General features: G+C 69.7%; 52 protein-coding genes and 1 pseudogene (1 of these 53 cut by a window edge). 14 read left to right on the top strand and 39 right to left on the bottom strand.

What is annotated here, in order from left to right; all coding sequences use genetic code 11:
* Positions 1-648, bottom strand: the 5' portion of a protein-coding gene (locus VHD82_RS14635) for an acyl-CoA dehydrogenase family protein (protein WP_325702784.1). Its footprint begins 582 nt before the window's first position; 648 of the gene's 1,230 nt are visible here — the first part of the coding sequence; it begins with the start codon at positions 646-648; its stop codon lies beyond the left edge, outside the window.
* Between the two features lie 198 nt (positions 649-846).
* On the opposite strand from VHD82_RS14635, the gene VHD82_RS14630 reads away from it, so the two are divergent.
* The 3 genes from VHD82_RS14630 to VHD82_RS14620 all read left to right on the top strand — a co-directional run bounded on the left by VHD82_RS14630 (position 847) and on the right by VHD82_RS14620 (position 4,894).
* On the top strand, positions 847-3,252 hold the full coding sequence (locus VHD82_RS14630) for a CaiB/BaiF CoA-transferase family protein (RefSeq protein ID WP_325702781.1): 2,406 nt from the start codon (positions 847-849) through the stop codon (positions 3,250-3,252).
* Complete coding sequence (locus VHD82_RS14625) at positions 3,203-4,240, top strand: LysR family transcriptional regulator (RefSeq protein WP_325702778.1); 1,038 nt, start codon at positions 3,203-3,205, stop codon at positions 4,238-4,240. Before VHD82_RS14630 ends, VHD82_RS14625 begins: the two co-directional genes overlap by 50 nt.
* 111 nt (positions 4,241-4,351) lie before the next feature.
* Positions 4,352-4,894, top strand: a complete 543-nt coding sequence (locus tag VHD82_RS14620; protein WP_325702775.1) for a hypothetical protein — start codon at positions 4,352-4,354, stop codon at positions 4,892-4,894.
* Positions 4,895-4,931: 37 nt separating this feature from the next.
* Here the strand turns inward: VHD82_RS14620 and VHD82_RS14615 are convergent, their stop codons facing one another.
* From VHD82_RS14615 to VHD82_RS14570, 10 genes are read right to left on the bottom strand one after another with little or no spacing between them, the layout of a single operon-like run.
* Positions 4,932-5,360, bottom strand: coding sequence for a cupin domain-containing protein (locus tag VHD82_RS14615; RefSeq protein WP_325702772.1), 429 nt, complete (start codon positions 5,358-5,360; stop codon positions 4,932-4,934).
* A gap of 14 nt (positions 5,361-5,374) precedes the next feature.
* A complete protein-coding gene (locus tag VHD82_RS14610) occupies positions 5,375-6,130 on the bottom strand; it encodes an alpha/beta hydrolase (RefSeq protein ID WP_325702770.1) in 756 nt (251 codons plus the stop codon).
* Complete coding sequence (locus VHD82_RS14605; protein ID WP_325702767.1) at positions 6,127-7,836, bottom strand: FAD-dependent oxidoreductase; 1,710 nt, start codon at positions 7,834-7,836, stop codon at positions 6,127-6,129. Before VHD82_RS14605 ends, VHD82_RS14610 begins: the two co-directional genes overlap by 4 nt.
* Positions 7,836-9,170, bottom strand: coding sequence for an LLM class flavin-dependent oxidoreductase (locus VHD82_RS14600; RefSeq protein ID WP_325702765.1), 1,335 nt, complete (start codon positions 9,168-9,170; stop codon positions 7,836-7,838). The genes VHD82_RS14605 and VHD82_RS14600 overlap by 1 nt, the downstream gene beginning before the upstream one ends.
* 11 nt (positions 9,171-9,181) lie before the next feature.
* Complete coding sequence (locus tag VHD82_RS14595) at positions 9,182-9,997, bottom strand: ABC transporter ATP-binding protein (protein WP_325702763.1); 816 nt, start codon at positions 9,995-9,997, stop codon at positions 9,182-9,184.
* Positions 9,994-10,851, bottom strand: coding sequence for an ABC transporter ATP-binding protein (locus tag VHD82_RS14590; RefSeq protein WP_325702760.1), 858 nt, complete (start codon positions 10,849-10,851; stop codon positions 9,994-9,996). The genes VHD82_RS14595 and VHD82_RS14590 overlap by 4 nt, the downstream gene beginning before the upstream one ends.
* Complete coding sequence (locus tag VHD82_RS14585) at positions 10,848-11,720, bottom strand: ABC transporter permease (protein ID WP_325702757.1); 873 nt, start codon at positions 11,718-11,720, stop codon at positions 10,848-10,850. Before VHD82_RS14585 ends, VHD82_RS14590 begins: the two co-directional genes overlap by 4 nt.
* 2 nt (positions 11,721-11,722) lie before the next feature.
* Complete coding sequence (locus VHD82_RS14580; RefSeq protein WP_325702755.1) at positions 11,723-12,745, bottom strand: ABC transporter permease; 1,023 nt, start codon at positions 12,743-12,745, stop codon at positions 11,723-11,725.
* Positions 12,735-14,261, bottom strand: coding sequence for an ABC transporter substrate-binding protein (locus tag VHD82_RS14575; RefSeq protein ID WP_325702753.1), 1,527 nt, complete (start codon positions 14,259-14,261; stop codon positions 12,735-12,737). Before VHD82_RS14575 ends, VHD82_RS14580 begins: the two co-directional genes overlap by 11 nt.
* Positions 14,262-14,294: 33 nt before the next feature.
* The gene (locus tag VHD82_RS14570; RefSeq protein ID WP_325702750.1) at positions 14,295-15,632 is read right to left on the bottom strand and encodes an NtaA/DmoA family FMN-dependent monooxygenase; all 1,338 of its coding nucleotides are present in this window, start codon (positions 15,630-15,632) and stop codon (positions 14,295-14,297) included.
* Positions 15,633-15,919: 287 nt separating this feature from the next.
* Between VHD82_RS14570 and VHD82_RS14565 the strand changes: the two genes are divergently transcribed.
* Complete coding sequence (locus VHD82_RS14565; RefSeq protein WP_325702747.1) at positions 15,920-16,798, top strand: LysR substrate-binding domain-containing protein; 879 nt, start codon at positions 15,920-15,922, stop codon at positions 16,796-16,798.
* A gap of 135 nt (positions 16,799-16,933) precedes the next feature.
* On the opposite strand, the gene VHD82_RS14560 is transcribed toward VHD82_RS14565, so the two are convergent.
* From VHD82_RS14560 to VHD82_RS14530, 7 genes are all read right to left on the bottom strand, one after another.
* Positions 16,934-17,797: a mycofactocin-coupled SDR family oxidoreductase gene (locus VHD82_RS14560; RefSeq protein ID WP_325702744.1), complete on the bottom strand. Its 864-nt coding sequence runs from the start codon at positions 17,795-17,797 to the stop codon at positions 16,934-16,936.
* Positions 17,798-17,799: 2 nt separating this feature from the next.
* Positions 17,800-18,669, bottom strand: coding sequence for a TIGR03619 family F420-dependent LLM class oxidoreductase (locus tag VHD82_RS14555; RefSeq protein WP_325702741.1), 870 nt, complete (start codon positions 18,667-18,669; stop codon positions 17,800-17,802).
* Between the two features lie 108 nt (positions 18,670-18,777).
* A complete protein-coding gene (locus VHD82_RS14550; protein ID WP_325702738.1) occupies positions 18,778-19,374 on the bottom strand; it encodes a TetR/AcrR family transcriptional regulator in 597 nt (198 codons plus the stop codon).
* A 124-nt stretch (positions 19,375-19,498) separates the two neighbouring features.
* Complete coding sequence (locus tag VHD82_RS14545) at positions 19,499-20,257, bottom strand: ABC transporter ATP-binding protein (RefSeq protein ID WP_325702735.1); 759 nt, start codon at positions 20,255-20,257, stop codon at positions 19,499-19,501.
* Complete coding sequence (locus tag VHD82_RS14540; RefSeq protein ID WP_325702732.1) at positions 20,250-22,076, bottom strand: branched-chain amino acid ABC transporter ATP-binding protein/permease; 1,827 nt, start codon at positions 22,074-22,076, stop codon at positions 20,250-20,252. Before VHD82_RS14540 ends, VHD82_RS14545 begins: the two co-directional genes overlap by 8 nt.
* A gap of 2 nt (positions 22,077-22,078) precedes the next feature.
* The gene (locus VHD82_RS14535; protein ID WP_325702729.1) at positions 22,079-22,936 is read right to left on the bottom strand and encodes a branched-chain amino acid ABC transporter permease; all 858 of its coding nucleotides are present in this window, start codon (positions 22,934-22,936) and stop codon (positions 22,079-22,081) included.
* Positions 22,937-23,056: 120 nt separating this feature from the next.
* Positions 23,057-24,271, bottom strand: a complete 1,215-nt coding sequence (locus VHD82_RS14530; protein ID WP_325702726.1) for an ABC transporter substrate-binding protein — start codon at positions 24,269-24,271, stop codon at positions 23,057-23,059.
* 248 nt (positions 24,272-24,519) lie between these two features.
* Here VHD82_RS14530 and VHD82_RS14525 point away from each other — a divergent pair, with 248 nt between their 5' ends.
* Positions 24,520-26,325 (top strand): NAD(P)/FAD-dependent oxidoreductase, encoded by a 1,806-nt coding sequence (locus VHD82_RS14525; RefSeq protein WP_325702723.1) that lies wholly within the window; start codon positions 24,520-24,522, stop codon positions 26,323-26,325.
* 41 nt (positions 26,326-26,366) lie between these two features.
* Here the strand turns inward: VHD82_RS14525 and VHD82_RS14520 are convergent, their stop codons facing one another.
* Genes VHD82_RS14520 through VHD82_RS14505 form a run of 4 tightly spaced genes read right to left on the bottom strand, consistent with a single transcriptional unit; the run spans position 26,367 to position 30,419 of the window.
* Positions 26,367-27,989, bottom strand: coding sequence for a long-chain fatty acid--CoA ligase (locus VHD82_RS14520; protein ID WP_325702899.1), 1,623 nt, complete (start codon positions 27,987-27,989; stop codon positions 26,367-26,369).
* A 14-nt stretch (positions 27,990-28,003) separates the two neighbouring features.
* Entirely contained in the window at positions 28,004-28,510 is a 507-nt protein-coding gene (locus tag VHD82_RS14515) for a hypothetical protein (RefSeq protein WP_325702720.1), read from the bottom strand.
* Positions 28,511-28,531: 21 nt separating this feature from the next.
* A complete protein-coding gene (locus VHD82_RS14510; protein WP_325702716.1) occupies positions 28,532-29,446 on the bottom strand; it encodes an SDR family NAD(P)-dependent oxidoreductase in 915 nt (304 codons plus the stop codon).
* Between the two features lie 28 nt (positions 29,447-29,474).
* On the bottom strand, positions 29,475-30,419 hold the full coding sequence (locus tag VHD82_RS14505) for a cyclase family protein (RefSeq protein WP_325702713.1): 945 nt from the start codon (positions 30,417-30,419) through the stop codon (positions 29,475-29,477).
* A gap of 94 nt (positions 30,420-30,513) precedes the next feature.
* On the opposite strand from VHD82_RS14505, the gene VHD82_RS14500 reads away from it, so the two are divergent.
* The 3 genes from VHD82_RS14500 to VHD82_RS14490 all read left to right on the top strand — a co-directional run bounded on the left by VHD82_RS14500 (position 30,514) and on the right by VHD82_RS14490 (position 34,090).
* Complete coding sequence (locus VHD82_RS14500) at positions 30,514-32,103, top strand: AMP-binding protein (RefSeq protein ID WP_414637512.1); 1,590 nt, start codon at positions 30,514-30,516, stop codon at positions 32,101-32,103.
* Positions 32,104-32,181: 78 nt separating this feature from the next.
* The gene (locus VHD82_RS14495) at positions 32,182-33,327 is read left to right on the top strand and encodes an acyl-CoA dehydrogenase family protein (protein WP_325702708.1); all 1,146 of its coding nucleotides are present in this window, start codon (positions 32,182-32,184) and stop codon (positions 33,325-33,327) included.
* The gene (locus tag VHD82_RS14490; protein ID WP_325702705.1) at positions 33,311-34,090 is read left to right on the top strand and encodes an SDR family NAD(P)-dependent oxidoreductase; all 780 of its coding nucleotides are present in this window, start codon (positions 33,311-33,313) and stop codon (positions 34,088-34,090) included. The genes VHD82_RS14495 and VHD82_RS14490 overlap by 17 nt, the downstream gene beginning before the upstream one ends.
* A 15-nt stretch (positions 34,091-34,105) precedes the next feature.
* Here VHD82_RS14490 and VHD82_RS14485 read toward each other — a convergent pair whose 3' ends face one another.
* A complete protein-coding gene (locus VHD82_RS14485) occupies positions 34,106-34,729 on the bottom strand; it encodes a TetR family transcriptional regulator (RefSeq protein WP_325702702.1) in 624 nt (207 codons plus the stop codon).
* A gap of 152 nt (positions 34,730-34,881) precedes the next feature.
* Here VHD82_RS14485 and VHD82_RS14480 point away from each other — a divergent pair, with 152 nt between their 5' ends.
* Positions 34,882-35,628: a glucose 1-dehydrogenase gene (locus VHD82_RS14480; RefSeq protein WP_325702699.1), complete on the top strand. Its 747-nt coding sequence runs from the start codon at positions 34,882-34,884 to the stop codon at positions 35,626-35,628.
* A gap of 60 nt (positions 35,629-35,688) precedes the next feature.
* Here the strand turns inward: VHD82_RS14480 and VHD82_RS14475 are convergent, their stop codons facing one another.
* Positions 35,689-36,480, bottom strand: coding sequence for a dipeptide/oligopeptide/nickel ABC transporter ATP-binding protein (locus VHD82_RS14475; RefSeq protein ID WP_325702696.1), 792 nt, complete (start codon positions 36,478-36,480; stop codon positions 35,689-35,691).
* Positions 36,477-36,947: an ATP-binding cassette domain-containing protein gene (locus VHD82_RS14470; protein ID WP_325702896.1), complete on the bottom strand. Its 471-nt coding sequence runs from the start codon at positions 36,945-36,947 to the stop codon at positions 36,477-36,479. Before VHD82_RS14470 ends, VHD82_RS14475 begins: the two co-directional genes overlap by 4 nt.
* A gap of 59 nt (positions 36,948-37,006) precedes the next feature.
* Here VHD82_RS14470 and VHD82_RS14465 point away from each other — a divergent pair, with 59 nt between their 5' ends.
* Positions 37,007-37,933 carry an ABC transporter permease gene (locus VHD82_RS14465; RefSeq protein WP_325702694.1) on the top strand — a complete coding sequence of 309 codons (927 nt, stop codon included), beginning with the start codon at positions 37,007-37,009 and terminating at the stop codon, positions 37,931-37,933.
* Positions 37,930-38,835: an ABC transporter permease gene (locus VHD82_RS14460; protein WP_325702691.1), complete on the top strand. Its 906-nt coding sequence runs from the start codon at positions 37,930-37,932 to the stop codon at positions 38,833-38,835. The genes VHD82_RS14465 and VHD82_RS14460 overlap by 4 nt, the downstream gene beginning before the upstream one ends.
* A gap of 58 nt (positions 38,836-38,893) precedes the next feature.
* Here VHD82_RS14460 and VHD82_RS14455 read toward each other — a convergent pair whose 3' ends face one another.
* The 4 genes from VHD82_RS14455 to VHD82_RS14440 all read right to left on the bottom strand — a co-directional run bounded on the left by VHD82_RS14455 (position 38,894) and on the right by VHD82_RS14440 (position 45,021).
* Positions 38,894-40,102 (bottom strand): MFS transporter, encoded by a 1,209-nt coding sequence (locus tag VHD82_RS14455; RefSeq protein ID WP_325702689.1) that lies wholly within the window; start codon positions 40,100-40,102, stop codon positions 38,894-38,896.
* A gap of 22 nt (positions 40,103-40,124) precedes the next feature.
* Positions 40,125-40,673: a Chromate resistance protein ChrB gene (locus VHD82_RS14450; protein ID WP_325702687.1), complete on the bottom strand. Its 549-nt coding sequence runs from the start codon at positions 40,671-40,673 to the stop codon at positions 40,125-40,127.
* Between the two features lie 20 nt (positions 40,674-40,693).
* Positions 40,694-42,058 (bottom strand): FAD-binding oxidoreductase, encoded by a 1,365-nt coding sequence (locus tag VHD82_RS14445; protein ID WP_325702684.1) that lies wholly within the window; start codon positions 42,056-42,058, stop codon positions 40,694-40,696.
* A 77-nt stretch (positions 42,059-42,135) separates the two neighbouring features.
* Positions 42,136-45,021 carry an ATP-binding protein gene (locus tag VHD82_RS14440; protein ID WP_325702681.1) on the bottom strand — a complete coding sequence of 962 codons (2,886 nt, stop codon included), beginning with the start codon at positions 45,019-45,021 and terminating at the stop codon, positions 42,136-42,138.
* A 438-nt stretch (positions 45,022-45,459) separates the two neighbouring features.
* Here VHD82_RS14440 and VHD82_RS14435 point away from each other — a divergent pair.
* Positions 45,460-45,579 (top strand): annotated as a pseudogene (locus VHD82_RS14435) (peptide ABC transporter ATP-binding protein); the annotation flags it as partial.
* A 232-nt stretch (positions 45,580-45,811) separates the two neighbouring features.
* Here VHD82_RS14435 and VHD82_RS14430 read toward each other — a convergent pair.
* The 10 genes from VHD82_RS14430 to VHD82_RS14385 are packed head-to-tail and all read right to left on the bottom strand — an operon-like array spanning position 45,812 to position 54,802.
* Positions 45,812-45,994, bottom strand: a complete 183-nt coding sequence (locus VHD82_RS14430) for a hypothetical protein (RefSeq protein WP_325702904.1) — start codon at positions 45,992-45,994, stop codon at positions 45,812-45,814.
* Positions 45,995-46,013: 19 nt separating this feature from the next.
* Positions 46,014-46,727 (bottom strand): GntR family transcriptional regulator, encoded by a 714-nt coding sequence (locus VHD82_RS14425; protein ID WP_325702677.1) that lies wholly within the window; start codon positions 46,725-46,727, stop codon positions 46,014-46,016.
* A gap of 52 nt (positions 46,728-46,779) precedes the next feature.
* Complete coding sequence (locus tag VHD82_RS14420; RefSeq protein ID WP_325702674.1) at positions 46,780-47,727, bottom strand: PDR/VanB family oxidoreductase; 948 nt, start codon at positions 47,725-47,727, stop codon at positions 46,780-46,782.
* Entirely contained in the window at positions 47,724-48,761 is a 1,038-nt protein-coding gene (locus tag VHD82_RS14415; protein WP_325702671.1) for a phosphotriesterase-related protein, read from the bottom strand. The genes VHD82_RS14420 and VHD82_RS14415 overlap by 4 nt, the downstream gene beginning before the upstream one ends.
* Positions 48,758-49,546, bottom strand: coding sequence for an HpcH/HpaI aldolase family protein (locus tag VHD82_RS14410; RefSeq protein ID WP_325702668.1), 789 nt, complete (start codon positions 49,544-49,546; stop codon positions 48,758-48,760). Before VHD82_RS14410 ends, VHD82_RS14415 begins: the two co-directional genes overlap by 4 nt.
* Positions 49,543-50,646, bottom strand: coding sequence for an amidohydrolase family protein (locus VHD82_RS14405; RefSeq protein WP_325702659.1), 1,104 nt, complete (start codon positions 50,644-50,646; stop codon positions 49,543-49,545). The genes VHD82_RS14410 and VHD82_RS14405 overlap by 4 nt, the downstream gene beginning before the upstream one ends.
* The gene (locus VHD82_RS14400; protein ID WP_325702656.1) at positions 50,643-51,140 is read right to left on the bottom strand and encodes a Rieske (2Fe-2S) protein; all 498 of its coding nucleotides are present in this window, start codon (positions 51,138-51,140) and stop codon (positions 50,643-50,645) included. The genes VHD82_RS14405 and VHD82_RS14400 overlap by 4 nt, the downstream gene beginning before the upstream one ends.
* On the bottom strand, positions 51,137-52,354 hold the full coding sequence (locus VHD82_RS14395; protein WP_325702653.1) for an alpha-hydroxy acid oxidase: 1,218 nt from the start codon (positions 52,352-52,354) through the stop codon (positions 51,137-51,139). Before VHD82_RS14395 ends, VHD82_RS14400 begins: the two co-directional genes overlap by 4 nt.
* 1 nt (position 52,355) lies before the next feature.
* The gene (locus VHD82_RS14390) at positions 52,356-53,513 is read right to left on the bottom strand and encodes an amidohydrolase family protein (protein ID WP_325702650.1); all 1,158 of its coding nucleotides are present in this window, start codon (positions 53,511-53,513) and stop codon (positions 52,356-52,358) included.
* A 26-nt stretch (positions 53,514-53,539) separates the two neighbouring features.
* The gene (locus VHD82_RS14385; RefSeq protein ID WP_325702647.1) at positions 53,540-54,802 is read right to left on the bottom strand and encodes an MFS transporter; all 1,263 of its coding nucleotides are present in this window, start codon (positions 54,800-54,802) and stop codon (positions 53,540-53,542) included.
* Between the two features lie 285 nt (positions 54,803-55,087).
* Here VHD82_RS14385 and VHD82_RS14380 point away from each other — a divergent pair, with 285 nt between their 5' ends.
* Positions 55,088-55,594 carry a DUF2231 domain-containing protein gene (locus VHD82_RS14380; RefSeq protein WP_325702644.1) on the top strand — a complete coding sequence of 169 codons (507 nt, stop codon included), beginning with the start codon at positions 55,088-55,090 and terminating at the stop codon, positions 55,592-55,594.
* A 902-nt stretch (positions 55,595-56,496) separates the two neighbouring features.
* The coding region (locus tag VHD82_RS14375) for a methyltransferase domain-containing protein (protein ID WP_325702641.1) at positions 56,497-57,190 on the top strand (694 nt) is incomplete at its 3' end.

Raw genomic sequence — 57,190 nt, 5'->3', positions numbered from 1 at the left:
CGCGCTCGCCGGCACGCGGACGTCGGTGAGGAAGACCTCGTTGAAGTCCGACTCGCCGGTCATCTGCTTGATCGGCCGGACCTCGATCCCGGGCAGGTCCATCGGAATGAGGAAAAAGCTGATCCCGGCGTGCTTGGGCACGTCCCAGTCGGTGCGGGCGAGCAGCAGCGCGCAGCGTGCCTCGTGCCCGCCGGTGGTCCAGATCTTCTGGCCGTTGACGACGAACACGTCGCCATGGCGCTCGGCGCGGGTCTGCAACCCGGCCAGGTCCGAGCCGTTGCCGGGTTCGCTGTAGAGCAGGCAACCACGGCTCCACTCGCCGGAAAGCAGCTTCGGCAGTACCTCGCGCTTCAGCTCCGGCGAGCCGAACTCCACGACCGTATTGCCTGCCAGCGCCGGAAAACCGGTGTGCTCGACCGCCGCGCCCCGGGCTCCGGCGGCACGGAACTCGCTCGCGACCGTCTTCGCCTCCTGCCGGGACAGGCCACGGCCGAACGCGTCGCGTGGCCAGGTCGGCGCCGCCCAGCCGGCCTCCACCACCCGGCGGCGCCACGCGGCGTCGTCGACACCGTGCCAGTTGTCCGCGAGCCAGGAACGCACTTCACCGGCGATCGTTCCCGGCGCGGCCGGAACCGCGGAATCCTTCATCGAATCCTCACTCCCTTGTGGTCTTTCCCTTCCGACGCTCCCACTTCGCGCGGGCGCCGTAAACGACCGGCCTGCTCACGACCACGTGATCAGTTCGGAAACGCACCGGTGTCGTGATCCGTGATGTACAGCGGGCCGGTCACGGCGGGATCATGCGAAGAGAGGGCAATACCAGCGCTACCGACAAGGAAGTTGGCCGTGAGCAACAAGAATCGCAGGTATGATCCGCCGCTGCTCGGTGTCCGGGTGGTGGATCTCGTGTCCGGGCCCATGCAGAACGTCGGGCGGCACCTCGCGGATCTCGGCGCGTCGGTCACCCGGGTCCGGCTCGCGGGCGTGACCGGGGACACGGCTTTCGGCCCGGTCGTCGGTGGGCTCGCGCTCGGCAGTGCCATCGCCGCGCGCGGCATCCCGGAGCTCGAGATCGATCCGTCCACCGGCACCGGCCGCTCCGAATGGCAGGATTTGCTGGCGGCATCGGACATCCTGCTGGAGAACACCGCGCCGGGCAGCTCCGCCGAAGCCACCCTCCGTGCGGATTCGATCCACGAAAACCACCCCGCGCTGGTGGTGCTGTCGATCAGCGATTTCGGGCGCGACAACGACTTCAGCACGTGGCAGGCGACCACACCGGTCTTCCACGCGCTGACGAGCGAGCTTTCCCGCTCCGGGCTGCCCGGCCGGGATCCCCTTGTGCCGCCCGCGGAACTGCCCTACGACGTGGCGGCCGCCCAGGCCGCGTTCCTGACGCTGAGCCTGTACCTCGACCGCCTGCGGACCGGCAGGGGCGAACGCATCGATTTCTCGATCCTCGACGGTGCCATGCAGACGCTCGACCCGGCCTACGGCATGACCGGGAGCGCCTCGGCCGGTGTCCCCCTGTCGAAGGCGCCACGCGGTCGCGCCGACGAAAGCTACAAGTACCCGATCATCCCGTGCAAGGACGGCTTCGCCCGGATCTGTGTGCTGGCCAAGCGGCAGTGGCACGGCATGTTCGAATGGCTCGGCCGCCCGGCCGAGTTCGCCGATCCCCGGTACGACAACCTGATCGTCCGGTTCCGTTCCCCGGACCTGCTGCCCGCGATCGCCCGGCACTTCGCCGGCAGGACGCGGGCCCAGCTGGAATCGGAGGGACAGCGCTACGGTGTCCCCACCGCGGGCCTGCTGACCCTGGACGAGGCGCTCGAGACCGAGCAGATCCAGGCGCGGGACTACTTCCGGGACGTCGAACTGGCGCCCGGCGTCGTCGGCCCCGTGCCGGCCGGCGTGGCCGAGGTAGACGGTGCCCGCGCCTGGGCCGGCGACATCACCGGTGAGACGGCGGAACCGGTGAACCACGAGATCTGGGGCAAGCGGCCCCGTACCCGGCGTGGCCTCCCACTGGACGGCCTGCGCGTACTCGATCTCGGCGTCATCGTGGTCGGTGGCGACACCGGCAGGCTCTTCGGGGACCTCGGCGCGGACGTGATCAAGATCGAGAACTCCGCCTTCATCGACGGTGCGCGGGGCGCGCAGGGCCCGGCCGGGATGACGCCCGGCTTCGCCGCCGGCCATCGCAACAAGCGCAGTATCGGCATCAACCTGCGCGATCCCGAAGGCAAGCGGCTGGCTCAGGAACTGGCGCGCTCGGCCGACATCGTGCTGACGAACTTCAAGCCGGGCGTGCTCGGCACGCTGGGCCTCGACTACCCGGCGCTGGAAGCGGTGAACCCGGGCATCGTGGTCGTCGACAGCTCCGCGTTCGGGCCCACCGGCCCGTGGGCCAAGCGCCTCGGCTACGGTCCGCTCGTGCGCGCCGCCGCCGGCTGCACGGCCCAATGGGTGTATCCCGGCGAACCCGGCACGTTCAGCGACGCGATCACGGTTTATCCCGACCACGTGTGCGCCCGCGTCGGCGCGCTGACCGCGCTGGCACTACTGGTCCGCCGTGAGCGCACGGCGCGGGGTGGCTCCGTCAGCGTCGCGCAGTCGGAGGTCATGCTGAGTCATTTCGGGCCCGCGATCGCGGCCGGAAAACTCGCCGCCCGCGGCCAAGAGGTGGACGCCTCCCCCGAACACGACGCCCCGTGGGGCGTGTTCCCGGCCGCCGGGGACGACGAGTGGGTCGCGGTGACAGTGCGGAACGACGCCGATTGGGCGGCGCTCTGCCGGACGTTGGAACGGCCGGACCTGCTCGCCGACCCGTCGCTGTCCGACGCGAAAGGCCGTGCCGCGCAACGGGACCGCGTCGACGGAGTGGTGTCCGAGTGGACGGCCCGGCACGAACCGCTCGAAGCGATGGCACTGCTCCAGGCCGCCGGAGTGCCTGCGGGGGCGATGCTCCGCGCGATCGACATGCCGGAATGGGGTTACTACCGGCAGCGCCGGGCGTTCCGCACCGAGGACCATCCACACGGGACCGAACCGTACGTCCTGGAAAACGTCCAGATCCACGCCCGAAGCGTCGACGACCCCCCGTCGGTGCCGGCGCCCCTGCTCGGTGAACAGACCAAGGAGATCGCCGCCGAGCTGCTCGGTCTCGACGAAGCGCGGATCGAAGACCTGCTGCACCGGGGTGTGCTCGAAATCGCGAGCCCCGAACCGGGGACAGGCGTGGCTGCGTAACGGTGCCGCCGCTGACTCGCCTTATGATGGCCGAGGCGAGTCGCCGACGACGCGTTGGACGGTGCTAGTGGAAATCGACTTCACCCGCTTGAAATACTTTCTGGCGGTGGCGGAGGAACTGCATTTCAAACGTGCGGCCGACCGGCTGCACATCACCCCTCCCCCGCTGAGCAAGCAGATCAAGCTGCTGGAGCGGGAACTGGGCGGCGCCCTGTTCGAGCGTGACTACCACGAGGTACACCTGACCCCGCTCGGCGCGGCGCTCGTCGAGCCCGCCCGCCGGATTCTCGACCAGGTGAGCGCGTTCAAGGCCACCGCCGACAGCATCACCCAGCGCACGATTCCGCTCCGGGTCGGGGCGACGTCGTATGCCCCGTCCGATTTCCTCAACCGGTTCGAGGAAGAGGTCCACCAGCTGGCCGCGGGGCCCGCCGAGTTCAGCATCCCCGGCTCGGCCGCGGAGGTGGCCGCGCATCTGGTCGCCGGGCATCTCGACCTCGGCCTGATCCACCTGCCCGCCACCGACTCGCGCCTGGACGTCCGGGTCGTCGCGCGCTACCGGAGCGGTGTCGCCGTCCGCAGTGACGACCCGCTGGCCGCGCGGGACACGGTGAGCATCGAAGATCTCCGTGAGCGCGAGGTCGCCGTGGACATCGCGCGGGCGAACCCGCTCGCGCTGTCGGTCCTTACCCGGCGGCTCAACAAACTGGGCATCACCAAGGTCGTGCACGCGACCGTGAGCGGCCGCAGCAGCGAAGTGGAACTGGCGACCCAAGTGCGCAGCAGACGACTGGTCGCGCTGATCGCCTACGCTCCCCAGTCATTCCTCGGCCGCGTTTTCTCGCCGCCGGAGTTCAAACTGATTCCGATCGACGAGAAAGACTGGGACGCCGGGGAACTCGCCCTCGCCTGGACGCGGGAACAGGCCAACCGCCACCCGGCGACCGTCGCGGCGATCGAGGAGCTGACCGAGGCCTTCGCTTCCTGAACCGCACTTCGAAGTCGCCGGCACCCTGGTCTCGAGATTTCCGGTTTCGCCCCACTGCCCGACCGCTGTCGCTTATGCTCCGGAGGTTCTTTTCGAGTCGAAAGGCGCTCCATGTCCGTTCGTGCACTACCCCTGCTGGCCACCGGCGCCGTCCTGCTGATCGCCGGATGCTCGGGCAGCGGAGGCGGCTCGGCTGCTCCGACGTCATCGGCCGGCTCCGCGGCACTGCCCTCGACGGCACTGCCCCCGGCCTCGGCCGCGCAGGCCTCGACCTCCACGTCGCAGCAGCCCACGTCCACGCAGCAGTCCCCCACCGCCGGGGCCGTCGCGCGGTACGAAACCTTTCTGCACGCGGTGGGCAAGGAGGACCTCGCGACGGCCTGCGAGATCGCCGGGCCTGCCGCGAAGCAGGCGGAGGATCAGGGCCTCGGGCCGTGCGAACAGACGTTCCCGATCACGTTCCAGATGATCTCCCCCACGCAGAAGCGGGCGCTGCGGAGCGCCACCGTCGACCGCGCCCGGATCACCGAGGACAGCCCGACAAAGGTCGAGATCCCGGCCAGCGCGGTGCGGGCGAGCGTCAAGTTCACCGACAGCGACCTGGGCGACGCCACCCTGGAATACCGCGGAGGCCAGTGGTACGTCACCGGCTGAGCGCCGGTGACCGTCCGCAGGACTGTCCACAGTGTACTTATTCGGTGGGCTTCTCCACGGGCGCCCAGAGGCTGGGCAGGTTCACCACGATGCCCTCCTGGCTGCTGCGGGCGATGATGACGACCGCGTCCTCGTCCCCGGGGTTCTCCTCGCGGTGCGGGGCGTACGGTGGCACGAAGATGTAGTCGCCGGGGCCGGTTTCGAGGCGGATCTCCTCGCCGCCGTCGGCGAAGACGAACACCGGATGGCCGGACTTGACGTAGATCGCGGTCTCCGCCTCGCCGTGGTGGTGATCCCCGGAGTTGGTGGCCGGCCCGACATGGGTTTCGCCCATCCACATCTTTTCCGAGCCCACCGTCTTGCCCGAAAGCGCTTCGAGCCGGCGCATTCCGCTGGTCTGGGTCGTGTCGCCGGACAGCTCGCTGCCCTTGATGTGCCGGAGCGGGCGGTGCCAGTGGTCGGTCACGAGCGAGGGTCCTTTCACCAAGTACTGGATTCCACCGAGATCACCGGGACGAGCTTGTTGCCCAGCGCTTCGAGGAAGCTGACGATCTCCGCGGCGACGGAACGGTGTTGCAGGTCGTTGAGCACGTCGTGATGCGCGCCGCGCACGACCGAGAGGCGCGCCGCCGCGGACGCCTTGACGGTCCGCGTGAGCACTTCGCGGTCGGAGAGCGGATCGGAGTCGCCCACCAGCACGAGTTGCGGGATGTCCGCCACCCCACCGTAAGCAGCGTCGAGCACCTCGTCCGGGACCGTCACGGCGAGGGAACCGCGTGCGACGGCCGCGTCCTCGGTCAGCACGGCACGATGCACGGGACAGTGTGTCCTGAGGTCGAGTTCCTCGTCCCAGCCGTGCGCCGGCCCGGTCGTGTGCCCGGCCGGGCCGGCGAGCACGAGGGCATCGGGCCACCAGGGCGCGGTCGTGTCATGGCGTGCGGCGAGCGCCGCGATCACGGTGGCGCCGACGTCGGCACCGAGCAGGATCAGCGGACGCGCGGGCTCGGTTTCCGTGACCGCCGCGTCCAGGTCGCTCGCGAATCGCTCCAGCGAACCCGCGGCGTCGGCCGCCTCGATCCGGGGCCCGTCGACGATGCGCACGTCGTAGGCGTCGGCCGAGAGCCGCTTGCCCAGCCGGGTATACGTTCGCTGGGTCTCGCCGCGTCCCGGCACGACGATCACGGTGCCCCGGGTGCGTAGCCCCTGGGGCGCGGCGAACTCGGTGTAGTCGCTCATTGTCCTGCTCCTTGCAGCTGGGCCGGGGCGGTTCCGGCCGCGGTGAGTTCGCCGCCCGCCCGCCCGCCAAGGACCCGGTCGAACACCGCGGCCGCACCCCCGGCGGGCAGGGTCGCGCCGCGCCACGCGACGTGCTGGTCGGGGCGGATGAGCACGACGTCCGCCCCGTAGACCTCCCGCGCCCCGCGATCGGCGAGGTGGACGACCGTGAACGGGAGCCGCCGCGCGGCCGCCTCGGCGGCGAACTCCCGCTCCGCCGCACGGTCCGCGGACAGCACCAGCAGTGCGAAGTCGTTGCCGATCCGGTCGTAGAGGGTGCCGCCGTAGGGATCGATCACGCCGTTCGGCGCCCGGTGCCCTGGGCGCCCGTCGTCGGAGTACACGTCGGCCCGCCATGGCGGCTCGGTGTCGAGCTGACCGTCCTCGTACCAGATCGCCGCCGAATCGTCGTAACGTTCGTCGAAGGTGACGCCGTCGGCGCCGAGGTGGTTCTGCCGCAGGCGGGCACCGATGGCTTCCCGCCGCCGCTGGGCGTCGGGGCTGAGGTCGGCGTCGTCGGGCACGCCGATGCGGCGGATGTCGGCGAGCGCGGCCTGCGTACGCCGGGACCGGTCGAGGGCGAAGTCGGCGATTCGCCAGTTGTGCCCGCGGCGTTCGGAGTCGTAGGAGTCCAGCAACCCCTCCGGCGCACAGCCGCGGAGCACAGCGGCGAGCTTCCAGCCGAGGTTGACCACGTCGCCGAAGCCCTCGCCGAGATTTCCGCCCGGCGTGCGGACGTGCGCGGCGTCCCCGGCGAGCAGCACCCGCCCCGACCGGAAGGTCTCCGCAATCCGGGTGGCGTGGTAGAAGGTCGTCGCCGACGCCAGTTCCAGGTCGAGGTCGAAGCCGAACGCCGCTCGCGCGGTGTCGAGCAGTTCGGCCTCGGTGGGCTCGTAGTCGAGCGGGAACGGCCCCGCGTAGACGCGCCATTCCCGGGGGCTGATCGCGGCCAGGAACCCGTCCGCCCGCTCGTTGAACACGATGTTGGTGCCGCTGGGCGCCGGGCCGACGCGGCCGGAGATGTCGCCGGTGCGCACCACGAGCCGCAGTCGCTTCTCCTTGGCGTGCTCGCCTTTCCGGGTGATCCCGGCGAGGCCGCGGACGGTACTGCTGCCGCCGTCGGCGCCGAGCACGTACCGTGCGCGGATGGTGCGGCCTTCGCCGACGACCGCTTCGATACCCTGCTCGTGCTCCCGCAGGCCGGTCAACCGCCATCCCCCGGCGACGCTGACTCCGTTCCGGCCGAGATGCCGCAGGAAGACCTGCACGAGCGCGCTCTGCGGACGGCGAAGCGCCTCCTCGGCCGGACCGCGGGCACTGTCCACGAAGGACTGTCGCGGGCCGGGCACCAGTTCATGGCCCACGAGCGAGGTGACCAGCCGGATGCCCTGGTTCCACTCCGGCGGGAAGGTCCATTCGTCGCGAATCTCCTGCAGCACGCGCCATCGGCGGAAGTGCTCGACCACGCGGGGGGTGTGCCCCATCGCCCCGGCGCGGATCAGCGTGGCCTCGCTCGCCTGGTCCACCACGGCGACGTGCACGCCCCGCGCGTGCAGTTCGATCGCGGCCGAGAGCCCGACCGGACCCGCCCCGACGATCAGTACCTCGGTCTCTTCCGTCGGTGTGGCAACGGGAAACCGGACGGTATGGACGTCGCGTTCGCCCATCACGCACCGACCAGGTTGCGGGTATGGCGGTTGGCCGGAATCGGCAGGCCGAGGTTCTCCCGCAGGGTCGTGCCCTCGTATGCGGTCCGGAACAGGCCTCGCTTCTGCAGCAGCGGCACCACGCCGTCGACGAACTTCTCCAGGTCCTCGTTGTTGCGGAAGGCGAGGTTGATCCCGTCGAAAGTGCCGGCGGCGAACCAGCGTTCGATCGTGTCCGCGACCGTGCCAGGGGCGCCGGCGAACGGCGACCGCCGGTACTCTCGAGAGGTCTGGACCACCTGGCGCAGCGTCAGACCGCCGGCACGGGCACGTTCGATGATCTTCGTCGCGGCGGTGCGCCCGCCTCGTTCGGCCAGATGCGCGACATCGGGGAACGGCGCGTCCAGGTCGTACTGGCTGAAGTCGTGGGCGCCGAACGACCGGCCGAGCAACGCGAGGCTGGCGTCGAAGTCGTTGTCCTCGTCGAAGATCTCGCGCGCCCGCCGCTCCGCTTCCGCGTCGGTGCCGCGCACGATCGGGCCGCCGTGGATGAAGATCTTGATGTGGCCGGGGTCCCGGCCGGCGGCGGCGGTGCGCTGCTTGATGTCGGTGTAGTAGGCCTTCGCGTCCTCGAACGACCCGCCAGGCGCGTAGATGCCTTCGGCCACCTGTGCCGCCAGGTTCCGGCCTTCCTCGGACACGCCGGCCTGGAAGATCACCGGCTGGCCCTGCGGGGAGCGGGACAGGTTGAGCGGGCCGTCCACGCGGAAGTGCTCACCGGCGTGGTTGAGCGCGTGCAGCTTCTCCGGGTCGAGGAAGACACCGCGCTCGACGTCGGCGGGGAAGGCATCGTCCTCATAGGAGTCCCACAGACCGCGGATCACCTGAACCGCTTCGAGCGCGCGACCGTAGCGGGTCGCGTAGTCGAAATGCTCGTCGAGACCGTAGTTCCGGCTCGTGCCGGAGTCGAAGCTGGTGACCACGTTCCAGCCCGCCCGGCCGCCGCTGATGTGGTCCAGCGAGCCGAACCGCCGGGCGAGGTTGAACGGCGAGTTGTAGGTCGAACTCGCCGTCCCGACCAGCCCCACGTGCTTGGTGTGGGTGGCGACGGCCGAGAGCAGCGTCAGCGGTTCCAGCCGGTTGAGGTAATGCGCCGGGTAGCCGGCGTTGATGAACTGACTGTCCACAATGAACAGTGCGTCGAACAGCGCGTGCTCGGCCGCCTGCGCCTGCTGGATGTAGTAGCCGATGTCGATGCTGGCGTTCTTCGCGACGGTGGGGTCCTTCCAGAGACCATGCTGGCCAGGACCGCCCACACCGTAGGGATGCAGGGCGAGATGGATCTTGCGGCTCATGTGGTTTCCTTTCAGGCGTTCAGAAGCGCACGCAGCGCCTCGCGCTCCGCGCGCCCGGCCGAGGCCGCGCGGAGTGTCGGCGCCGAGCTGACCAGCAGGCGGGTGTAGGGGTGCCCGGGGTTGGTGATGACCTCGCGCGCGGGGCCGGTCTCGACCAGTTCTCCCTGGTACAGCACCGCGATCCGATCGGCGATCCCCGCCACCGAGCCGAGGTCGTGCGAGATGAACACGAACGCGACGCCCGCGGCCCGCAGCTCCTTCACGATCTCAAGAATCTGGACCCGGTTGGCGGAGTCCAGCGCGCTGACCGGCTCGTCGAGGATCACCAGCTTCGGTTCGGTGACCAGTGCGCGGGCGACGGCGACGCGCTGCCGCTGGCCGCCGGAAAGCTGACCGGGCAGGCGATCCAGCAGTTCCTCGTCCAGGCGGACCCGGCCGAGGTAAGTGCGGGCGCGCCGCTCGGCGTCCGCCCGGGAGACCCCGCCGACCAGCAAGGGCTCGATCAACGAGTCCCGGACGGGCAGGTCCGGGTCCAGGCTCCGCAGCGGATCCTGGAACACGTACTGGACCACGCCGCGCCGCCGCAGCGAGCGCCACTGACGGGAGCGGTAGCCGGTGACCTCCTCGCCGTCGAGGACGATCCGGCCGGACGAGACACGCACCAGCCCAAGCACCGCACGGGCCAAGGTGGACTTGCCGGAACCGGTCTCGCCGATGAGCCCGACGATCTCGCCCGCCGCAACCGCGAGCGACGCACGGGAAAGCGCCCGTCGACGACGCCGCCGCTGTCCATAGTGGACGTCGACTTCGCTGATCTGGAGTATCACGCCCCGGCCTCCGTCCGGTCGAAGAAGGCGTCCAGGCCGTACTGCTCGTGTTCGCCGATGAGCAGCCGCGTGTAGGAGTGCTCGGGGTGGTAGAGCACTTGCGCCGTGGGGCCCTGCTCGACCACCTCGCCCTCGCGCATGACCAGCACCTCGTCGCACAACTGGGCCACGACGGCAAGGTCGTGCGAGACGACGACCAGCGCGAGGCCGGTGCGGTCGCGCAGATCGGCGAGCAGGTCGAGGATCTCCGCCTGCACGGTCACATCGAGCGCCGTTGTCGCCTCGTCGGCGATGAGCACCTGCGGGTCCGCCGCGATCGCGGCGGCGATCAGGATCCGCTGCAGCATCCCGCCGGAGAGCTCGAAGGTGTACTGCGTGTAGACCAGCTCCGGATCACGCAGGTGCACCGCCACGAGCAGCTCCAGCGCGCGGCGGCGCGCCTCCCGGCGGCGCAGGCCTTTCTTCACCCGGACGACCTCCGCGATCTGCGGCCCGACCGGAATCGAGGGGTTCAGGTAGGACGCCGGGTCCTGGAACACGGCGCTGATCGTCGAGCCCCGCAACGCCGTCCACTGCGCCGGGGTGAGGGTGGAGACGTCGCGCCCGTCGATGTGCGCGGAGCCGCCGGTGATCTCGAAATGTTCCGGCAGGATGCCCAGGATCGCGCGGCAGGTCATGGTTTTGCCGCTGCCCGACTCGCCCACGATGCCGACCGTCTTGCCTGGCGTGAGCTCGAAACTCACTCCCCGCACGACCTCCCGGCCCTCCACCAGGCCGGCGACCCGCACATCGCGCACGGCGAGCACCGGATCGGCCACGCTCGTCACGGCGGGGCTTTCGGTGAGGCTGGTCATGCTGCACCTCCTCCGACGGTCTGGTTGGCCCGGACCTTCCGGGCGCCGAGCAGGGCCCGGCCGGCTTCGCCCGACACGTCACGGATCGCGTCGGCAAGCAGGTTGCACGCCCACACCGTGAGCATGATCAGCAGCGCGGGCACGAACGGCGCCCAGGGCTGGTAGCTGAGGAAACCGAGGTCGGACGCAAGCAGGCCGCCCCAGGTCGGCGTCGGCGGCTGCACGCCGATGCCGAGGAAACTGAGGCTGGACACGATGATGAAGCCGACGCCGATGGTGTGCGCGAGCGCGACCGTGATCGGCGGCAGCACCTTGACCCACACGTGCCGCCGGACGATCCAGCCGAGGGACGCACCGGAGATCTGCGCGGCCTCGACGTACTGCGACCGCGCGACCGACAGCGTGGCCGCCCGCGCCACCCGGTAGAACAGCGGCGACACGAGCACACCCGTCACCAGCATCGCCTGCGTGATCCCGTTGCCCAGCAACGCCGTCACCGCGACCGCGAACAGCAGGAACGGCAGCGCCACCAGGGTGTCGACGACCCGCAGCGTCAGCCATTCGACCGCCCGGCCCAGATACACCGACAGGATGCCGGGAATCGCACCGACGACCAGCGCCATCGACGCGACCTCGAGCGAGCCGAGGACGCTGATCCGGGAACCCCGCAGCAGCCGGCTGAACACGTCGCGGCCGAGGTTGTCGGTGCCCAGCCAGTGCGCACCCGACGGACCCGCCAGCGTGTCGGCACTCGTCGCCAGCGGGTCGTGGGGCGCGAGCAGCGGCCCGAGGATCGCCAGCAGCGCGATCGCCACGAGGATTCCTACCGCGACGCGGCCGGAAACGAGCGAGAAAACCCGTCGGATCATCGTCACACCCCTCTCCGCGAGGCCGGGGTGATCCGGCCGAGCACGATGTTGACGATCAAGTTGAAGGCCACCACCATCACGACCGACACCACCAGCACGCCCTGCACGGCGGGCACGTCACCGGCCTGCGCGGAATCGTTGGCGAACCGGCCGAAGCCCTGCAGCCCGAAAATCCACTCCGCGACGACCGACTGGCCGATCAGGATGGGGAACCTGATCCCCAGCGTCGCGAGCGCGGGGCCGAGACCGTTGCGCAGCACGTGCCGGAAGAAGATCCGCCGTGGGCTCAGCCCGCGCACCAGTGCGCCGATCACGTAGTTCTCCCGGTACGCGCTGACCAGCCCGGTGCGCAGTTGCCGCGCCACGTCGGCCACGATGTCGAAGCTCAGCGCCAGCGCGGGCAGGATGATGTGCGCGAGCCACGGACCGACTCCGTCCGCCGCCGGTGAGTAGCCGCCCGAGGGCAGCCAGCCCAGCCCGACCGCGAAGATCTCGACGAGCACGATGCCGACGACGAACGCCGGCATGGTGGAAACCACCGTGACGAAGGCGGTGATCGTGCGGTCGATCCACGTCGTGCGGCGCAGCGCGGCCACGGTGCCGAGCACGAAGCCCAGCAGCACCCCGATCAGCAGCGCGAGGATCGCCACCGACACGCTCACCCCGAGGCCGAGGCCGATCAGGGTCGAGATTTCGGCGCCGTTGGACCAGCTCGTGCCGAGGTCGCCGTGCAGCAGTCCGGTGAACCAGCTCCAGTACTGGGCGAGGAACGGCCGGTCCAGGCCCCACTGGCTCTCGATCTGGTGGATCGCCTGCGGGGTCGCGTCCTCGCCGAGCTGTATCCGCGCGGGGCTGAGCCCGCTCAGGCCGCGCAGCGCGAACGTCACGAGCGTGCCCACGAAGAACACCGGCACGAAGATCGCGACCGACCGCGCCGGCGTCACCAGGACCTGCCCGCCGGTCCGGCGCAGCCTCGTCGCCGCGCCGGTCCGGACACCGACGGGCACGAGCGTGTCAGCGACCACTGATCGTCACACCCGTCCAGTCGATGTGCGCGGGGTTGCCCGGCAGGTTCGAGATCGACTTGGTCTTGGCGAACAGGTTCGGCGAGGAGTAGGTGAACACCAGCGCCTTGCTCTGCAGCCCCACCCGCGTCGCGGCCTGCAGCACGGCCGGGTAGTCCGGCGCGTCGAGCGGCGTCTGCCGGACCTTGGCCACCGCGTCCTCGAACCCGGCCGGCTCGTACGGCGTGCTCAGGTTCAGCGGCCCGTTCGGTCCGAAGTGGGCGGTCAGCGTCTGCAGCGCCGAATCGCGGCCGGTGGTGCCGTACAAGGAAAACGTCAGGTCCTTGGCGAAGAACGGCGTCGACCAGTTCTTGTCGACCTTGATGTTCACCGTGATCCCCACGGCCGCCAGCTGGGACTGGACGATCTCGGCGGCCGGATCGGCGCTGGGGATCACCAGGTCGAGCTTGATGTCGCCGGGCTTGTACCCGGCTTCGGCGAGCAGCTGCCTGGACTTCGCCGGGTCGTAGGGATAGCGGTTCTTCGACTGCGGGTCGTAGGCGATGTAGCCCTCGGGGAACGGCTGGTCGGTCGCCGAGCCGTAGCCGAAGGTGAGCTTGTCGACGAACTCCTGCCGGTTGATCGCGGCGCGCACCGCGTCCACGACCTTGTCGTTGTCGAACGGCGCCTTGTTGATGTTGAGGCTGATGTTGGAGGCGTTGAAACCGGGCTGCACGAACACGTCGAGACCGGCCTTCTTCGCCGCGTCCGCCTGGCTCGGGGTGATGTCGGCGAAGTTGTACACCCCGGTCTGCAGGCCCGAGACCACGGTCGAGGCGTCGGGCGCGGAGGTCAGTTCCACGCTGTCGATGTGGATGTTCGCCGCGTCCCAGTAATCGGGGTTCTTCTTGAACACGGCCTTGGTGCCCGGGATCAGCTGGGTGAGGACGAACGGCCCCGCGCCGACCGGGTTCTGGTCGAGCTTCGCCGGATCCTGTGCGGCCTTGGGGCTGGCGACCTGCAGCACCCGCTCGCCGAGCAGCTGCGGGATCTGGTGGTCGACCTGGGTCAGCGCGACGACCACGTCGAGACCGTTCGCGGTGACCGACTTGATGGAGGTCAAATCGCCGAACAGCGCGGAGTTCTGCTGTTTCTTGGCCCGTTCGATGGCCGCCTGCACGGCCGCGGCGTCGACCGGTTCGCCGTCACTGAACTTCAGCCCCGGCCGCAGGTGGAACGTGACCTGGTCGCCCGCGCTGTTGTAGTCCCAGCTCTGCGCCAGATCGGGCACGGCACGGCCCTGGTCGTCGGTGCGGGTCAGCGCGGCGTAGGACAGCGCGAGCTCCCGGAACTGGGCGCCGCTGCCCGAGACGACGGGATCCCAGTGCTTCGGGAAGGACGAGCTGGCCCATTTCAGCGTCGCGCCACCCGACGTGGCCGCACCACCACTGCCGCACGCGGTGAGTACGGCCGCCAGCGCGGCCACGAGCGCGATTCCGATGGCGCCGCGGAGGCGAGCCGAGTTGCGCAGGGACATTTGTTGCCTTTCCTTGGTGGGGACCGCTCGCGATCAGTGCGCGAGGACGCGGCCGGCGGCGTGGCGGTTCGCGGGAACCGGCAGGCCGAGGTTGCCGCGGAGAGTGGTGGACTCGTACCCGGCACGGACCACGCCGCGTTCGCGCAGGATCGGCAGTACCCGGTCGGTGAACAGCGCGAACTCACTCGGCGCGTTGACCGTGACGTTGATCCCGTCGAGGGCGCCTTCTTCGAACCAGTGCTGGATCTCCTCGGCGACCGTCTCGGGGGAGCCGACGAACGGCGAGCGCGCGGAGGCGTTCAGGTGCTCGACAACCTGGCGGAGCGTGTATCCGTTGTCCTTCGCGAGTTTCGTGATCGCCTCGGACTGGGTGCGGAAGCTGCGCGCGGCGGCCTCGCCGATGTCCGGGAACGGCGCGTCCAGGTCGTACTGGGTGAAATCGTGCCAGCCGAAGGGGCGGCCCAGCTCCTTGAGCGCGCGGTCGAAGCTCTTGGTGCCCAGCCGTGCGTCCTCCTTGGCCCTGGCCTCGTCGTCGGTGTCGGCGATGACGATCTGGATTCCCGGCAGCGTCAGCAGTCCCTCCGGGTCACGGCCCTTCGCCGCGGCGCGCTCACGCAGTTCCGCGCGGAAGGCTTTCGCCTGGTCCAGTGACGCGGCGTGAGTGAAGATCACCTCGCCGACGGCGGCGCCGAGATCCCGGCCTTCCTCGGAGTCGCCGGCCTGGAAGATCACCGGCTGGCCCTGTGGGGAACGCTCGAGGTTGAGCGGGCCGACCACGGAGAAGAACTCGCCCTTGTGGTTCAGCGCGTGCTGCTTGGCCGGGTCGAAGAACAGGCCCGACTCCTTGTCCCGGGGGAAAGCGTCGGCCTCGTAGGAGTCCCACAGGCCACGGGCGACCTGGACGTGCTCGAGCGCCCGCCCGTACCGGGTCGGGTAGTCGTAGTGCTCGTCGCGGCTGTAGTTGCCCGCCGTGCCGGCGTCACCGCTGGTGACCACGTTCCATCCCGCGCGGCCGCCACTGATGTGGTCCAGGGAGTAGAGGCGGCGGGCGACGTTGAACGGCTCGTTGTAGGACGTGGTCAGCGTGCCGACGAGGCCGATGTGGCTGGTGTGCACCGCGATCGCGGAGAGCAGGGTCAGCGGTTCGAGCCTGCTGAGGTAGTGGTGCGGCGAGTTCGCGGTGATGAACTGACTGTCCACAATGAACACCAGGTCGAACTTCGCGGCCTCCGCGGCCTGTGCGCGGGCGATGTACCAGTTGACGTCGACGCTGGCGTTGCCGGGGATCTCGGGGTCGAGCCACGTGTTGTGCTGGCCCGGTCCGCCGACGCCGAGGAGCACAGCGCCCAGTTTGAGGGTGCGACGGGACATGATGATCCGTTTCTTCCATACCGACGGAAAAAGGGAACCGGACGGAAACTTCCGGGCCCGGTGAAGGAAACCGCTCAGCGACAGTGAGAACAGCGGGGCGCCGGACAGATCGCGGTCCCGCAGCGGGCGTGATCGAGCCAGCGACGGCTTGTCAGTGACAAGCGCAGGACGCCGGCAGGCTGCTTCATGGCCATGAGCATGCAGGGTCGGTGAGCGGAATGTCCAACGACGTTTCACGATGCGGATTCATTACCGCTCGTGATGATTCGTCTTGTAGCTTTCGCGATATGGACCAGGTACTGGACATTGTCCCGCTGCGCAGCTTCGTGGCGGTGGCCGATCGCGGCGGCTTCCAGCGCGCCGCGACGCAGCTCCATCTCAGCCAGGCGGCGGTGAGCCAGCACACCCGGCGCCTCGAAGCGGCCACCGGACGGCGACTGGTCGCGCGCGACGGGCGGCGGTCCCGCTTCACCGCCGACGGCGAGCAACTGCTCGACTACGCCCGCCGGATCCTCGCCCTGCACGACGAGGCGTTGCGCAGTTTCGGCGTCGAAAGCGCGGACACACTCGCGATCGGCTCGACCGAACACGCCGCGGCGCAGCTGCTCCCCCAACTGACCAGCACACTGGAAAAGTCACTGCCCGAGCACCACGTCCGGTACCGGCTCGACCGCGGCACGGCCCTGCGCGAGGCGCTCGCGGCGGGAAAGCTCGACCTCGCACTCCTGCCAGGCGCTTCCGACGACCCCCGCGCCACCCCCGTCGGCGAACTCGAACTGACCTGGTACTCCGCGCCCGGCTGGTCCCGGCCCGAAGGCCCCGTCCCGCTCGTCGCGTTCGACAGCCCGTGCGCGCTGCGCACCAGTGCCTTGGAAACACTTGCGGGACAAGGGATTCCGGCCGAGATCGGCGCCGAGGCCAACCAGCTCGCGGGGGTGCACGCGGCGGTGGCGGCGGGGCTGGGCGTGGCGCTGCTCGCCACGTTCGGCCAAGCGCCCGAAGGCCTGGTCGCGTGCGACGACCTGCCGGCACCCGCGCCTCTTCCGCTCACCGTGTGGCGTCGCCAGGGACTGGACCACTTCGTGACAGGGCACGCCATCAAATCGCTGCGCCGGCTGCTTTCCGCGCGCCCGGGCCCACCGCTCGCCATCGTGCGGGGAGCCTGAGTCGCCTTATTCGGCTGGGAGGGGCGAACGTCCTAGGTTGTGCACAAGCGGCGGAGCGCTTGCGGTGTGAGACTCAGCTCGCACCGCCGCGGGTTCGAATGAGCTCCGTCGCGCAAACCCTTCCCCAAACCAGTCCTAACGGCTGAGGCGGCCGCGGTCTACCGCGAGCTGGATACCGGTGACGTGCCTGGCCTCGTCCGAGGCGAGCCACGCCACGGCGGCGGCGATGTCCTCGGACTCGCTGATCGTCTCGGGCAGTGAGCCCGTGTAGTACGGCCTGGCATAGGGGTTCGCGTCCAGCAGCGCGAACAGCTCGTGCACCTTCAGTTCGGTGTCGACACCGTTGGGGTGCACCGAGTTGACGCGAATCCGATACGGGGCGAGCTCGTTGGCCAGCGAGGTCGCGAGGCCCACCACGCCGTGCTTCGCGGCGGAGTAACTCGCCAAAAACGGGGCGCCGCGCAGCCCGGCGACCGAGCTGGTGAACACGATCGAGCCACCGCTGCCCTGGTGCAGCAGGACCCGCAAGGCCGCCTTGGCCGTGTGGAACGCCCCGGTGAGGTTGACGTCGATGGCCTCCTGCCACTGCTCGGCTTCGATCTCCCAGCAGTGCGCGGCGGTCGTCGCGCCCGCGTTGGCGATCACCACGTCGAGCCTGCCCAGCGTGGAAACGCCTTCGGTGACCGCGTTCCGCACCGCGTCGTAGTCACGGACGTCGGCCTCGACCGCCACGATCCGACGGCCCAGCTTTTCGACCAGCGCCACCGTTTCCGCCAGATCGGCGGGTGTGGGCCCCGGATACCGGGTCGTGGCAAGGGAACGGTTGATGTCGAGAGCGATGATGTCGGCGCCTTCCGCGGCCAGCCGCACCGCCTCGGCACGTCCCTGCCCGCGGGCCGCGCCGGTGACGAACGCGACCTTGCCGACGAACCGGCGCGCGACCGGCGCCCCGGGTACCGGAGCCGGCGGAACCGCGTCGCCCACCGGGAATTCGCTCATGCTCAGCTCCCCAGCTTTTCGATGATGGACTCCGAATACCGCAGCAGATCGTCGGTGATCTCCCGCGCCGTCGGCGTTCGCGCGTAGCGTTCCGCGTGCGGATAACTGAAGACGGACGTCACGCCCAGGTCCCGGAGCCGTTTGAGGAACTCCAGATCGGGCTTGGCCGTGACGATGAGCTCGAACGAGCCGTCGTCACGGCCGGCGTCCGCCAGCATCCGGGTGATCACCGGCAGCGCCTCCAGAACCCGCTCGGGCGCGGTGTTCCCACTGATCCAGCCGTCACCCTTTTCGACCGCGCGGCGCATCGAGGCACGCGAAAAACCACTGACGTACAACGGAACCGGTTCGAGCGGCTTCGGGTTCGACGCCAGGCGCGGGAACTCGAAGAACTCGCCATTGAACTCCGTCATCTCGCCGCTCCAGAGCAGCCGCATGACGTCGATCATCTCGTCGCACCGCCTGCCGCGGGTGTGGAAGTCGACGCCGAGCGCGCGGAACTCGTCTTCCATCCACCCGACGCCGATACCGAGCGAAACACGCCGGTCCGACAGGACGGACAGCGTCGCCAGCATCTTGGCGACGACGATCGGATGCCGCAGGGGCAGCACCATGATGCTCGTCGTGACTTCGAGCCGGTGCGTGGCGGCGACGATCGCGCCCATGGTGGCGCCGAGGTCCGGCCAGTGCGTCGCCGCGGGCCAGCCCGGCCTGCCGTCCGACGTGTTGGGGTAGGTGCTGAGCACGTGTTCCGGGTGCACCAGATGGTCACCGAGAAACACGCCGTGGAACGGCGTCTCCCGCTCGACCGTGCGCGCCAGGCTCAGCAGATCCCCGGTTCCGGTGAACTGCAACGAATGCCAGAACTTCATCTCCGGCCTCCTTTCCTTCCCCGGCGAACGCACTGTGCCTACCGACCGGCCGGTCGGGTACTGGGCGCGCGGTACCGCGACAACCCGCGGTACTCGCCGGAACCGCGGTTACGTCGTCTTGTCCGTGCGTGGCATGAGGATGGCGGAAAAGGTGCGGGCGATGGACTCGGCGGTCTCCTTGCCGTCCGGCGAGAACCAGAACACGACCCAGTTCAGCATCCCGAGCATGGCCAGCCGCACGAGCCGCGCCGGGATGCCGGGCCAGCGCCCCGTGCTCTCCTGCACGGCCGCGACCATCCCGTCGATCAGATGGTCGTAGCTGTCCCGCATCTCGACGATGTGCTGGCGCTCGGCCGGCGAGAGCGAACGCAACTCCACCAGTGCGGTCGCGTGCCGGCTGCGGTCGTCCAGCAGCGCTTCGACATGGCGGACGATCGCCTCGTTGAGGCGTTCTTCCGGATCGGGACTGGTCGCCGACATCGCCGCATCGATCATGTGCCGCATGCTCGACACCGACATCTCGTACAGCAGGGTTTCCTTGTTCTTGATGTGGTGGTAGACCGAGGCCTTCCGCATGCTCATCGCATTGGCGACGTCGTTCATCGAAGTCGCGTGATATCCCTTGGCCCAGAAGATCTCGGCGGCGGCGGCGAATATCTCTTCACGACGGCCGAGGCCGGCGTGGTCCGTTGCTGGCGTTTCCATACCCGTAAGCGTACCGACCGGTCGGAAGGACCGCCCCGGCTTCCGCGCGAGTGGTCCGGTGGCCTGATCCGGTCCGGTCATGCCGGCTCCTCCTCGATCTTCTTGGCGCGCTTGGGAAACCGCACTATTCCGGCTGCGCCCCGGCGCGGCCGAAATAGGCGTCCTTGATGATCCGGAGGTCGTCGATCATGCCGACCGGGCTTTCCATCACGATCCGGCCGACGTCGAGCACCGCGACGTGGTCGGCCACGCTCACGGCGGCTTCCACGGCCTGTTCCACCAGCAGGATGCCCAGGCCCGACTCCTTGAGCCTGGCGACGCTGCTCATCACCTCCAGCACGATGGCCGGAGCCAGCCCGGCCGAGGGCTCGTCGAGCATCAGCAGCTTCGGCCTGCCCATGATGGCCTGGCCGATCGCCAGCATCTGTTGCTGGCCACCGGAAAGCTGCCCGGCCGGAGTGCCGGCGCGGCCGCGCAGCGCCGGGAACAGCTCGTAGATCTCCTCCAGCGCGCCCTTCAGCTTCCGGCGGCCCGCCCGCCGGCCGGTGTAACCACCCAGCAGCAGGTTGTCCTCGACGGACCGGCGTTTGAACACCCGCTTGTTCTCCTGGACCACACCGAGTCCGGCGCGGATCCGGCGGTGCGGGGCCAGGCCGTCGACGTCCTCGCCCGCCAGCCGCACCGAGCCGCCGTGCATCTTGTTCAGGCCCGCGATCGCCCGCAGCGTGGTCGTCTTGCCCGCGCCGTTGCGCCCGAGCAGCGCGGTGACCTGGCCTGGCAGCACGTCGAAGGACACGTCCCAGACCACCCGCAGGTCACCGTAGCCGGTGACCAGGTTGCGTACCGCGAGCAACGGCGCAGCCGTCGTTTCGGCCTCAGTCATCCTGACCCGCCTCCGCTCCCGCCGTGGCCAGCAGTTCGCCCGCGCCGCTCACCGGCATACCGAGATACTCGGTGAGGACCTCGGGGTGGACTTCGATCTCCGCGGGCGGACCGGACGCGATGATCCGGCCCCGCGCGAGCACGTGGATGTGATCGGCCAGCGACAGCACGAGCCGGAAGTTGTGCTCGACGAGCACGACCGTGCCACCGCTGTCCCGGATCCGGCGGATCAGGTCCGCCAGGCGGTCGACCTCGTCCTCGTCGAGACCCGAAGCGGCCTCGTCGAGCAACAGCACCCGCGGCCGCGACACCAGGGAGCGGGCGACTTCGAGCAACCGGCGGGTGCCCAGCGGCAGCGACGCCGCCTCGTCGTTCTCGAACTCCTCCAGGCCGACGAGTGCCAGCACCCGCCGCGCCTCCTCGATGTCGGCCGCCCGCGCGCGCCGGTAGCCGGGCAACCGGAAGATCGCCGACAGGAACGACGCGTGCTGGGTGGCGTAACGGCCGGACCGGACGGCTTCGGCCACCGTGATGCCCGGCGGGACCGACGGCGTCTGGAAAGTTCGGGCGATGCCGGCACGGGCCACCCGGAACGGCGAGCGTGAGCTGCCGGCTTCCCCGAGCCGGATTTCACCGGCATCGAGGCGGTAATAGCCGCAGATCATGTTCAGCAGCGTGGTCTTTCCCGAGCCGTTCGGCCCGATCAGCGCGGTGACCTGTCCCGGTTTCGCTTCCAGCGAGACGTCCTGGAGCGCCTTGACCCCGCCGAAGGTCTTGGCCAGGTGCCGCACCGAAAGCCGGGCACCGTCGATGGCGGGCAGCTGTTCGCCGGTGTAGGTCACCGAGCGGCCACGCGGCGCCCACCGCCGCTCGACCCGGCTCCACAGTTTTCGCGCCAAGCCCGCGATACCCACCGACAGCACGATTCCGCCGACGAGCAGCAGCAGCCCGTAGACGACCAGCGCGTACTGCTGGAACGAGGTCGCCTGCAGCGGGCCGAGTTGCAGGATCGCCGCGCCGATCACGGCGCCGTAGACGCTCGCCGAACCACCGAGGATCGACGCGGCCAGCACAGAAACCGCGAGGCTGAACCCGAAGGAGTCCGGCGCGAGGTAGTGATCGACGTTGGCGAACAGACAGCCCGCGATCCCGGCGGGCAGCGCCGCCACCGCGTAGGCGCTGAGCTTCATCCGGAACACCGAGATGCCGATCGAAGCCGCCAGCACCGGGCTCTCCCGGAGTACGCGGAAAGCCGTGCCGTGCCGCGAGGTGACCAGATTGCGCAGAATCAGCAACCACAGCGCGGTCACCACCGTCACGGTGACGTAGAAGGCCTGGTCGTCGAGCTCGATCCCGAACAACGTCACCGGCTCGATACCGGCCAGGCCGAGCGTGCCGCCGGTCTGGGACTGGAACATGTCCAGCACGTCCGGCACCAGCAGCACGAGGAAGAACGACACCATCGCCAGTGCCCAGTTTCCCAGCCGCAGCCCCGGAATCCCGGTCAGCAGGCCGAGCAGGAGCGCGACCACACCCGCCGCGACCAGTTGCAGCAACAGGTCGGTGTGGCCATGTGCGCCGAGGTAGCCGCTGACGTAGGCACCACCGGCGTAGATGGCGGCCTGCCCGAGCGCCAGCTCGCCGGCGTAGCCAAGGCTCAGGTTCAGACCACTGACCAGCAGGGCCAGGATGCAGATCAGCATCACCTGCCGCTGCACCGTGGAGTCCAGGCCCATGACCGGGAACAGAATGACGAGGACCGCGGCCACCAGCGGCAGCGCCCACGTCGGCAGCCGGCGGACGATCGCGAAAACGCCCATGATCAGACCATCCGTTCTCGAGCGTGACCGAACAGGCCGGCCGGTTTCACCAGGAGCACGACGAGCAGCGCCACGAACACCATCAGGGTGGCGAACGATTCGCCGAGGTACCGGCTCGTCGTGGCTTCGATCAGCCCGACCACCAGACCGCCGATGAGCGCGCCCGGCGCGCTCCCGAAGCCACCGATGGCCATCGCCACGAAACCCTTGAGCGCCAGCGCCGTGCCCAGCGTCGCCACCGCGAACGTCTTGGGCCCGACGATGGGGCCGAGCAGCCCGGCCACCGCCCCCGACACCGCGAACGCGCCGATCGCGAGTGCCCGGACGTTGATGCCACGCATCAGCGCGGCTTCCCGGTCCTCCGACACGGCCAGCATCGCGATGCCCAGCATCGAGTTGCGGCTGATCACCACGAACAGCACGGTGAGCACGATGACGACACCGATCAGCACCAGTTCGACGGGGAACACCTGCCCGCCGAACAACGTGATCACCTCGCTGCGCCCGAAGAACGGCACCTGCAACGGCTCACCGCCCCAGATCACCTGCGTCAGCCCGTCGAGCAGGGTCGCGAAACCCAGGGTGGTGACGAGCTGGGCCTCGGTGCCGCGGACGGTGCGGATGGCGAACCGTTCCTCGAGCACGGCCACCGCGGCGACGATCACGCCCGCGAGCGGGAACACCAGTGCCGGCGGCAGGTGCAGGGTGACCGAGCCGAAGAACGCCAGGAAGGTACCCAGCATCAGCAGCTGGGCGTGGGCGAAGTTGAAGACGTTCGAGGAGACGAACACGATGTTGTAGCCCAGGGCCACGAGACTGTAGAGAGCGCCGAGGGCAAGGCCGGCCCAGATGACGTTCATCGGCATTCTCCCGGAGGCTTGGGCCGCGCCGGATCGCCGGCACGCCGTGGCGCGCGTGTTTCGGTGCTGGTGCTCATCTGGGGTTCCTCAATCGTCTGCGGGCAGCGCGGTGTCCGGCGGTCAGGACGCCGCCGGGTTCCCGAACTGGCCGTCGACCACCGCGGTCGGCTTGATGAAGGTGAACTGCGACGGATCAGGATTCGCGGCGTGTGACGCGGAGCTGAACCGGTAGCTCGAGAAGATCGCGGTCTTGGGCCCGCCGGGCGGCAGTTTCTCCACCGCAGCCGCGATTTTCGCGCCGTCGGTGGTGGTCCCGGCCGCGGCCGCGGCGGCCGCCGCGAGAATGACCGCGTCGTAGGCGTAGGCGACGGTCAGCGGTGCGGGGATGCCGCCGGCCGCCTTCATCCCGGCGATCAGGTCGGAGACGGGCTGGGGCTGGCCGGGCGAGTACGCGGTGCTCGCGTAGGCCATCGCCCGCAGGTTGGTCTCCATCGGGGTGCCCAGCATTCCCGTCGGTGGCGGCGTCGTGACCACCGGCGAAGCGATCACCGCGCCGTCACCGAGCAGCGGCACGTTCCAGGCCAGCCGGTTCACACCCTGCAGCACATAGCCCGCCGGCGCGCCGTAGGCGAAGAACACCAGCACCTCGGGATTCTTGGCCTGCAACGAGGAAAGCTGCGGTGTCACGTCCAATGAGGACACCGCGAACTTCTCGGCGCCCACCGAAGTGATGCCCTCCGCCTGACAGTGCTTGGTGACCTCGTCGGTCTCACCGTTGGCGAAGGGGGTGTCGTTGCGGATGATGGCGAAGGTCTTGATGTTCTTCGCCTTCATCTCGGCACAGAACGCGCTGCCGATGCTCGACGTCGAGGCCGCCAGGTCGAAGCTGTACGGGTTCTTCGACGGGTCGCCGGAGTCGGCGGTCTGCGCGAAGTTGAACGTGGTGACCTTTTTCTGCTTCGTCAGGGGCAGCACCGCGCTCGTGATGGGCGACGAGTCGGCCTGGATCAGGACGGCGGGCTTGCTGGTGCTGGTGAGGGCCGCGTTGAGCTTGGTCACCGCCGTCGTCGCGGAATTCGCCTCGTCCTGCACGTCGAGTTCGATCGGGCGCCCGAGGACGCCGCCGTTCCTGTTCACGGTCGCGACGGCCGCCTTGGCGGCGTTGATCTCGTTCGTCGCGTTGTTCGCCAGAGCCGGCGCGCTGGTCGGGGCGAGCAGGAGAAGCCGTAGCGGATCTCCGCCCGAACCCGGGCCGCCGTCACCCGAACTGCTGCCGCAGGCCGCCGTCACGGCCAGAGCCGTGGCCGTGGCCAGGGCGATGACAACTCTCCGCACTGAGAGCCTCCTTAGAGTCTTCCGACCGGTCGGTAGGAGATACTAAGACCAACTCGGCGATCCGTCTACCGTCGTGCACCTCCGAGATTCGGATCAGACTCGGTATGGCAACAGATCCGGGCGCTGTTCCCGTCCTTTTCGGACACGGTGCGCCCCGTCCCGGCGCCACCTCTGGACGCTGTACCGACCGGCCGGTAGGCTTATCGGCCTGGCGAGGAAGCCTGCTGGTGGCTCCGGAAGGGTGGATCATGGTCGACGGACCCTCGAGCGAAGGTATCGACGTAGCCGCATTGAAGCGGAAGTACCGGGACGAGCGCGACAAGCGGCTCGGCGCCGACCGCCGCGATCTGCCAGAGCTCACCGGACCACTCGCGCGGTACGTCGATGATCCGTACACGAAGCCGTCCGGCCGGCCCCTGCGCGCGGACCGGGTGGACGTGGTGGTCGTCGGCGCGGGCCTGGGCGGGCTGATGATCGGCGCCGCGCTGCGCGACGTGGGGGTCGAACGGATCCGGCTCATCGACACGGCGGGCGACGTCGGCGGGGTCTGGTACTGGAACCGTTATCCCGGTGCCCGGTGCGACGTCGAATCGCTGATCTACCTGCCACTGCTGGAAGAAGTCGGCGGCCCGCTGCCCAGCGAGAAGTACGCGCCCGCCGCGGAAATCCTCGCGCACGCCCAGCGGATCGCCAAGCACTACGGTCTGTACGAGGACGCCCTGTTCCAGACGACCGTGGAAGGCATGGAATGGGAGCAGTCGCGGTCGGAATGGGTCACCAGGACCGACCGGGGTGACGAGATCCGGTCCCGGTTCGTGATACTGGCCAACGGCCCCCTGACACGCCTGAAACTGCCCGCGGTGCCCGGGATCGAGACGTTCGGCGGAACGGCTTTCCACACCAGCAGGTGGGATTTCTCCTACACCGGCGGGACTTCCGACACGGACCCGACCGAGCTCGGCGACAAGGTGGTGGGCGTCGTGGGTACCGGCGCGACGGCCATCCAGTGCGTGCCGCCGCTGGCGCGGTCGGCGAAGCACCTGTTCGTCTTCCAGCGCACCCCGTCGACGATCAGCGTCCGCGACAACCACCGGTTCGACCCGGAATGGCTGTCCAGCCTGGAACCGGGCTGGCAGGCGAAGCGGATGCGCAACTTCATCGACGTGCTCTACGGCGGTGACCCGGCCGAGGATCTCATCGACGACGGCTGGACCCACGTCTGGCGCGACCTGTTCGTCAACCCGGCCTTCGCCACGATGACGCCCGCCGAACTGGCCGCGGCGAAGGAACTCGCGGACGCCCGCAAGATGGAAGAGGTGCGCGGGCGGGTCGCCCGGATCGTGCGGGACCCGAACACCGCGGAGGCCCTGAAGCCCTACTACGCCTACATCTGCAAGCGCCCGGGATTCAGCGACGAATACCTCGACACGTTCAACCGCGACAACGTCACGCTGGTGGACACCTTGGGGCGCGGGCTGGAAGGGGTCACCCCTTCGGGCGTGGTCGCCAACGGCCGGAGCTACGACCTGGACTGCCTGGTCTTCGCGACCGGGTTCGAATCCGCCGAGGCCGGCTCGTCGTTCACCCGCCGGATCGGGTTCGACGTGCTGGGCCGGGACGGGGTGAGCCTGTCCGGAAAGTGGGCGGACGGCCTGGCGACCCTGCACGGGCTGATGACCGCGAGGTTCCCCAACATGTTCGTGCAGCCTGCGCCCGGCTCGCAGAACACCGAGCCTGCCAACTACGTGCACACGATGCAGGAGAACGCCCGGCACATGGCTTACGTCATCGGGGAGGTGCGCCGCCGCGGCGCCCGCACCTTCGAGGTGACCGCCGAGGCCGAAGAGAGCTGGGTGCGCACGATCCTGGACCGCGCGATCGACGACGCGGCATTCCTCGAGGCGTGCACGCCCGGCCGCCGCAACGCCGACGGGCACGCCGATGTCCGCCCGGCCGCCAACAAGAACTTCGGCGGCGGGCCACTGGAGTTCTACCGGATTCTCGGGGAATGGCGCGCCGAGGGCACCCTTCCCGGCCTGTCCCTGGACACCTGAGCGATTCCCGTTGGCGGGACTCGCGTGAGTCCCGCCCGGGGTCAGGGTTTCGTGCGGATGATGTCGAACTGGCCGGCACCGTAGCGCGACCTCAGCGCCTTTTTGTCGAACTTGCCCACGGTCGTCTTCGGTATCGCGTCGACGAAGGCCCAGTTCTCCGGCACCTGCCAGCCGGCGACCTTGCCGGCGAGGAACTCCGCAAGTTCCGACGGCGCAACGGTTTCGCGTGCGACGACGAGGGCGAGCGGCCGTTCCGTCCACTTCTCGTCCGGTATTCCGATGACCGCGGCCTCCAGCACGTGCGGGCTGCCCATCAAAAGGGTTTCGAGCTCGACCGACGAGATCCATTCCCCGCCCGACTTGATCACGTCCTTGGCCCGGTCGGTGATCCGGAAGAAGCCGCGCGGGTCGATGGTGCCGATGTCCCCGGTGCGGAGCCAGCCGCCGTGGAACTTCTCCGGCGCCTCGGTGCGGTGGTACGAGCCGGTGATCCACGGGCCGCGAACCTCGATCTCGCCCGCCGACCGGCCGTCCCACGGCAGGACCGCGCCGTTCGTGCCGACCGTGCGCATCTGCACGCCGGCCAGCACACGACCGGACATCATCCGCCAGTCGATCTCTTCGGGCGAGCCGGGTTCGACCCCGGCGGGCGGATGGGCCATGCCGCCCAGCGGCGACGTTTCGGTCATGCCCCAGCCCTGGATGATGCGGAGCCCGTGGCCGGTTTCGAAGGCCTCGACGAGCGAGCGCGGGATGGCCGCTCCGCCCGAGGTCCCGAGCCGCACCGAGGACAGGTCCACCTCATGGGTGCGGGCGTGCTGGTGGAGGCCGGACCAGATCGTCGGCACGGCCGCGGCGACGGTGGCGCGCTCCGCCGCGATGAACCCGGCGATGTCGGCGGGGCTCATGAACCGGCCGGGCAGCAGCACCGACGAGCCGGAAAGGAAGGCGGTGTAAGGAATTCCCCAGGCGTTGACGTGGAACATCGGGACCAGCGCGAGCCACCGGTCGCTCTCGCGGGGTCCCGTCGCCTGCGTGGACAGTGTCCCCAGTGCGTGCAGGAACATCGACCGGTGGGAATAGACCACCCCTTTGGGATCCCCGGTCGTCCCGCTCGTGTAACACATCGTCGCGGGCGAGCGTTCGTCGAGTTCGGGCCAGTCGAAGACGGGTTCCTCGGCGGCCAGCAGGTCCGAATACCGGTAGGCGGGCTTGTTCAGGTCCTCGATGGGCGCGTCACCGACCACGATGAAGGCTTCCACCGTCGCGAATTCGTCCTGCGCGGCCACGATCTGCGGCAGCAGCGTGCCGTCCACGATGATCAGCCTGTCTTCGGCGTGGTTGACGATGTCGGCCAACTGCCGCGGCGTGAGGCGGATGTTCAGCGTGTGCAGCACGGCTCCCATGCCGGGCACCGCGTAATACGCTTCGAGATGCGCCCGGGTGTTCCACGAAAACGTGCCGACCCGGTCGCCGCGCGCGATGCCGAGGTTCGCCAGCGCGCGGGCCAGCCGCCGGGCGTCGGCCCCGATCTCGGCGTAGGTGACGTGTTCGGCCCCGCCGCCCTGCCAGGTGACGCATTCACTTTCTCCGAACACGCGGCTGCCGTGTTCGAGGATCGCGGACACCGTGAGCGGGAAGTCGTCCTGCATCGTGCTGGTGATCACCACGGCCTCCGCTACTTCTCCAGGCGGACGAAATGCCGCTCCCTGCCGAGCAACCCGTTGGCCCGCAACACGTACGCGCCATACGACTGCCCGTCTTCGGCCAGCCGGCGGAGCATCACGTATTGCGCTTCGCCGGACTCTTCGTCCTTGCAGATCCGGTAGTGCGTCCGCTCGTCCACATACACCGACCGGACGAGCCCGTAGCTCGTGCCGACCGTGAAGCGAGCATTCGACATGGTGCGCTGCCGGAATCCCGCCATCGCGGCTTCGTCACCGCGGCCGATCACCTCGCGCACCTCGTAACGGGCCCATTCCCGGTCGTCGAACCGCGTGGTGTATCCCATCCGGACGGTCGGGTCGACACCCAGCAGCACCTCGTAGTCCTGCACGTCACCCTCGGTGCGGATGGTGATGATCTCGTCGCCCACCTCGTCGGCGATGTACTTTTCCTGGTCCGGGTCCCACACCCGGGACTTCCCGGTGTCGATCTGCCAGGTCCCGTCGAATGTCACAGCCATGGCCGCCACCTCCACTGGTGTCTAGTTCCAGACCTCGATGAGCCGATCCCGGTATGTCCGCAGGTCGGTCTCTTCGCGAAGTTCCGTGAGCGAGCGAATCCGCTCGAAGCCTGCCGCCACACTCTCCAGGCTGGGATCGCGCTCCGAGACTCCCTCGCTCGACGCGAGCAGGATCTTCGCCATGTGCCCGCGTCCGGTGGCGAACACCTCACCGTTGGCGCGGCAGCTTTCGTGCGCCAGGAAACACGCGAGCGGGGCGGCGTTGGCCGCGGAGTTCACGTCGGTCGTCCGCCGCGCCGAGTTCTCCGCCGAGTCGGCGTCGAGCGCCGTTCCCTGCATCCGTGTCTCCGCGCCCGGCATGACGGCGTTGACCCGCACACCCGCGGCGGCTCCTTCGCACGCGACGCTGCGCATGAGCCCGAGCACGCTCGCTTTGGCGACGTTGTAGGCGACGGTGTGGCGGGAGCCGAGCATTCCGGCGGAGACGGTGAAGACCACCGCGCCCCGCGATTCGACCAGGGCGGGCCACGCGGCCTGCGTCACGTTCAAGGCGCCGAACAGGTGCACGTTCAGCTGCCGCTGAAGCAGATCCGTTGTCAGTTCGGGGAAAGAGTTCGTCGAGATGATGCCGGCGTTGTTGATGAGCGCGTCCAGGCGCCCGAAGCCCGCGACGGCGTCCGCGACGATGGCGCCGGCCTGAGCGGGGTCCGCGATGTCGCTGTAGTTCGCGACCGCCTTGCCACCCTCGCGCCGGATTTCCGCGACGAGCCGGTCCGCCGCCTCCGTCGACGAACCGCCACCGTCCATTTTGGTCCCTAGATCGTTGACGACGACACTCGCCCCGCGCTCGGCCAGGAGCCGTGCGTAGGCCGCCCCGAGCCCCCGCCCGGCGCCGGTCACCGCGACGACCTTGCCGTCGAACCGGACTTCGGTCACTGTGCTGCTCCCCGGCTCGATCGGCGTTTCACAGGATGGCCATGGCGTTCGCCGGAGATCCGACACCGGCCATGGAGTGCAGGGGCGCGCTCGTCAGGAAGAACTCGTGGCGGCCCCGCTCCGCGCACCGGGCGGCGAGGGTTTCCAGCGCCCACAGTTCACCGATCCCCATCCCGAACTGTCCCAGCAGGAACCGGTGCAGGATCCCGAACGGGAACTGTTCCGCCGAGCGGTCCATCGGCCAGACCTCGAGCGAGGGCGCGTCGGAGGCGACGGCGGCGGCATGGGTGTTCCACAGGTATCTGGCCATGTCCTCGGTGTGCTCCAGCCCGCAGGCCCGCAGATCCTCCCTCGTGGAGATGCGCCGCCGCTCCCGCGCCGGAAGCGAGTCGTACCAGCGGAGGAAACCGGTGCGCAGAATGATGACGTCACCGGGCAGGAACTCGACTCCCGCGGCCCGTCGTGCGCGCTCCAGGTCCTCGACCGAAAACGTGTGTGTGCTGCCCGGATCGTACGCGTCGGAGGTCCGTTCCAGATCCAGCAGCACTCCCCGCGTCGCAATTCCCTTGCGCGCCCAGTGCCCTATCGTGTTGCGGTTCTCCGTCAGGACCGCGTCGAGCGTGGCGCCGTTGTAGAAGCTGTCGACGTCATAGGCGACATGCCCCAGCCCGTCCCATTGGGAGGACGCCTGGGGGTTGAAGCCGTTGTAGACCTCGTCGAGGCCCTGCTTGTCGGCGGCGATCTTCTTTTCGAGCGCATAGGCGGTCCGCCCGAACAGCGGCGGATCGAAATGGTCCAACGGCAGGTCGAGCGGGATCACCTCACCCGTCGCGACGAGCCTGGCGGCGGACGCGGTGACCTCGGGGGTGATCAGGTTCAGCAGACCGAGATTGTCGTCGTCACCGAAGAGTCCCCACGCGCTTCGGCCACCACGCGCAGCGCGCGGCAGTTCGTCATAATCCGGAAGATGCACCCTTGCCTCCTCTTTGGCCGCCCGCCGTCGCACGGCCTGGCCGGTCGCCGCCAAACGCAGGTTATCCTACCGGCCGGTCGGTTGTCCGTCTACCATGATCCGCAGTGAACGAACTCAGGAGGCAAGGGTGAGCACAACGGTGTCGCGCGCGGAATTGTCGCCCATCCGGTTCCTGCTGCGCGCCGCGTCGGTGTGGGCGGACCGCACCGCGGTCGTCGACGGCAACCGGACCTGGACCTACGCCGGGCATCTGGACCGGGTCGAGGCACTGGCCGGAGCGCTCGGCGCGACGTTCGGGACCGGAGCGGGCGACCGCGTCGCGACCCTGCTGGCCAACGTCGCACCGATGCTCGAAGCCCACTACGCGGTGCCCGGGCTCGGTGCCGTACTGGTCCCCCTCAACACGCGACTCACCGCGGCCGACTACCGCTACATCCTGGAACACAGCGGGGCGGCCGTCGTGATCGCGGACCGCGCGTTCGCCCCGGCACTCGCCCCGGTGGCCGACGAACTCCCCGGGCTGCGAATCCTGTGGACCGGCGACGAAGGCTACGAAGACCTGCTCGCCAAGGCCGCGCGACGGCCACTTTCCGTTCCGGCGGACGAAAACGCGCTGATCTCGATCAATTACACCTCGGGCACGACAGGCCGCCCGAAGGGCGTGATGACCACGCACCGGGGCGCATACCTGCACACGCTGGGCGTGCTGCCCGAGGCGATGCTGACGCCCAGCAGCGCCTACCTGTGGACCCTGCCGATGTTCCACTGCAACGGGTGGGCCTACACCTGGGCCGTCACCGCGGCCGGCGGCACCCACGTCTGCCTGCCCAAGGTGGAGGGAAAAGCCTTGTGGGAGGCCATGGACAGGCATCGCGTCACGCACCTGTGCGCGGCGCCGACGGTGCTCTCGACGCTGCTGACCGATCCCGCGGCGCACCCCGTCGAGCATCCGGTCCAGGTGTTCGTCGGCGGTGCTCCCCCGGCGCCCGCGCTCATCGAACGCGCCCAGCGGCTCGGGATCGCCGTGACCCACCTCTACGGGCTGACCGAGACCTACGGGCCATTGGCCGTCTGCGCGTGGAACCCGGACTGGGACGCACTCGACGCACCCGCCCGGTCGCGGCTGCGCGCGCGCCAGGGCGTGGGCACGATCGTGTCCGAGCCGCTTCGCGTGGTGGACAAGGACATGCGGGACGTGCCGGCCGACGCCGCGACGATGGGTGAGGTCGTCATGCGGGGCAACAACGTGATGCTCGGCTACTACCGTGACGAGGCCGCGACCGCCGAGGCGTTCCGCGGCGGCTGGTTCCACTCGGGCGACCTCGCCGTGCTGCACCCCGACGGATACATCGAACTGCGGGACCGCGCCAAGGACGTGATCATCTCCGGCGGCGAGAACATCTCGACGATCGAGGTGGAGCAGGCGCTCGCCGCCCACCCGGCAGTCGTCGAGGTCGCTGTCGTCGCGGCTCCCGACGAACGGTGGGGCGAGGTGCCGGTTGCCTTCGTCATCACCGGCGAAACCCGTCCCGGCGCGGAGGAGCTCATCGAGTTCGCGCGCGAACGGATCGCGCGGTTCAAGGTGCCCAAGCGGATCGAGTTCGTCACCGACCTCCCCAGGACCGGCACCGGCAAGATCCAGAAGTTCCGGCTGCGCGAGCGCGCCGCCGACCGTCCGACGTGACCGGTCTCCTCCCGAACCCGCTGGACCTTGGACCGACCGGCCGGTAGGCTCACGGGGTCGGGAGGATGGATAGACTTCATGAGCAGGACGATTTACGGCCCGGACCATCAGGATTTCCGGCGCACCGTCCGCGGCTTCGTGGAAACCGAGGCACAGCCGAACTACGCCCGCTACTGCGAACAACGGCTCATCGACCGCGACCTGTGGTTGAAGGCCGGTTCCCTCGGTCTGCTCGGCCTGCACGTGCCCGAGCGGTACGGCGGCGGTGACGCGGCGGACTGGCGGTTCACCGCGGTGGTGCTCGAAGAGCTGTCCCGCTTCTCCAGCGGACTGTCTTCGAGCTTCGGGATCCACTGCGACATCGTGGCGCCGTACCTGTGCGACCTGACCGACGACGGGCAGAAAACGCGGTGGCTGCCCGGTTTCGCGTCCGGCGAGCTGATCACGGCCATCGGGATGACCGAGCCCGGCGGCGGCAGCGATCTGGCGAACCTGCGCACCACGGCACGGAAAACCGGGGACGGCTGGCTGCTCAACGGCGCGAAGACGTTCATCACCAACGGTTCGCGCGCGGACCTGGTCGTGGTCGCCGCTCGCACCGCACCGGGCAGGGCGTCGCGTGGCATCTCGTTGTTCGTCGTCGAGGCGGGCACGCCGGGGTTCGCGCGCGGCACGAAGCTGGACAAGGTCGGGCAGGCCGAATCCGACACCGCCGAGCTGTTCTTCGACGACGCGGTCGTGCCGCCGGAAAACCTGCTCGGCGAGGAGGGGCGCGGTTTCGTCTACATGATGCAGCGGCTGCCGCAGGAACGACTCAACTGCGCGGTGTCCAACCTCGCCAACGCCGGCGCGGTGCTGGCGGAGACGTTGCGCTATGTCAAGTCCCGCAAGGCTTTCGGCACACCGATCGGAAGTTTCCAGCACAACCGGTTCAAGCTCGCGGAGATGACGACCGCGCTGGACGTCGCGCGTTCCTACGTGCAGGACTGCGTGCTGGCGCACGTCGCCGGCGAGCTCACGGCGGTTCAGGCCGCGAAGGCGAAATGGTGGTCGGCGCAGGTGCAGAACGACATCCTCGACAACTGCGTCCAGCTCCACGGCGGCTACGGGTACATGCGGGAGTCGCCGGTGGCGCGGGCGTGGCTGGACGGCCGGGTGTCGAAGATCTGGGCCGGCACCAACGAAATCATGAAGGAGATCATCGGTCGTGACCTGGGTATCTGAAGCGGCTCCCGCGGTGTCGCCCGGTGGGTCGCCGGCGGGGCTCCGGGTGTGGGTGACCGGCGCCAGCCGCGGGCTCGGCCGGGCGATAGCGGCCGATCTGAGCGCGGCGGGCGCCAGGCTGGCACTGACCTCCCGCACCGACGCGGCACTCGCGGAGATCCACGAGGTGTGCGGTGAAGACGCGCTGCGCGTCCCTGGTTCAGTGGCCGACGAGGACGACCTGTCGCGCATGTCGAAGCTGATCGAGCGTGAGTGGGACGGACTGGACGCGGTCGTGCACTGTGCCGGTATCAGCCCGGCGTTCCTGCGTGCCGACAAACTGGATGTCCGGACCTGGCGGGAGATCGTGGACGTCAACCTGACCGGGACGTTCCTGGTCTGCAAGGCCGCGGCGTCCCTGATGACCGGCGGTGGCTCGATCATCACCACGTCGAGCGTGCACGCCCGCTCGGGCGCCGCGCGGCTGGCGGCCTACAGCGCGACGAAGGGCGCGGTGGAATCGCTGACCCGGGCCCTCGCGCTCGACTGGGCCGGCCGCGGGATCCGGGTGAACTGCCTCGCACCGGGTTATTTCGAGACGGACATGACGGAAGACCTTGCCCGCAACGAAAACCACCGCGCCCGGCTGCTACGGCACATCCCGATGGGCGTGCTGGGCACGCCGTCGCAGCTCGTGGAGATGGTCCGCGTCCTGCTGGGCCCCGGTGGGAGCTACATCACCGGCTCGGTGCTCGCCGTCGACGGCGGGTGGAGCGCGTACTGAACCGCGGGCGAGGCGTCAGTGTGAGTCCGTCCGGCACAGTGGGCCCAGTACCGAGGCGACGAGCCGCAAGCTCTCGTCCAGTCTGGCGATGAAGGCCGCGCGATCGTCGTCGACCTGGAGCCAGCCGCGCAACTGGGCGACGAACCCGCCATGGAAAGCGCCCGCGACCACCATCGGGACGGTCGAATCCGGCACGGCGCCGAGTACGCCGGCGAGGTAGCCGGTGATCACCCGCTTCCAGCGCTCCCAGTGCTCGTAGGACTCCGCCCGCAGTTCCGCGACCGTGTCGAGCAGCTTGAACCGTTCCAGCCAGACATCGCTGTCGTAGACGGCGTCCCGGGTCGACACGACCACGGCCGCGCGCACCACGTCGAGCGGGTCCGCGCCGGGCTCCGCGGCCTCGATCTCCCTGGCCAGCCTGGCGATCGTGTCGTCGAAGGCATACCAGATGACCCCGGGCTTCGACCGGAAGTAGCGGAAGAACGTGGTACGGCCGATGCCCGCCGCGGACACGATCGCGTCCACGGTCACGTTCTCGTAGCCGTCCCGCTGCATCAAGGCGATGGCAGCCTGCTCCACCACCTCGCGGCTGGCCGCGTGTGGCCGTCCTCTCCCGCGGCGGACCGGCTGTGCTGACACCCGCGTCAGTCTAGCCATCACCCGTCACATTGATTTTTGGAACTGAGGCCCACTATTCTGGAGAGGTGCCGACAGAACCCTCGAACGGGGCACTGCCGACCGGCCGCCACCGCCGGTGGCGGCAAGCGATCCGTACGGAAAGGCACGAACTGATGGGTAAGCTCGATGGCAAGGTGGCCATCATCACCGGCGCCGCCCAGGGCATGGGTGAAGCACACGCACGACGCTTCGTCGCCGAGGGCGCGAAGGTCGTGCTGACCGACCTCAACGAGGAGCGCGGCCAGGAGATCGCCAAGGAACTCGGCGACAACGCCCTGTTCATCCGGCACGACGTCACGTCGCCGGCCGAATGGAAGCAAGTCCTGCGGCAGGCCGAACAGGCCTTCGGCACGGTGACCGTCCTGGTGAACAACGCCGGCATCCTGGGCCCGCTCGTCGAAACGACGGAGTTCGACGAGGACGAGTACCTCAAGGTGTGCGCGGTCAACCAGCACTCCCAGTTCTACGGGATGAAGACCGTCATCCCGTCCATGCAGAAGGCGGGCGGTGGCGCCATCGTCAACATCTCCTCCACCGCGGGCATGGTCTCCATCGTCGGCGCGCCGAACCTCGCCTACGTCGGCAGCAAGTTCGCCTCCCGCGGCATGACCAAGCACGTCGCCGTCCAGTACGGACCCGACAACATCCGGGTCAACTCGGTCCATCCGGGATACATCAAGACCCCGATGATGGCGGCGGCCACCGACGCGGACGGCGGGGGCATCGCCGGGCAGGTCCCGCTTCGCCGGATGTCCGACCCCGACGAGGTTTCGAGTCTGGTGCTCTTCCTCGCCTCCGACGATTCCTCGTACATCAGCGGGATGGAGCACGTCATCGACGGAGGCCTCACCGCGCAATAGCCGTCACGGCACCAGGCCGCTGGTCCACAATGGACCATCGGCCCGGTGCCCCGGCTCCGCTCACGCCCGGTCCGTGGTGCCAGTGGTCCGCACCCTCAGCACGGCCGACAGCAACTTGCGGGTGTACTCGTCGGCGGGGTTCGCCCGCACTTCACGCCATTCCCCGGTCTCGACCGCGACGCCCTTGTACAGCACGACAACGCGCTGGGCGAGTGCGGAGACCGTGGCCATGTCGTGGGTGATCAGCAGGTACGACAGACCCAGCCGCTCCTGCAGTTCCCGGAGCGTCTCCAGGATGCGGCCACGCACCGACAGGTCCAGCGAAGCGGTCGGCTCATCCAGCACCACGAACTCCGGCTCGGTGACCACCGCACGCGCGATCCCGGCACGCTGCTGCTGCCCACCCGACAGTTCCCGCGGATACCGGTCCCACAAACCGGGGTCGAGATGCGCCAGCTCCAGTGCGTGCTCGGCCCTGGCGTGCCGCTCGGCCGCCGGGAGCCGGGGGAAGTGGATGTCCAGCGGCTCGGTCACCGACTGCCCCAGCGTCCGGCGCGGATTCAGCGCGAGTTCCGGCTCCTGCAGGACGATCGAGGTCCTGCGGCGGAACTCGGCGAGCCGTTCGCGGTCGAAGCCCGCGAAATCCTCGCCGCCGACGAGCAGCCTGCCCCGGTCGAACGCCTCCGCTCCCAGGCAGATCCGCCCGAGCGTCGACTTGCCGGAACCGCTCTCGCCGATCAGGCCGAGCGTGCCGCCAGGCTCGACGCTGAGCGAAACCCCGCGCACCGCTTCGACCGCGTTCGCGCCCTGCCCGTAGGTCTTGGTGACGTCTTCCAGTACGAGAGTGCTCACCGGGTCACCTCACCGGTGGCCGCCGCCACGAGCGAACGCGTGTAGTCGTGCGACGGCGAACCGAACACCTCGCCGAGGGTGCCCTCTTCGAGAACGCGGCCGGACCGCATGACCGACACCCGGTCGCAGTAGTGCGAGACCACGCCGAGGTCGTGCGTCACGATGAGCACGCTTTTGCCGTCCTCATGGCAGATCCCGCTCAGCTGGTCGAGAATTTCCCGCTGCACGGTCACATCCAGCGCGGTGGTCGGCTCGTCGGCCACCACCAGCTCCGGCTCCAGCAGCAACGACATCGCGATCACCACCCGCTGCGCCATCCCGCCCGACAACTCCCCGGCATAACGGGTCAGCACCCGCTCGGGCTGCCGGATCTCCAGCCGGGTCAGCATCTCCAGTGCCGCCTCGTCCGTCCACTTGCGACTTTTCCCGTGCCCGAGGGCGAACTCGCCAGGAGACTCGAGGAGCAGCGCGAACAGTTCACCCGGCGGCTGCTCGACGCCGTCGCGCGGCGCGCTGGATCACCGGCATGAGAGCGGCACGGTACCTGCTGCACAAGGTTTTCCTGATCGCTGTGGTCGGGCTCGGCGTGACGACCTTGCTGTTCGTGTTGTCGCGCCTGTCGGGTGATCCGGCGGTGCTGATGTCGCCGCCGGAGGCGAGCGCGCGGGTCATCTCCGCGACTCACGCGCGGCTCGGCTTGGACCAGCCGGCCATCGTCCAGTACCTGGACGCGGTTCGGGGCGCGTTCACCTTCGACTTCGGACAGTCGTTCTCCTTCCGGCGGCCTGCCGGAGAGCTGGCCTTGCAACGGCTCGGCCCGAGCCTGCGGCTGGTGGTCCCGGCGGTGGTCGTGGCCGCGGCGGCCGCGCTGGCGCTGGGGACGTTCGCGGCGCTGCGGCCGTCGAAGCGGCGCGGGCGGGTGATCATGGCGGTGGCGTTCGTCGCCGATGGCGTCCCGTACTTCGTGGTCGCACTGGTGCTGGTGTTCGCGGTGACGCTGCGCTGGTTGCCTACCACCGGGGACCAGGGTTTCGCGCCCCTGGTGATCCCCGTCGTGGTGCTCGCCGTGCTCGGATTCGCGACGCTGGCGCGGTTGGTGCGGGGGCAGTTGCTGGACGCGCTCGGGCAGGGCCCGGTGCTCTATGCGCGGTCGATGGGGGTGCCGCCGCGGCAGGTACTGATGCGGCACGCGCTGCCGCTCGCGGTTCCGCCGCTGCTGAGCTATCTGGGGATCCAGTTCTCCATCATGTTCGGGTCGCTGCTGATCCTGGAGCCGATGTTCGACTACGAAGGGCTCGGCGGGCTGCTGCTGAGCAGCGTGAACGACCGGGATTTCCCCGCGGTGCAAGCGTGTGTGTTCGTGATCGCGGTGTTCGTCACGGTGGTGAACCTGGCGATGGACGGCCTGGTGCGGCTGATCGATCCGCGGCTGGCCAAGGAGGTGAGCGCATGAGCACGGATACCCGTGAGCGGGCCGGTTCGCGGCTGCGGGAGGTCGCCGGGCGCGCCTGGGCGAGCCCGATGGGCAAGACGGCGGTGATCCTGCTGGGGGTGCTCGTGGTGGCCGCGGTGTTCGCGCCGCTGCTGGCGCCGTTCGATCCGGCGGCGCAGAACCTGCTGGCGACCGATCAGGCACCGTCGTGGCTGGGCGGTGCCGGCGGCCATCCGCTGGGCACGGACGGCCTCGGCCGGGACGTGCTCAGCCGGATCCTTTATGGACTGCGGCTGAGCCTGGCCATCGCCGTGCTGACCGCCACCGGCAGTGCCGTGCTGGGGCTGGCGCTGGGGCTGCCGGCCGGGTTCTACGAGCGGACCGCCGGGGCGGTCCTGTTGCGGCTGGCCGATATCCAGTTCGCGGTGCCGTTCGTCGCGGTGGGCATCGCGCTGGCCGCGGTGTTCGGGCCCGGCGTGGGGAAACTGATGATCGTGCTGGCGATCTGGGGCTGGACAAGCTATGCGCGGACCATCGCCGGCACGGTCGCGCAGGTGCGGCGGATGGACTTCATCACCGCCGCGCGGACGCAGGGCCTGTCCACGCCGCGCATTCTTCACCGGCATGTCGCACCGAACGTACTGGGACCGGTGCTCATTCTGTGGTCGACCACGGCGGGCGTGCTGGTACTGGTGGAAAGCGCGCTGAGCCTGCTCGGCCTCGGCGTGCAGCCGCCCGGTGTCTCGCTCGGCGCGATGCTCGCCGACGGTCAGTCCGCGTTGCGCCTTGCCTGGTGGTCGGTGGCCGCGCCGGGGGTGGTGCTGGTGCTCATCGTGCTGGCGTTCAACATGCTCGGCGATGCCCTGCGGGACGCGTTCAGCCCCGGCTCCGGCAAGGCCGTCACCGACCCGGAACTCACCTGATCATCCGCAAGGCCGGCGATCCGGTTCACCGCCGTCGGCAGAGCCGGGGACCGACCGCTCACCCGCCGGGTCGGTCCACAAAGGACTCCGGCGTCCTGGCGCCCGCGACAGCAGCACCGAGGACGGTGAGTATCGCGGCCAGGCCCAGCATTCCGGCGCCGAGGGTGGCGGCGGCGGCGATCGCACCGACAAGCACCGGGCCGCCGGCATCGCCGAGCTCCCGGCCGACCTCGGCAGATCCGAGGGTCTGGCCGAGCCGTCCGGCCGGGGTGGTGCCGGCGAGGTGCGCGAACCCGAGCGGACTCACCAGCCCGGTGCCGACGCCGATGAGGACCGCGGCGCCCAGCATCCCGCCCACGCCCGGCACGAATGCGGCCAGGACCATCCCCGCGGCGGCCAGGCCGAGTCCGGCGGCCATGCCTGTCCCGTCACGGATCCGCCCGGTGTCACGCGCGCGGCCCGTCCATGGCTGGACCACCGCGCCGCAGGCCGCCAGCAGCGACACGGCCCCGCCGGTGAGCAGCGGCGCAAGTCCGGTCGTCGCACCGAGAACCGGCAGGAACCCGACTCCGACGGCCAGGGCGGCAGTCGCTCCGGCCAAGGCCGCGGTGGGGCGCAGGAACGTGGGGTGGCCAAGGCGCCGCGCCAGATCCAGCACGGTCTGGCGGGCGCGGGGCAGCGGCGGCACGGACGGCACGACCGCCGCCGCCCAGGCAACCACTGCCAGCGCGAGTCCGGCGAGGGTGGCGAAGAGCAGACTGAACCCGCCGACGGTGATCAGCACGCCACCGAGCAGCGGGCCGAGGGTGTAGCCGAGCCCTTTCCACGCGCCGTAGCCACCGAACGCGCGGCCGTGCCCGGTGCTGGGTGAGAGCCGGGCGACCAGGGCACCCGCTGCCGGCGAGAACGCCGCCGCAGCGGCACCCTGGCCGAAACGGGCCAGCCCGACCGCGGCCGGGTTGCCGGACAGGACGAAGGCGATCGAGGCGACGGCGAACGCGAGCAGCCCACCGAGCAGCACCGGGCGGGGCCCGACGCGGTCGGCGAGCGATCCGAACACCGGCTTGAGGATCACCTCGGCGCCGTCGTAGACCGCGAGCAGCAGCCCCAGCGTGAGCAGGGAGGCGTGCCGGCCGTGGGTGTAGGCGCCGAGGCTGGCGGCGATGCTGTGCGCACCGAACGCGGTGACGAACCCCGCCGCATACAGCGGCAGCAGCTGTTTGGTGGCGCCGGCTGCGGGCGCGGGTGGTTCGGCGTTACCGGTCACGATGTCGTCGGCTCGATGGGGTTCACATTTGGTGCAGGGCTTGGAAAACCTGCTGGGTGTAGTCGGCGAGGCGGCGGGTGCAGTGCGCCAGTTGCCGCTCGGCGTCCCGAGCCGCGGGTGCGCCGAACACGTCGCGTGTCTTGAGCTCGCGATGCCAGCGGCGCAGCCGATCGAGGCTGTGCTCTTCCTCTTCCAGCTCGGCCATCGTGAACTTGCCGTTGCGGACTTCCTTGTCGATCTCGGCGTCGAACTTGCCGCAGTCGGCCAGGAACTCCGCCCATTCCTCGGCGCGGTCCGCCGTGAACAGCGCCTCCAGCCTCGCCCCGTCCCGCGCGGCCCGGCCGGCGGCGTCGAGCACCACGACCTCGCCCTCGCCGCGCTGGGCGAGCTCGATCACGCGGGCTACGCCGTCGGCGAAGGCAGGCACGTCGGGTACCGCCCAAGTGCCCTGCCCCAGCGACAGCGCACCGGTGCGGCGCAGCTCCCGCCACACCGCCACCCGATGCCGCGACGGCTCCGCCGGCACCCGCACCACCAGCACCAGCCACCGCACGGGGTTCCGCTCAGTCACAAGTTGGAATGTATCACGGGTTACATCTCGGGCGGTGACTTCCGGGCTGGTCCCGCCGGTGCGACGTTCTGGTTCAGCCGGAAAACGTTCGCCGGGTCGTATTTGTGTTTCAGCTCCGCGAGCCGGCGGTGGTTTCGCCCGTAGGCGGCGCGGATCCGGTCGGGTCCTTCGGTGCCGAGGTTGTTGACGTAGACGGCGTCCTCGAGGTGCGGGCGCATCGCACCGAAGGAATCGCGCGCCCACGCGATGATGCGGTCGGAATCGGCCGGGTCGGTCCATTGGGCGAGGATGAGGAAGTCGTACTGCTCGGCGCGGTGCGGGAAGGCGGTGGCCTCGACGGGAACCCGGCTCGCCGCTCCGCGCAGGCGTTGCAGTCCGATGCCGCTCATCCCCGGCGGCATCGCGGCGGCGATGTCGAGCAGGGTGCCGGTGGCCGCATCGGTGAGCCGGCACAGGTAACCCGATTTCCAGTAATGCAGCCGCCCGAGCGGGAACCCGGCATCGGGGACGCACTGGAACTCGGCGAAGGACATCGGCCCGACCGTGTCCTGCGCGGGAGGCCCGAATTCGCGCAGCGGCGACAACACCTCGGCACCCACGTCCAAAGAGCCGGACCAGCAGACGGCGATCGACACCACGGGCGCCCCGGAAGCATCGAGCGCCAGGGAGACCGAAGTCGCCAGCTCGTCGGGTGCGGCGGCGATGAACTCGTCGTGGAAGCGCAGGACATCGGCGGCCATGGCCCGCGGGTAGGACAGCCCGCCGGCGAGCACCGGCCCGACCGGGTGCGCCCGGTAGGTGAACGACGTGACGACACCGAAGTTGCCGCCGCCACCGCGGAGTCCCCACAGCAGGTCGGCGTGCTCGTCCGGTCCGACCCTCAGCAGTTCACCGGCGGCAGTGACCACTTCGGCGCCGATCAGGTTGTCGCACGCCAGGCCATAGTGCCCGTTGAGCCAGCCGAGGCCGCCGCCGAGAGTGAGCCCGGCGATGCCGGTTTTCGACATCACGCCCAGCGGCACGGCCAGCCCGTGCCGCTGGGTCGCCCGGTCGAGGTCGCCGAGCAACAGCCCCGGCCCGGCCCGCGCGATCCGGTGGTCCGGATCGACGTGCACGTTCCTCATCCGGGACAGGTCGAGCATGATCCCGCCGTCGCAAACGGCACTGCCCGCGACGTTGTGCCCACCGCCCCGGACCGACAGCACGAGATCGTGCTCCCGGGCGAACCTGATGCCCCGCGCGACATCGGCGGCGTCGCGGCAGCGGAGGATCGCCAGTGGCCTGCGGTCGATCATCGCGTTGAACACCGCCCTGGCTGGGTCGTACTCGAGATCTCCGGGACGCAGGACATCGCCTTGAAGATCGATGGACAGCTGCGAGGTCATGATGTTCTCCCTGTTCGTCCGGACGCCGGACATCCGAGTGTCGACGGCCCGGCTAACCGCGGGCTAATCGCCGCCGGTCAGCCGGGTAACGGAAGGCCGATCTCGGCCCGCAGGGCTGCCGCCTCACCGGCCAGCCGGGCGGCCTTCCCGACATCGCCCGCAGCCGTGGCGACGCTCGCGAGCCCCGTCAGCGCGGCGGCCGCACCGGCACGGTGCCCCATCTGCCCGCACAGCCGCAAGGAACCCTCGAACGCCGTGATCGCGGCCTCCGGTTCGTGCTCGGCGAACGCGATCCGCCCGGCCAGGTGCAGCGCGGACGCTTCGCCCTCCTGATAACCCACGAGCCGGTAGTGCGCGAGTGCTTCGCTGGTCAACCTCCGGGCCTCGGATACGTCGCCCCACCGGTGTTCGAGTGACGCGAGAACGTTGACGGCGAGCCCGCACGCGAGCTCCTCACCGACCTCACCGGCATGGGCGAGTGCCTGCAATGCCACGGCTTTGGCCGCGTCCGGCTCGTTGCGGTCGCGGTGCAACCGGGCCAGCTGGGCTTCCTCGATCGCGGCGCGCCACAGATCGCCGCCCTCGATGGAGGCCGCGATCGCGTCCTCGTAAAGCTGCTGGGAACGGTCGGAATGGCCACGGGCCCAGGCGACCGTGGCCACCATGGCGAGCGCGTTGCCTTCCCATGCCCGGGCGCCGGTCGCTCGCGCCAACGCGCGTTGCTCGTCGGCCAGACGCCGGGTGGCGTCGAAATCGCTGCGGCCGAGGTGCAGCAGAGCGCCCGCGGACAGCAACTCCAAGCGGTCCACCGGGTTTTCGGCCCCGGCCGCATCGAGTCCGGCGTGCACCCAGTGCAGGCCCTCGCTTCGCGCTCCGCGCAGATCCCAGTAGTGCCACAGACCGCGGACGAGGCCGACCCCGGCGAACGGATCGCCCTCCGGCCCGAACGACCATTCCAGCGCGGCGCGCAGGTTGTCGCTCTCGTCGTGCAACCGGGCCAGCCACCGGGCCGATCCCGCGCCGAACAGATGTCGCCGCGTCTCCTGGACAAGCCCGAGGTAGTGGCGAGCATGCCGCTCCCGCAGGTCGCCGAGCTGCGCGGCGGTCAAGCATTCCCGCGCGAACTGGCGGGTGGTCTCCAGCAGCCGGTAGCGCGTTCCCGCCCCGCCACCGTCTTCGAGGCCGATCAAGCTGCACGTGACCAGACGCGAGAGCAGCAGGACGACGTCGCCGGGCGCCCCGCTGCTGGCGGCCATCGCCTTCGCCGCCGCCCCATCGAAAGCCGCGGGAAAGACAGCCATCCGCGCGAAGAGCGTCCGCTCCGCCTCAGTCAACAGGTCGTAGCTCCACGACACGGTCGCGGCCAGGCTGCGGTGGCGCGCGTCGGAAGTGCGGACCGCCGAGTCGAGCAACCGGAAGTGGTCGACGAGCAACCCGGGGAGGTCGGCCAACGGTATCGACGCCGCACGACCGGCGGCCAGCTCGATGGCCAAGGGCAAGCCGTCGAGGCGGCGGCACACGTCCAAGATCAGCCGAAGGTCGTCCGGCGCGACGACGAACCCGGGACGGGCGGCAGCGGCCCGGCTGGTGAAAAGCCGGACCGCCGCACAGGCCTCGATGCGGTCCGAGCCTTCGTCGGCATCGGCGATTTCCAGCGGTAGCACGGGAAACACCTGCTCGCCGGGTACGCCGAGTGGCTCCCGGCTCGTCGCCAGCACGCGCAGCCGGGTACTCGCCGCGAGCAGTGCCTGAACCAGGGCGGCGCATTCGTCCAGCAGGTGCTCACAGTTGTCGAGCAAGAGCACGGTCTCCCGCCCGGAGAGGGCAGCCGCGGCCGTCGCGGCGAGGTCACGCCCGGGTGGCACCCGGACGCCGAGCGCGTCGGCGACCGTGTCGTCGAACAACGCCGGCGTCGTCACCGACGTGAGGTCGACCAGCAACGCCTCGGCCAGTCCATTGTGGACGATCCGGCTGGCCGCCTCCAGCGCGAGCCTGGTCTTCCCGGAGCCGCCAGTGCCGGTCAGCGTGACGAGCCGAGGCGCCCCGGCCGAGGGCGACAGTTCCGCCAGTTCGCGTTCACGGCCGACGAACGAGCTGATCGGCACCGGGAGCGCCGCTCCTCGCGGTCGCACGCCTGTCGCGACCGGTGGCCGGAACTCGAGGTCGTCGCTGCGCCGCAACACGGCCACCTCAAGCCGCCGCAGCTCGGGCCCCGGCTCGACGCCCAACTCCGCATCGAGTGTGTGCCGTAGCCGTCGATACTCGGCGAGCGCATCGGCCGCCCGCCCGCACCGGTAGCGGGCCACGATGAGCTGAGCACTGAGGCGTTCCCGCAACGGGTGGCGCGCCACCAGCGATTCCAGCTCGGCGACCACATCGTGGTGCCGGCCCAGCGCGAGCTCGGCCGTCATGCGGAGTTCGGCGCATTGAACGCGCAATTCTTCCAGCCGGGCAGCCGTATCGCGGGCGAAGGCTTGCTCGACCCCGCCGAGCGCAGGCCCTCGCCACAGCGCGAGCGCGTCCGCCAAAACGGTTGCGGCTCGCGACGGCGAGGCTTCGACCAGCTGACGCCCTTGCGCCAGCAGACGCTCGAACCGGACCATGTCCAGCTGCCCCGGGTCAGCGTCCAGCACATAGCCCCCGTCGCGGGTGACGAGCAGCGGCCGCGCACCGCGCAGGCGCCCTTCGTCGAGGGTCCTGCGCAGCCCCGCGACCGTCGTGTGCACCATCGTCGCCGCTGTCGGTGGCGGGGCCCGGTCCCAGAGCAGGTCGATCACCCGGGCCACCGGGATCGGGTTGCCGAGATCCACCAGCAACGCGGCCAGCAGGGCCCGGCGCCGGTTCGGCCCCAACGGCAGCAGGGCGCCGCCGGGGCCGAACGCCGAGACGACACCGAGGACGGCGAACGACACTTCGGCCGGCGGCCGGTCCGGCAGGAGGCCTTCCGCAACGCTGGTCCTCACGTTTCACCCGCCCTGCGCACAAGTCCGGAAGGGACGATGGAAGCCCACCGTAACCCCGGCCGAGACAGAGACCGACTCTCGCGCTGCCGCGCATCCGGACGAAGAAGCCTTCACCTTCGCCGGCGACGGACGGATGACGTTCAGCCGCCTGCCAAGCACGAGCCGACGAGCTGGCGGGCGGCCTGCTCGGCCTAGGCGTCCAACCCCGTGAACGGGTCGGCCTGCTGCGACGGGTCGTGCCCCTCGACGCCGACGACCAACCGGGGTGCCTGGGAATCAGCGCCTTCCCCGGACTGCGAAGCGCCGACGAGGAGCTGGCTCAACCTGCTGCGCCGGCTGCAGCAGGAATTTTCCCTCAGCTACGTCTTCATCGCCCACGACCTGGCCGTCGTGCGCTACCTCGCCCACCGCACCGTGGTGCTCTACCACGGACGCGTCATGGAAGAAGGCCCCTCCGACGCCCTCTACCGCAGCCCGCGACATCCCTACACCCAGGCGTTGCTGGCGGCCGCTCCCGAACCGGACCCCGCCGGTCAGCAGACACGCCGCCACGCCCGCCAGGGCTACGCCGCCCGCCACGTCCAGAGTGGCCCGGGGCGCCGGATGCCCGTTCGCGCCCCGCTGCCGGCACGCCATCACCGGCTGCCACACCACCCCGCCGCCCGCCGGAACCACGCTCGCCTGCCACCGGTGGCGCGAGATCAGCGGACCGCCCCCGGCGCGCGGGGTCAACGGGGCCGTCGCCGAACCACTCCTGCCGGGCCGGTGACCCCGATGCCGTCGGAGACGATCAGACCACGCGCCGGAACCCCGCCCCCACGTCCGCGGCCGGGTCATGGCCGCGGGCCAGGTAACGCAGCAGCCTCGCGATGCGGTTGGTGATCGCCTCCGCGGTGTACTGGCGGAACCGGCACCATCGGCCGGCCCCGCCCGGGGTCAGTTTCCAGCCGGTGTGGCCTGCCGTCTGGCGCACCCCAACCCGCCGAAGTCGCTCAACCCGCAAGGCGCCCCGGTCCGCGGGGTGCCACCAGGTCGTCCGGCTCCTCCCAGAAATCGAGGGAATCCAGCCACTGCATGAGAAGCTCACCCGTGCCGTGGAAGTGCGCGGCGGTGCCCGACCGGGCCGCCTCGACGTCCCCGGACGCGAGTGCGTCGACCAGCGGTCCGTGCTGCGTGCGGTTGACCTCGGACCAGCCGGGCACCACGTGGAAGTTCTCCGGGAACTGCAGCGGCACCAGCCTGCTGGCGGCGCGGGCGAACCAATCCAGCTTCGGGGCGTCCGCGATGACCGAGACGTAGTGGTGCAGCGTCGAGTTCAGCTCCGTGGCGAGGTGCCCGTCCTCCGGGTCCGCTTCCCGGATGCGGCGGTCGATCTCGCGCAGGTAGTCGATGTCCCGCGAGGTCGCCCTCGTCGCGGCGCGCGCGGCGATCTCGCCCTCCGCCGTGGACCACATCAGATAGGTGTCCTCGACGTCCTTACGCCGGATAGCCGCGACGCGGAAGCCCCGGTTCGGCTCGTGGCGCACCCATCCGTCCTGGGTCAGGAGCAACAGGGCTTCGCGGACGGGGGTCACGCTCACGCCCAGCTGTTCCGCCAGCTGTCCCAGGCGGAGGGTGTCCCCGGGATGCACTGTCCGCGCCATGATCTGGTCCCGGATCGCGCTCGCGACGTTGCTGCGCAGCTGTTCCTTCCCCTCCTGTGCCACATCGCGAATTCTAGCGGCCAGGCGGGATGTCGAGGTCGGCACCGCTACCTCGTCACAGGTCGAGGACGAGGCGCGGCGACCGGGAGCGCGAGCAGCAGGGCATGATGACCTCGCCGGAGTCCCGCTCCTCGGCGCTCAGGTAGGAGTCCCGATGGTCCGGCTCCCCTTCCAGGACGTAGGTCTCGCAGGTCCCGCAAGTGCCCTCCCGGCACGAGGTGGGCAGGTCGATGCCCGCCGCCTCGATCGCCTCGGCCAACGTCTGGTCGGCGCCGACGGCCAGGGTGATGCCCGACGCTTCGAGCTCGACCTCGAACGGCAGGTTCACGCCGTCGAGCGCCCCTTGTCGGGGCCGGAAGCGTTCGAGGTGGAGCGCACCGGCCGGCCAGGACGCGCACCGCTCCTCGACGGCGTCCAGCAGCACGCCGGGCCCGCAGCAGTAGACCACGGTGCCGGGGGCGGGCGTGCCCAGAATCGTTGCCAGATCAAGGAGTCCGTGGGTGTTTTGCGGCCACAAGCTGACCTTGTCCCCGTACGACGCCAACTCGCTTCGGAAGGCCATGGACGACTCCTGGCGGCCGCCGTAGAACAGCCGCCAGTGCTTTCCGGCGGCCTCGCACGCGGCGATCATCGGCAGGATCGGCGTGATCCCGATACCGCCCGCGACGAACAGGTACGAGTCCGCCTCGACCAGCGCGAAATTGTTCCGGGGCCCGCGGCACAGCACCCGGTCGCCCACGGCGAGCGTCTCGTGCACGTAGGCGGACCCGCCCCGGCTCTCCGGCTCGCGCAGGATGCCGAGCCGCCAATGCGACAGATCGCCCGGGTCCCCGCACAACGAGTACTGCCGCTCCAGCTCCGGGCCGAGGACCAGGTCGACGTGCGCACCCGGTTCCCAGGCGGGCATCTTCTCCCCCGCCCCGGGTTCCAGGCGCAGCGAGACGATCCCGTCCGCTTCCGCGTCGATCGCGGCGACGACCGCGGTGATCTCCGCGTCCGTCACGAGAGCCCCGCGCCGAGCACCTTCGCGGCCACCGCCTTCGTGGCCTCGGCGTCCCCGGTGAGCACCTGGACGGGATTGACGACCATCATCTGCGTGATCTGGTCCTCGGTGACCCCGCGCTTGCGCAGCTCGGGCAGCACGTAGTCGGAAATGCGGTGATGGTGCCAGTTCGGGGTGTGCTTCGCGCGCCATGACGGCGGGGTGTTGATGGAGAAGAACCCGGCGTCGTGGGAGATCGTGATCTTTTCCGCGTAGCCCTGCGCGAGCAGCTTCGCGAGAGTGTCGACCCGGGACTCGTCGTCGAGCACGAACTCCATGCCGAACCGGTCCATGCCGATGAAGGAGCCGTTGTCCATGAGCTCCTTGAGGTAGTCCAGGTCCGTGGAGTCCCCGCTGTGGCCGATGACGGTGCGCTCCAGGTCCACCCCGTTGGCCTTGAACCACTTCTGCTGATCGCGTCCGTTGGCGAAGTGGACATTGGTGTGGGTGGAGATCGGCACGCCGGTCTCGGCCTGCGCGCGGGCGGCGGCGCGGTAGACGCGGTCGAGGTCTTCGGTGATGCCATGCTCGTCGGTGACGATCTTGATGATGCCCGCCTTGACGCCGTCGGTGCGCGGGATGCCCTTGGTGAGGTCGTCGAGGAACATCGTCTCCAGCACGTCGGGGCCGCCGAGCGTCTTGCCGACGAGCCCGTCCGGACCGTGGGTGTGGAAGTAGGTCGGCAGGTCCTTGGCCGTGTAGTAACCGGTGGCGACGACGATGTTGAGCGGCACGTCCTCGGCGAGGCGCTGCACGGTCGGGACGTCGCGGCCGAGGCCGAGCACGGTGAGGTCGACGAAGGTGTCGATGCCCTTGTCCACGTGCAGCGAGGTCAGGCTTTTCCGCGCCCGCTCGAAGATCGCGGCCTCGTCGTACTCGGGGTGCACGATGTTCTGCTCGAGTTCCGGGTTGCGGGCCATGATGTGCTCGTGCATCAGCGTGGTGCCCAGCTGCGCGCTGTCGACGGGGCCGCGCAAGGTGTTGACGGTGCTCATTTTTCTCCTTCGTTCGTGAGTGCGTCGCGCCGGGCGCGAGCGGCGGTGAGGCCCGCCTTGAGAAAGGCCACGTCCGAGCCGGCGGTGACCATCCGGAAGCCCCGGCCGGCCTCGGCGACCGGGTCGCCGGTGATGCCCGCCGCGATCCCCGCCGTGGCGCAGGCTTCGCAGATCTCCGCGACGGCGGCGCGGTGCCGCTGGTCCTGTGGCCCGGTCACGGGGTCGAGACCGAGGCTCACCGCGAGGTCGCCCGGCCCGACGTACACCCCGTGCACGCCCGGCACCGCGGTGATTTCCTTGGCCCTGGCAACGCCTTCCGCGGTCTCGATCATGACCAGGCACAGCACCTGGCCGTTGACCGTCGCCGGGTCCGAGCCGAGGCCGTGAGCGGACCGGGTCGGCCCCCAGCTGCGCACACCGTCGGGCGGGTAGTGCGCGGCCGCCGCGGCGCGGCGGGCGTCCTCGGCGGACTCGACATTGGGCACGATGACGCCCTCGGCGCCGGCGTCGAGGGCGCGGCCGATGAGCACCGGGTCGTTGGCCGCGACCCGGACCAGCGCGGTGGTGCCGGTCCTTGCCGTGGCGCGCACCATCTCGACCGGGCTGGCCAGGCCGCCGACGCTGTGCTGCTGGTCCAGGTAGAGGTAGTCGAACCCGGCCAGCGCCAGCGTCTCCGCGACATGGGGGTCGCCCGTATGGCAGGCCAGCCCGACGGCCGTGCCACCCGATGACAGGGTCGCCCGGAGCCGGTTGGGGTGGGCCTCGGTGGTGACGGCGTAACTCATGCGAACGCCTTGTCCAGGCGGTACCACTGCCGCGCGGACTCGTGCATCACCTTGGGGCGCATGGATTCCGGCATGACGTCGAGGACAGCGGCCAGGTCGTCGGTGTGCAGATGCGGGTAATCCGTGGCGAACAGCAGGATGTCCTCGGAACCCAGCCATTCGATGATCCGCCGCGCGTGTGGTGCCGGTCCCAGGTCGGCGGGGGCGATCGAGAAGCGGAAGTGGTCCCGGATGACGTCGGTGGGCAGCCGGTCCACCCAGGGGATCTCACGGCGCAGGCCCTTCCACTTCTTGTTGATGCTCCAGCTCCACGTGGGCACCCACGCGAAACCGCTTTCCAGCATCGTGACGCGCATGCCGGGGAACTTCTGGAAGATCCCCTCGTAGATCATGCTGGTCAGCTGCGCGCCGTAGACCTGGATCTCCGCCGCGTACTCCTCGGCGTACCAGGAGGCGTAGCCGGTCGGCGACGGCGCGTCCTCCGACGTGCCGCCCCAGCTCAGGCCCATGACGAGGTCGTGGCGGGTCATGGCTTCGTAGATCGGCCAGAACACGCGCTGCCCGTAGAGCCGCTCCGCGCGCACAGGCATGGTGACCTGCACGATCCGCGGGTGCGAGCCGACGCGCTCGATCTCGGCGGCCGCCGCGGCGGGGTCGCGCGCCGGGATCACCATCGAGCCCACGAGCCGCGGGTCGCGGTCGAGCCATTCGGCGATCAGCCAGTCGTTGACGGCACGAGCCAATGCGGGGGCCCAATCCGGATGGCGCAACGAATCCACGCCGTACGCGGTGTTCACGATCGCCGCGTCCGTCCGCCACGGGTCCAGCACATGCCGCTGCAGGTCTTCGACCTTCGACGCGGGCGGACGCCCCTCGTGCCGCCACTCGTCCCGGGCCGTGGTGGGCGCGTTCGGCGGGTAGGCCAGCGCCTGTCCGTTGGGCCCCTGCCAGCCGCGCTCCTGCGCGCCCTGCACCCAAACCGGGTCCGTGTAAGGGAAAAGCGCCGCCAAGGACGGCGGGGTCGCGTGCACATCGCAGTCGACTACGGGCCCGGTCCACAGTGCATCCCGGGTGGTGTGCCGCAGCAGTGGTGCGCTCATGACTTACCTCCTCGAGCCGGCCGCAGGGACAGCACGATGTAGTCGGACTCGACCGTCACGTCGACGGTCTCGGCGGTGTAGGGGCCGGGGATCCGGCCGAGCTCGCCGGACTCGAGCGCGGCTTTCACTTCGTCGGCGCCTTCGAGCGCGACGGCGAACGGCCGGGCCCGCAGCCGCGGGTTCCAGTAGGACTGGCCGTTCTCGACGTCGAACTCCCAGTTGTGGTACGGGCAGGTCACGAACGTCTGGCCGGTGTCGAGGCGGACGTCGCCCGGCACCGGGGAGTCGATTTGGTTGACAACACCGCCTTCGCAAAGCGGCGCGCCGAGGTGCGGGCAGCGGTTGAGCATCGCGTAGAACTTGCCGCCGATGTTGAACACGCCGATCTCGCGGCCGCCTGCCGCCACGATCCGGCGCTGTCCGGGCGGGATCTCGTCGACGCGGCCGACCACGAACCGGGTCGTGCGGGCCGGGCGCGTGGGTGAGGTCGTCACAGTGCCTCCTGCACTTTCGGGCCGGGCACGGTGGCGGCGTCCAGCCAGGTCGGGTCCAGATCGGTGACGGCGCGGCAACCCATCAGGCGCATGGTGCGGACCATCTCGGTGCGCAGGATCTCCAGCACGCGCTCGACGCCCGCGGTGCCCGCCGCCGCGAGGCCCCAGGCGGGAAGCCGGCCGGCGAGTACGGCGCGGGCGCCTAGCGAAAGCGCTTTCAGTACGTCGCTGCCACGGCGGATCCCGCTGTCGCACAACACTTCCGCCTGATCCCCGACGGCGTCGACGATCCGTGGCAGTGCGGTGAGCGTGGCGGGCGAGCCGTCGAGCTGGCGGCCGCCGTGGTTGGACACGATCACCGCGTCCGCACCGGCACCGACCGCTCGCAGCGCGTCGGCGGGCGTGATGATTCCCTTGACCACCAGCGGTCCTTGCCAGTTGGCCCGCAGCCAGTCGAGGTCGGTCCAGGTCGGCGAGTGCGAGCCCGCGCCGCCCTTGGTCATCTCGGTGAGCACCATCGGCTTGCCGTCGACGGTGACCTGCGCCGTGTTCGGGATCTCGAACGGGAGCCCGTCGAGCAGGTACCGGGCCAGCCACGCCGGTTTCGGCAGCAGCTGGGGTGCGAGCTTGACGGCGTTGCGGGCGTTGACCCGCATCGAGTAGCTGAAGCCGTTTTTGTAGTCCCGTGGCCGGAAACCTGACACAGCGGTGTCCACTGTGGCCACCAGTGCCGAGTAACCCGCCGCCTGCGCCCGGCCGACCAGGTTCTCCATGGTGGCCTGCGAAGAGAAGCGGTAGAGCTGGAACCACTGCGGGCCCTCGACCTCGGCGATGTCCTCCAGCGTGTACCCGGCAGCCGAACTCGCGACGTGGATCGTGCCCGCACGGGCCGCCCCGGTCGCCAGTCCGAGGTCCCCGTCCGGGTGCACCAGGCGCATCCCGCCGCACGGGGCGGTGAGGACCGGCAGGTCGATCGGCGAGCCGAGCACCTTGGTCGACAGGTCCGGCTGGTCGACCCAGGTGGCCATCCGCGGCGCGAACGCCACGTCCTGGAACGCCTTTGCGTTGCGCTGCAACGTGACTTCACCCTCGGAGCCGCCATCGACGTACTCCCGGATCCCACGGGGCAGCGCCCGCGCCGCGGCGCGCTGGGCGTCCGCGGCGTCGAGCAGCCGGGCCGCCCGCCTGCGGCGAACGTTCTCCACGAGCGCCATGTCAGGCCCCCACAGCCGGGATGCCGTGACCGGTGCGCAGCGGGATCTTGTACAGCGCGCTCGCGTTCGCGCCGAGGACCCGGCGCCGCCGCTGCAGCGGGAACGACTGCGGCACCGATTCGTACGGTGAGTCGAAATCCCAGTGCGGGTAGTCCGAGGAGAACATCAGCCGGTCCGCGAATCCGGTCTCCTCGAACATCTCGTACACCGCCGGAGTCCACTGGGGATCTTCCGGCTCCTCGATCGGCTGCGTGGAGAACCAGAAGTGCTCGCGCAGGTACTCGGACGGCTTGCGGGACAGGTGCGGCAGCTCGTCGCGCAGCTTTTCGTACGTCGCGTCCAGCCGCCACGAGAACGGCGCGGCCCAGTCCCAGCCCAGTTCCAGCAGCGCGATCTTGAGCTTCGGGAAGCGCTCGAACACGCCCTCGAAGACCAGGCTGGACACCATCGAAATCGGCAGCACCGCGAACGCCGCGTGCATCTCGGCGTAGAAGTTCTGCCGCCCGGCGCCGGTGGGCTGCCGCCCCATCCCCGGCACGTGGAAGCCCAGCGGGACGTCGTAGTGCTCGCATGCCTCGAAGATCGGCCAGTAACGCTGTTTGCCCAGCGGGTCCTGCCCGGCCGGGGACATCAGCACCTGGACGTAGGAGTCCCCGTTCGGGCCTTCCTTGCAGCGCACGATTTCGTCCGCCGCACCCGCCAGGTCGCGGGGCAGGGTGATGCTGGCCTTGAACCGGTCGTCCGCGCCCACCCAGGTGCAGGCCAGCGCGTCGTTGTAGGCGCGGTAGATCGCGAACGCGCATTCGTAGGGCATGTTCGCCCCGCCGTGCGTGATGATGTAGGTCTGCGGGCAGGTCAGCACCACCGCGGACATGTCGAACTTGTCCACCACCTGTTCCACGGCCAGGTGGGGATCGACCCCGACCCGCCCGTGCTCGTCCACCGCGTCCAGGCGGTGGGTGAACTCCCGCTGCGAGGGCGAGACGCCTCCGCCGAAGCTGCCCAGCCCGTAGCGGGCGATGTAGGTCTTCCATTGCTGTGGCAGGTGTTCGGCGACCTGCGGATCCGTCGGCAGCGGCATCGGGTGGAAGTCGGTGTCGATGATGCCGAGCTTCTCCTCGACCGGGGTCCCGGCCGGGCGGACGTCGATGAGGGTCATGATGTTCTTCCTTTGCGGGTTGCGGCTTACAGCGCGCTGCGGCTGGTCTCGCGGGCGAAGAACACCGCGATCACCGTGAGCAGACAGGTCGCGCCGAGGAACAAGGAGATGCCGCCGGTGCCACCGCCCGACCCCGCGAGCAGCGACGCGCAGATCAGCGGCGTGAACCCGCCGCCGATCGTGCCGGCGATCTGGTAGCCCAGCGACGCGCCGGTGTAGCGCTGGGTTGTCGGGAAGAGCTCGCCCAGCCAGGCACCGAGCGGGCTGTACACAATGGCGTGGGCGAACGCGGCGAGCGAGATGCCCAGGTACATCTCCCCCGCACCGCCGCCTGCCATCAGAGCGAACATCACCGGGATGCTGATCGCCTGCAGCACCGCCCCGGCTCCGACGACTACGCGGCGGCCCCAGAGATCGGACAGGTAGGCGAACACCGGCTGGAACACCAGGCCGATGGCGGCGGAGACGAGCACCGCGTTGAGGATGTCCGCACGGGGGAAGCCCGCCGTGATGCCGTAGCTGACGATCCACGTGCCGTACACCGCGCTCGCCGCGAAGGCACCGAGCACGAGAAAGACCGACAGCAGCAGGTTTTTCGGGCGCCGCAGCACCTCGACCAGCGGCAGCTTCGGAGTTCCCGCCGCGGCGTGCCGCGCCTTCTCGAGGGCTTCCTTGAACACCGGGCTCTCCTCGACCCCGAGCCGGATCCACAGGCCGATCACGACCAGGACCGCCGAGATCAAGAACGGGATGCGCCAGCCCCAGGAGAGGAAGGAGTCGCCGGTCAGCGCGGAGGTCAGCGCGAACACGCCGTTGGCGAGCAGAATTCCGCCGTAGAGGCCCATTTGCGCCACCGAGCTGGACAGCCCGCGGCGTTTCGGCGCGTGTTCCATGGACATGAGCACGGCACCGCCCCACTCACCGCCGGCGGAGACGCCCTGGATCAGGCGCATCACCACCAGCAGGATCGGCGCGGCGATGCCGATCGTGGCGAAGGTGGGCAGCAGGCCCACGACCACCGTCGAGACGCCCATCAGCAGGATGGACAGCACGAGCATGCGCTTGCGGCCGGCGCGGTCGCCGAAGTGGCCCCAGATGATGCCGCCCACCGGCCGGGCGATGAAGCCCGCGGCGAGGGTCGCGAAGGAGGCGAGAGTGCCCGCTGTAGAGCTGATCCCGGGGAAGAAGAGCTTGTTGAACACCGCCGCCGAGGCGATGCCGAAAAGGTAGAAGTCGTACCACTCGATCACCGACCCGATGAAGCCCGAGACGAGCACCCGGGTCCGCATCCTGCGGCTGGACTGTTGAGCGGGATCGCGAGTCGGAATGCCATCGGCACTGCGAGCTGTCATCTGCGAGTCGGTCACCGTCGACCTCCGTGGTGGGAATACGACCGGCAGCACACCGATCGTATATTCTGAACGAGGAGAATATACGAGTTCAGCCCCGCCCTGTCCAGAGCCCTTCTCGCCGCCTGCGCGAGCGAGGCGGTCGGTGCCGGTCGCGTTCCAAGAAAGCTCCCAGAAAACCCGGGAAGGCTGTGCGCCGTCGCTCGTACGAACGGGGGGAGCCCGATGCCCGTCTTCTTTTCCGGATTGCCAGTGCACGTCCTGGTGGTGCACGCGGTGGTAGTGCTCGTGCCACTGGCGGTGCTGGCAGCCGTGACCGTCGCGGTGTGGCCGGCCGCGCGGCGCCGGTTCGGCTGGCTCGCCGTCGGTCTGACCGCGGTGGCGACCGCGTGCATTCCGATCGCGACCAGCAGCGGCGAGGACCTGCGCGACCGGCTGGCATCCACCCCGCTGATCCGGGCGCACGCGCAGCTGGGTGACCAGCTACTGGTGTTCGTCGCCGCGCTGCTGGTGGTGCTCGCGGCTCTGGTGTGGTTCGCGAGGCGGCCGCGAGAGGCGCCGGGCGCGGCGCGGCGGCCGATGCGCTTGGTGGTGCCTGTGCTGGCCGTACTCACCGTCGGGTTCGCGGTGGTCTCGGCGGTGCAGGTGGTCCGCATCGGCGACTCCGGCGCCCGCGCCGCGTGGAGTGGTGTGTCCTACACCGCACCACAACACCAGCACGAAGACGGGTGAGCTGATCCGTCGCGTCCGGGCGTCTGTTATCGGGATCGGTCCCGTGGTGCCTTGATCCGTGCGGGTGCTGCCTTGAGCAGCAGCGCGCCCGGTTCCGGCGGCGGTCGTCGCGGAATCGGGACTCGACGCCGGTCTGGGTCAGGTCCCCGGCACGGCAGCGGCCGTGCGCGCCGGGCCCCCTCCGCGGTGAGATCCACCGCGCCAGGTACTCGTCGATCTCACGGTCCGGCAGCACCACCATCCCCGCCGACACCACCCCGAGCGAGCCGTGCGCCCTCGTACAACACGAAAGACCGGATCGGGAAATCCCCGTCCTCGCGGCAAGCCCGGTGCACCGTCGGCCGCGCGAGCCCGGTCGACCATGTCGCGTCCGAAGTGGACATTCCCGCCTGCGTCGTGGCCGACCGTTGTCGACGTACGCCGACAACAGGGCTCCATTGCCCACAACCTCCGGATCGACGGCAGCACTTTGTTCCAGATCGATCCGATGACGTCGTCGAGAAAATCATGATCGAATGGAAAGGCGCCTACCCCCACATGGTCCAGGCCCGGTCCACCCAGACGCCACGTTACCGATGAGCGTCAACGAAAAGCTCGTCCTCTCCCGCCTCCCTGATTCCGCCCATCGACGAACCGCCATATCTACCTACCCGAGGAGCCACGATGGCAGCCCTTCTTAATCAAACGGCCCCATACTTCCGCGCGCACCAGAGCTCCAACGTCCCACCATGTTCGTAAAGTCGGAATTTTCGTATACGCCCGGATGCCTACGACGCTGACCCACCAGTTGCTCATCGAAGTGGTCAGGGGGCGGGACATTCACCACGTCCCAGGCGCTGAGGCAGGTGTTTGTTAACGGCCAGTTTTCTCCGGTCCGTCCGGCACGGGTGCACACTGGGCGCATGTCCAGCGAAACCGGCTATGTGCTGGGGCACAACGATCCGGAGGTCGAGCGGCTCCTGTTGCAGGGGCGGCTCTACCGCGAGCACACCGGGCAAGCTCTGCGCCTGGCCGGGCTCGAACCCGGAATGCGGGTGCTCGACGTGGGTTGCGGCCCGGGCGACGTATCGATCGCCGCGGCGCATCTCGTCGGGCCCACCGGCTCCGTGACCGCCGTCGACGCGCAGGCCGCCATCCTCGACCTCGCCGCCCTGCGGTCCGCGGAGGCAGGCCTGTCGACGATCACGTTCCAGCACGCGAGCATCGAGGAACTGACCGCACCCGAACCGTTCGACGCGGTCGTCGGGCGGCTGATCCTCATGCACCTGCCCGATCCGGTCGCCGCCGTGGCCAAACTGGCCGGCCTGGTCCGGCCCGGCGGTGTGGTGACATTCCAGGACTTCGAAGTCAGCGGAGCCCGCAGCGCCCCGGAAATGCCGCTGTTCAGCCACATCCGGGACCTGATCGTGCAGGCGTTCCAGGGCGCCGGTGCCAGCACCGAGATGGGCACCGCGCTACCCCGTGTCTTCCGCGACGCCGGATTGCCTTCCCCGCGTATGACCATGGGAACCTGTCTCGGCGAACTGTCCGATCCGGACATACTGGGGTTCGTCATGGGCGTCTGGGCCGCACTGTTACCGGTCGCGCGCCGGCTCG

Origin of the sequence: Amycolatopsis sp. (assembly GCF_035546795.1) — a bacterium.
Taxonomy (GTDB): domain Bacteria; phylum Actinomycetota; class Actinomycetes; order Mycobacteriales; family Pseudonocardiaceae; genus Amycolatopsis_E.
This window is presented reverse-complemented; position numbering and strand designations above follow the sequence as displayed.

Excerpts from the sequence above, each read along its gene's own strand:
- VHD82_RS14575 (WP_325702753.1), bottom strand. The coding sequence starts at position 14,261 with ATGTCCCTGCGCAACTCGGCTCGCCTCCGCGGCGCCATCGGAATCGCG.
- VHD82_RS14605 (WP_325702767.1), bottom strand. The coding sequence starts at position 7,836 with ATGGGCGAACGCGACGTCCATACCGTCCGGTTTCCCGTTGCCACACCG.
- VHD82_RS14500 (WP_414637512.1), top strand. The coding sequence starts at position 30,514 with ATGATCCGCAGTGAACGAACTCAGGAGGCAAGGGTGAGCACAACGGTG.
- VHD82_RS14515 (WP_325702720.1), bottom strand. The coding sequence starts at position 28,510 with ATGGCTGTGACATTCGACGGGACCTGGCAGATCGACACCGGGAAGTCC.
- VHD82_RS14545 (WP_325702735.1), bottom strand. The coding sequence starts at position 20,257 with ATGACTGAGGCCGAAACGACGGCTGCGCCGTTGCTCGCGGTACGCAAC.
- VHD82_RS14590 (WP_325702760.1), bottom strand. The coding sequence starts at position 10,851 with ATGACCAGCCTCACCGAAAGCCCCGCCGTGACGAGCGTGGCCGATCCG.
- VHD82_RS14555 (WP_325702741.1), bottom strand. The coding sequence starts at position 18,669 with ATGAAGTTCTGGCATTCGTTGCAGTTCACCGGAACCGGGGATCTGCTG.
- VHD82_RS14415 (WP_325702671.1), bottom strand. The coding sequence starts at position 48,761 with ATGAGCACCGTCAACACCTTGCGCGGCCCCGTCGACAGCGCGCAGCTG.
- VHD82_RS14540 (WP_325702732.1), bottom strand. The coding sequence starts at position 22,076 with ATGGGCGTTTTCGCGATCGTCCGCCGGCTGCCGACGTGGGCGCTGCCG.
- VHD82_RS14585 (WP_325702757.1), bottom strand. The coding sequence starts at position 11,720 with ATGATCCGACGGGTTTTCTCGCTCGTTTCCGGCCGCGTCGCGGTAGGA.
- VHD82_RS14405 (WP_325702659.1), bottom strand. The coding sequence starts at position 50,646 with ATGAGCGCACCACTGCTGCGGCACACCACCCGGGATGCACTGTGGACC.
- VHD82_RS14480 (WP_325702699.1), top strand. The coding sequence starts at position 34,882 with ATGGGTAAGCTCGATGGCAAGGTGGCCATCATCACCGGCGCCGCCCAG.
- VHD82_RS14410 (WP_325702668.1), bottom strand. The coding sequence starts at position 49,546 with ATGAGTTACGCCGTCACCACCGAGGCCCACCCCAACCGGCTCCGGGCG.
- VHD82_RS14565 (WP_325702747.1), top strand. The coding sequence starts at position 15,920 with ATGGACCAGGTACTGGACATTGTCCCGCTGCGCAGCTTCGTGGCGGTG.
- VHD82_RS14390 (WP_325702650.1), bottom strand. The coding sequence starts at position 53,513 with ATGACCCTCATCGACGTCCGCCCGGCCGGGACCCCGGTCGAGGAGAAG.
- VHD82_RS14560 (WP_325702744.1), bottom strand. The coding sequence starts at position 17,797 with ATGAGCGAATTCCCGGTGGGCGACGCGGTTCCGCCGGCTCCGGTACCC.
- VHD82_RS14465 (WP_325702694.1), top strand. The coding sequence starts at position 37,007 with ATGAGAGCGGCACGGTACCTGCTGCACAAGGTTTTCCTGATCGCTGTG.
- VHD82_RS14610 (WP_325702770.1), bottom strand. The coding sequence starts at position 6,130 with ATGAGCGACTACACCGAGTTCGCCGCGCCCCAGGGGCTACGCACCCGG.
- VHD82_RS14535 (WP_325702729.1), bottom strand. The coding sequence starts at position 22,936 with ATGAACGTCATCTGGGCCGGCCTTGCCCTCGGCGCTCTCTACAGTCTC.
- VHD82_RS14525 (WP_325702723.1), top strand. The coding sequence starts at position 24,520 with ATGGTCGACGGACCCTCGAGCGAAGGTATCGACGTAGCCGCATTGAAG.
- VHD82_RS14445 (WP_325702684.1), bottom strand. The coding sequence starts at position 42,058 with ATGACCTCGCAGCTGTCCATCGATCTTCAAGGCGATGTCCTGCGTCCC.
- VHD82_RS14395 (WP_325702653.1), bottom strand. The coding sequence starts at position 52,354 with ATGGCGCTCGTGGAGAACGTTCGCCGCAGGCGGGCGGCCCGGCTGCTC.
- VHD82_RS14460 (WP_325702691.1), top strand. The coding sequence starts at position 37,930 with ATGAGCACGGATACCCGTGAGCGGGCCGGTTCGCGGCTGCGGGAGGTC.
- VHD82_RS14550 (WP_325702738.1), bottom strand. The coding sequence starts at position 19,374 with ATGGAAACGCCAGCAACGGACCACGCCGGCCTCGGCCGTCGTGAAGAG.
- VHD82_RS14495 (WP_325702708.1), top strand. The coding sequence starts at position 32,182 with ATGAGCAGGACGATTTACGGCCCGGACCATCAGGATTTCCGGCGCACC.
- VHD82_RS14570 (WP_325702750.1), bottom strand. The coding sequence starts at position 15,632 with ATGTCCCGTCGCACCCTCAAACTGGGCGCTGTGCTCCTCGGCGTCGGC.
- VHD82_RS14385 (WP_325702647.1), bottom strand. The coding sequence starts at position 54,802 with ATGCGGACCCGGGTGCTCGTCTCGGGCTTCATCGGGTCGGTGATCGAG.
- VHD82_RS14620 (WP_325702775.1), top strand. The coding sequence starts at position 4,352 with ATGTCCGTTCGTGCACTACCCCTGCTGGCCACCGGCGCCGTCCTGCTG.
- VHD82_RS14380 (WP_325702644.1), top strand. The coding sequence starts at position 55,088 with ATGCCCGTCTTCTTTTCCGGATTGCCAGTGCACGTCCTGGTGGTGCAC.
- VHD82_RS14600 (WP_325702765.1), bottom strand. The coding sequence starts at position 9,170 with ATGAGCCGCAAGATCCATCTCGCCCTGCATCCCTACGGTGTGGGCGGT.